General features: G+C 71.0%; 46 protein-coding genes. 5 read left to right on the top strand and 41 right to left on the bottom strand.

Going from position 1 to position 46,714, the window contains the following annotated elements; all coding sequences use genetic code 11:
• Nucleotides 1-546: 546 nt before the first annotated feature.
• Nucleotides 547-693 carry a hypothetical protein gene (locus D9T14_RS13720; protein ID WP_170175759.1) on the bottom strand — a complete coding sequence of 49 codons (147 nt, stop codon included), beginning with the start codon at nucleotides 691-693 and terminating at the stop codon, nucleotides 547-549.
• Between D9T14_RS13720 and D9T14_RS11520 the strand changes: the two genes are divergently transcribed.
• A complete protein-coding gene (locus tag D9T14_RS11520; protein ID WP_170175760.1) occupies nucleotides 685-1,767 on the top strand; it encodes an alpha/beta hydrolase-fold protein in 1,083 nt (360 codons plus the stop codon). The genes D9T14_RS13720 and D9T14_RS11520 overlap by 9 nt on opposite strands.
• A gap of 71 nt (nucleotides 1,768-1,838) precedes the next feature.
• Here D9T14_RS11520 and D9T14_RS11515 read toward each other — a convergent pair whose 3' ends face one another.
• The 21 genes from D9T14_RS11515 to rsmD form a co-directional block, all read right to left on the bottom strand.
• Complete coding sequence (locus tag D9T14_RS11515; RefSeq protein ID WP_119162362.1) at nucleotides 1,839-2,153, bottom strand: DUF2469 domain-containing protein; 315 nt, start codon at nucleotides 2,151-2,153, stop codon at nucleotides 1,839-1,841.
• A complete protein-coding gene (locus D9T14_RS11510) occupies nucleotides 2,150-2,779 on the bottom strand; it encodes a ribonuclease HII (RefSeq protein ID WP_232012350.1) in 630 nt (209 codons plus the stop codon). Before D9T14_RS11510 ends, D9T14_RS11515 begins: the two co-directional genes overlap by 4 nt.
• Nucleotides 2,776-3,579 carry a signal peptidase I gene (gene lepB, locus D9T14_RS11505; RefSeq protein ID WP_119162363.1) on the bottom strand — a complete coding sequence of 268 codons (804 nt, stop codon included), beginning with the start codon at nucleotides 3,577-3,579 and terminating at the stop codon, nucleotides 2,776-2,778. The genes D9T14_RS11510 and lepB overlap by 4 nt, the downstream gene beginning before the upstream one ends.
• A complete protein-coding gene (rplS, locus tag D9T14_RS11500; protein ID WP_119162364.1) occupies nucleotides 3,576-3,932 on the bottom strand; it encodes a 50S ribosomal protein L19 in 357 nt (118 codons plus the stop codon). The genes lepB and rplS overlap by 4 nt, the downstream gene beginning before the upstream one ends.
• A gap of 197 nt (nucleotides 3,933-4,129) precedes the next feature.
• Nucleotides 4,130-4,870: a tRNA (guanosine(37)-N1)-methyltransferase TrmD gene (gene trmD / locus D9T14_RS11495; protein WP_374955799.1), complete on the bottom strand. Its 741-nt coding sequence runs from the start codon at nucleotides 4,868-4,870 to the stop codon at nucleotides 4,130-4,132.
• Complete coding sequence (gene rimM / locus D9T14_RS11490; RefSeq protein WP_119162365.1) at nucleotides 4,867-5,418, bottom strand: ribosome maturation factor RimM; 552 nt, start codon at nucleotides 5,416-5,418, stop codon at nucleotides 4,867-4,869. Before rimM ends, trmD begins: the two co-directional genes overlap by 4 nt.
• Nucleotides 5,418-5,672 carry an RNA-binding protein gene (locus tag D9T14_RS11485; protein ID WP_119162366.1) on the bottom strand — a complete coding sequence of 85 codons (255 nt, stop codon included), beginning with the start codon at nucleotides 5,670-5,672 and terminating at the stop codon, nucleotides 5,418-5,420. The genes rimM and D9T14_RS11485 overlap by 1 nt, the downstream gene beginning before the upstream one ends.
• Nucleotides 5,673-5,674: 2 nt before the next feature.
• On the bottom strand, nucleotides 5,675-6,124 hold the full coding sequence (gene rpsP / locus D9T14_RS11480; RefSeq protein ID WP_119162367.1) for a 30S ribosomal protein S16: 450 nt from the start codon (nucleotides 6,122-6,124) through the stop codon (nucleotides 5,675-5,677).
• 220 nt (nucleotides 6,125-6,344) lie between these two features.
• Complete coding sequence (locus D9T14_RS11475; protein WP_119162368.1) at nucleotides 6,345-7,226, bottom strand: hypothetical protein; 882 nt, start codon at nucleotides 7,224-7,226, stop codon at nucleotides 6,345-6,347.
• A 61-nt stretch (nucleotides 7,227-7,287) separates the two neighbouring features.
• Nucleotides 7,288-8,400: an amidohydrolase family protein gene (locus D9T14_RS11470; RefSeq protein ID WP_232012352.1), complete on the bottom strand. Its 1,113-nt coding sequence runs from the start codon at nucleotides 8,398-8,400 to the stop codon at nucleotides 7,288-7,290.
• A 12-nt stretch (nucleotides 8,401-8,412) separates the two neighbouring features.
• Nucleotides 8,413-9,966: a signal recognition particle protein gene (gene ffh, locus D9T14_RS11465; RefSeq protein WP_119162369.1), complete on the bottom strand. Its 1,554-nt coding sequence runs from the start codon at nucleotides 9,964-9,966 to the stop codon at nucleotides 8,413-8,415.
• Nucleotides 9,967-10,023: 57 nt separating this feature from the next.
• Nucleotides 10,024-11,175 (bottom strand): signal recognition particle-docking protein FtsY, encoded by a 1,152-nt coding sequence (gene ftsY / locus D9T14_RS11460; protein ID WP_119162370.1) that lies wholly within the window; start codon nucleotides 11,173-11,175, stop codon nucleotides 10,024-10,026.
• A gap of 52 nt (nucleotides 11,176-11,227) precedes the next feature.
• Nucleotides 11,228-11,437, bottom strand: a complete 210-nt coding sequence (locus tag D9T14_RS11455; protein WP_126464276.1) for a hypothetical protein — start codon at nucleotides 11,435-11,437, stop codon at nucleotides 11,228-11,230.
• Nucleotides 11,438-11,530: 93 nt separating this feature from the next.
• A complete protein-coding gene (smc, locus tag D9T14_RS11450; RefSeq protein ID WP_119162372.1) occupies nucleotides 11,531-15,076 on the bottom strand; it encodes a chromosome segregation protein SMC in 3,546 nt (1,181 codons plus the stop codon).
• A 64-nt stretch (nucleotides 15,077-15,140) separates the two neighbouring features.
• On the bottom strand, nucleotides 15,141-15,764 hold the full coding sequence (locus D9T14_RS11445; protein ID WP_119162373.1) for a GtrA family protein: 624 nt from the start codon (nucleotides 15,762-15,764) through the stop codon (nucleotides 15,141-15,143).
• Nucleotides 15,765-15,804: 40 nt separating this feature from the next.
• Nucleotides 15,805-16,671, bottom strand: coding sequence for a bifunctional DNA-formamidopyrimidine glycosylase/DNA-(apurinic or apyrimidinic site) lyase (mutM, locus tag D9T14_RS11440; protein WP_119162374.1), 867 nt, complete (start codon nucleotides 16,669-16,671; stop codon nucleotides 15,805-15,807).
• Nucleotides 16,671-17,417: a ribonuclease III gene (gene rnc / locus D9T14_RS11435; RefSeq protein WP_119162375.1), complete on the bottom strand. Its 747-nt coding sequence runs from the start codon at nucleotides 17,415-17,417 to the stop codon at nucleotides 16,671-16,673. Before rnc ends, mutM begins: the two co-directional genes overlap by 1 nt.
• Nucleotides 17,404-17,616: a 50S ribosomal protein L32 gene (gene rpmF / locus D9T14_RS11430; protein WP_119162376.1), complete on the bottom strand. Its 213-nt coding sequence runs from the start codon at nucleotides 17,614-17,616 to the stop codon at nucleotides 17,404-17,406. The genes rnc and rpmF overlap by 14 nt, the downstream gene beginning before the upstream one ends.
• An 84-nt stretch (nucleotides 17,617-17,700) precedes the next feature.
• Nucleotides 17,701-18,264 (bottom strand): YceD family protein, encoded by a 564-nt coding sequence (locus D9T14_RS11425; protein ID WP_119162377.1) that lies wholly within the window; start codon nucleotides 18,262-18,264, stop codon nucleotides 17,701-17,703.
• Between the two features lie 86 nt (nucleotides 18,265-18,350).
• Entirely contained in the window at nucleotides 18,351-18,836 is a 486-nt protein-coding gene (gene coaD, locus D9T14_RS11420; RefSeq protein WP_119162378.1) for a pantetheine-phosphate adenylyltransferase, read from the bottom strand.
• A 5-nt stretch (nucleotides 18,837-18,841) separates the two neighbouring features.
• Nucleotides 18,842-19,429: a 16S rRNA (guanine(966)-N(2))-methyltransferase RsmD gene (rsmD, locus tag D9T14_RS11415; RefSeq protein ID WP_119162379.1), complete on the bottom strand. Its 588-nt coding sequence runs from the start codon at nucleotides 19,427-19,429 to the stop codon at nucleotides 18,842-18,844.
• A 78-nt stretch (nucleotides 19,430-19,507) separates the two neighbouring features.
• On the opposite strand from rsmD, the gene D9T14_RS11410 reads away from it, so the two are divergent.
• On the top strand, nucleotides 19,508-19,933 hold the full coding sequence (locus D9T14_RS11410; RefSeq protein WP_119162380.1) for a pyridoxamine 5'-phosphate oxidase family protein: 426 nt from the start codon (nucleotides 19,508-19,510) through the stop codon (nucleotides 19,931-19,933).
• Between the two features lie 123 nt (nucleotides 19,934-20,056).
• On the opposite strand, the gene D9T14_RS11405 is transcribed toward D9T14_RS11410, so the two are convergent.
• The 3 genes from D9T14_RS11405 to D9T14_RS11395 form a co-directional block, all read right to left on the bottom strand.
• Entirely contained in the window at nucleotides 20,057-22,357 is a 2,301-nt protein-coding gene (locus D9T14_RS11405; RefSeq protein ID WP_119162381.1) for an ATP-dependent DNA helicase RecG, read from the bottom strand.
• 177 nt (nucleotides 22,358-22,534) lie between these two features.
• Nucleotides 22,535-22,720, bottom strand: a complete 186-nt coding sequence (rpmB, locus tag D9T14_RS11400; RefSeq protein ID WP_119162382.1) for a 50S ribosomal protein L28 — start codon at nucleotides 22,718-22,720, stop codon at nucleotides 22,535-22,537.
• 121 nt (nucleotides 22,721-22,841) lie between these two features.
• Nucleotides 22,842-24,527, bottom strand: coding sequence for a ribonuclease J (locus D9T14_RS11395; RefSeq protein WP_119162383.1), 1,686 nt, complete (start codon nucleotides 24,525-24,527; stop codon nucleotides 22,842-22,844).
• 63 nt (nucleotides 24,528-24,590) lie between these two features.
• On the opposite strand from D9T14_RS11395, the gene D9T14_RS11390 reads away from it, so the two are divergent.
• Nucleotides 24,591-25,145 (top strand): GNAT family N-acetyltransferase, encoded by a 555-nt coding sequence (locus tag D9T14_RS11390; RefSeq protein ID WP_232012356.1) that lies wholly within the window; start codon nucleotides 24,591-24,593, stop codon nucleotides 25,143-25,145.
• A gap of 813 nt (nucleotides 25,146-25,958) precedes the next feature.
• On the top strand, nucleotides 25,959-27,434 hold the full coding sequence (locus D9T14_RS11385) for an MFS transporter (protein WP_119162384.1): 1,476 nt from the start codon (nucleotides 25,959-25,961) through the stop codon (nucleotides 27,432-27,434).
• 369 nt (nucleotides 27,435-27,803) lie between these two features.
• Here the strand turns inward: D9T14_RS11385 and D9T14_RS11380 are convergent, their stop codons facing one another.
• From D9T14_RS11380 to D9T14_RS11335, 10 genes are all read right to left on the bottom strand, one after another.
• Complete coding sequence (locus tag D9T14_RS11380) at nucleotides 27,804-29,240, bottom strand: mannitol dehydrogenase family protein (RefSeq protein ID WP_119162385.1); 1,437 nt, start codon at nucleotides 29,238-29,240, stop codon at nucleotides 27,804-27,806.
• Nucleotides 29,241-29,512: 272 nt separating this feature from the next.
• Nucleotides 29,513-30,463 (bottom strand): site-specific tyrosine recombinase XerD, encoded by a 951-nt coding sequence (locus D9T14_RS11375; protein WP_197720588.1) that lies wholly within the window; start codon nucleotides 30,461-30,463, stop codon nucleotides 29,513-29,515.
• The gene (locus D9T14_RS11370; RefSeq protein ID WP_119162387.1) at nucleotides 30,456-31,118 is read right to left on the bottom strand and encodes an NUDIX domain-containing protein; all 663 of its coding nucleotides are present in this window, start codon (nucleotides 31,116-31,118) and stop codon (nucleotides 30,456-30,458) included. Before D9T14_RS11370 ends, D9T14_RS11375 begins: the two co-directional genes overlap by 8 nt.
• The gene (gene pyrG / locus D9T14_RS11365; protein ID WP_119162388.1) at nucleotides 31,115-32,788 is read right to left on the bottom strand and encodes a CTP synthase; all 1,674 of its coding nucleotides are present in this window, start codon (nucleotides 32,786-32,788) and stop codon (nucleotides 31,115-31,117) included. Before pyrG ends, D9T14_RS11370 begins: the two co-directional genes overlap by 4 nt.
• A 395-nt stretch (nucleotides 32,789-33,183) precedes the next feature.
• Nucleotides 33,184-34,872, bottom strand: a complete 1,689-nt coding sequence (recN, locus tag D9T14_RS11360) for a DNA repair protein RecN (protein WP_119162389.1) — start codon at nucleotides 34,870-34,872, stop codon at nucleotides 33,184-33,186.
• Nucleotide 34,873: 1 nt separating this feature from the next.
• A complete protein-coding gene (locus D9T14_RS11355; RefSeq protein ID WP_119162390.1) occupies nucleotides 34,874-35,782 on the bottom strand; it encodes an NAD kinase in 909 nt (302 codons plus the stop codon).
• Between the two features lie 61 nt (nucleotides 35,783-35,843).
• Nucleotides 35,844-36,587, bottom strand: coding sequence for a TlyA family RNA methyltransferase (locus tag D9T14_RS11350; protein WP_119162391.1), 744 nt, complete (start codon nucleotides 36,585-36,587; stop codon nucleotides 35,844-35,846).
• Nucleotides 36,584-36,832, bottom strand: a complete 249-nt coding sequence (locus tag D9T14_RS11345) for a hypothetical protein (protein ID WP_119162392.1) — start codon at nucleotides 36,830-36,832, stop codon at nucleotides 36,584-36,586. Before D9T14_RS11345 ends, D9T14_RS11350 begins: the two co-directional genes overlap by 4 nt.
• A gap of 62 nt (nucleotides 36,833-36,894) precedes the next feature.
• Nucleotides 36,895-37,422, bottom strand: a complete 528-nt coding sequence (locus D9T14_RS11340) for a DNA-binding protein (RefSeq protein WP_119162393.1) — start codon at nucleotides 37,420-37,422, stop codon at nucleotides 36,895-36,897.
• Between the two features lie 66 nt (nucleotides 37,423-37,488).
• Entirely contained in the window at nucleotides 37,489-38,724 is a 1,236-nt protein-coding gene (locus tag D9T14_RS11335) for a serine/threonine-protein kinase (RefSeq protein WP_119162394.1), read from the bottom strand.
• 118 nt (nucleotides 38,725-38,842) lie between these two features.
• On the opposite strand from D9T14_RS11335, the gene D9T14_RS11330 reads away from it, so the two are divergent.
• Nucleotides 38,843-40,726, top strand: a complete 1,884-nt coding sequence (locus D9T14_RS11330) for a vWA domain-containing protein (RefSeq protein ID WP_119162395.1) — start codon at nucleotides 38,843-38,845, stop codon at nucleotides 40,724-40,726.
• A 28-nt stretch (nucleotides 40,727-40,754) separates the two neighbouring features.
• Here D9T14_RS11330 and D9T14_RS11325 read toward each other — a convergent pair whose 3' ends face one another.
• The 6 genes from D9T14_RS11325 to D9T14_RS11300 all read right to left on the bottom strand — a co-directional run bounded on the left by D9T14_RS11325 (nucleotide 40,755) and on the right by D9T14_RS11300 (nucleotide 45,730).
• The gene (locus tag D9T14_RS11325) at nucleotides 40,755-41,345 is read right to left on the bottom strand and encodes a CbiQ family ECF transporter T component (RefSeq protein WP_119162405.1); all 591 of its coding nucleotides are present in this window, start codon (nucleotides 41,343-41,345) and stop codon (nucleotides 40,755-40,757) included.
• Nucleotides 41,346-41,389: 44 nt separating this feature from the next.
• Entirely contained in the window at nucleotides 41,390-42,121 is a 732-nt protein-coding gene (locus D9T14_RS11320; RefSeq protein ID WP_119162396.1) for an energy-coupling factor ABC transporter ATP-binding protein, read from the bottom strand.
• A 7-nt stretch (nucleotides 42,122-42,128) separates the two neighbouring features.
• Nucleotides 42,129-42,737 (bottom strand): biotin transporter BioY, encoded by a 609-nt coding sequence (locus D9T14_RS11315; RefSeq protein ID WP_119162397.1) that lies wholly within the window; start codon nucleotides 42,735-42,737, stop codon nucleotides 42,129-42,131.
• Between the two features lie 166 nt (nucleotides 42,738-42,903).
• Nucleotides 42,904-43,965 (bottom strand): HAD-IIA family hydrolase, encoded by a 1,062-nt coding sequence (locus D9T14_RS11310; RefSeq protein WP_119162398.1) that lies wholly within the window; start codon nucleotides 43,963-43,965, stop codon nucleotides 42,904-42,906.
• The gene (locus D9T14_RS11305) at nucleotides 43,962-45,050 is read right to left on the bottom strand and encodes a tetratricopeptide repeat protein (RefSeq protein ID WP_119162399.1); all 1,089 of its coding nucleotides are present in this window, start codon (nucleotides 45,048-45,050) and stop codon (nucleotides 43,962-43,964) included. Before D9T14_RS11305 ends, D9T14_RS11310 begins: the two co-directional genes overlap by 4 nt.
• Nucleotides 45,047-45,730, bottom strand: a complete 684-nt coding sequence (locus D9T14_RS11300; RefSeq protein ID WP_126464277.1) for a hypothetical protein — start codon at nucleotides 45,728-45,730, stop codon at nucleotides 45,047-45,049. Before D9T14_RS11300 ends, D9T14_RS11305 begins: the two co-directional genes overlap by 4 nt.
• Between the last annotated feature and the right edge of the window lie 984 nt (nucleotides 45,731-46,714).

Here is a 46,714-nt window from a genome sequence, read left to right as displayed (position 1 = left end):
AACAAGGTGGCCCGCCCGGGCCCAAGGTGCTGACCAGTAACGGTCAAGCCGAGATCGTCGAGGCGGCAGAACCAGGTCAGATCAGGCGTGGTGAAGGTAGCGTTGTCCATGTCGAGGTCCTTGGCAACGGCTGTGTAGGAACTCCCATCATCCCAAGGACCTCGACCCACAAACACGCCCGAGGGCCAACAACCGATCCACACCCTCATCTGTGAAGAGCCGCCAGACTCTGCTGAAGCGCACGAATCAAACATGCAACCAACCACAGGTTCTCGGAACCAGTAAGCGACGACGATCTCGGCCAAACCCAATGAGAGTGGTGCTCACGAGAAGTTACAGTGCACGCCAATTCAGTTGACGCCTTCCCCAAGCCGTGTCTGGTAAACTTGTCTTGTTTTAGCTAAGGCTAACCTAATAACCAAGAGTAGCGACTCGAGAATGTGCGGTTCCTCTGTATGATCTTTGATGACCCTATGCGACAGCTAGTCGCAAACCCAATGAACGCCGGTGTGACTGATCCCGGAACCGATTGAGATGCCAACCACATCAGCACGTGGCGAGTCTTCGCGCGCCCGCATCCAGGCGTGGCTCCGTGACGCCCAGCGCTGTGCCGACGACACCGTGTGGCATGACCTCGAAGCCACGGGGACACCACTCGTCGAGCCAGACCCGGATGACGAGAGCTTGCGCCACGTCACCTTCCTGTGGCGTTCGGACGCCGAGCTGGACGGTGTCCATCTTCAGCTGAATCGCGTGACCGACAAGAGCAATGCCGCCCAGGGGCTCATGACGCGGCTCTCCGGTAGTGACGTCTGGAGCCTCACCCTGTCCCTGCCCGCCTCGTACCGAGGCTCCTACACGTTCTCGGAAATTCCCCTTGGCACGCTCGCTGACTGTATCCCGCTGCTCGGCACTCGGTGGTCTCCTCTCGAGAACCGCCTCGACCCGTTCAACCCATCTCCGCCGCTCTATGGGAGGGGAACGCGGCAAGCCTCCATCCTGGCCCTTGACGAGGCGCCTGCACAGCCTGAGTGGGACGGCACCGGCCCGCGCCAGTCCGGGCGCCTCGTCGAGGACCGGCGCGTTGTCGCAGGACAAGAACGCCGGGTCCGTCTCTACATTCCGGCGGTGGGGAACTCGACACCACTCGGGCTGTTGGTCATCACCGATGCCGAAGTCTGGCTGGACCGCATGAGGCTGCCCGGTGCCATCGACACAGCCATCACCAGCAGCAGGATTCGGCCGTTCGCCATCCTGGGGATCGACAATCTCGACATCCCCGACCGGATAGCAATCCTGGGGGGCCGCACGGGGCTCGTAGACGACATCGCACACCATCTCGTGCCACGGATACGCGCCGATCACCCCGAGCTGACATGGGATGGACGGGAACGCACCGTCATCTCTGGCCAGAGTCTCGGTGGGGTCACAGCGCTCACCGCGGCGCTAACGGCCCCACACGTGTTCGGCACGGTTCTGGCTCATTCGCCCTCCATGTGGTGGAGGCCTGATGCCCGGCGCAAGCCGGCTGATCTGTCCGAGCGTGATACCTCGTGGGTGACCGAACATGTCCTGAGCGCACCACCCGCGGACGTCCGAGTGAGGCTGGGTGTGGGGTCTCTTGAAGGACCGATGGTGTCCCACGTGGAACGCCTGCATGACGGCCTCGTCATGGCTGGCGTCGACAGTCAACTCACGGTCTACTCCGGTGGGCACGATCTCGCGTGGTGGCGCGGTGCGCTCCTCGACGACCTCTGTGAGTTGTGAGCCACGCAGACCTGCACAATCGTTCGGCATCGTGGCACCTGGACCACACGCAGCCCGGTCCCTGGCAGGGCTCACTTGGAGTCGGGGACCTCCAGGTCGGTGTGCTGGATCTCCTCGATCGAGACGTCCCGGAAAGTGAGGATCTTGGCCGACTTCACGAAGCGGCTGGGGCGGTACATGTCCCACACCCAGGCGTCGGCCAGGGAGACCTCGTAGTAGACGTCACCGCCCTCGGTGCGCACCTTCAGGTCGACGGCGTTGCACAGGTAGAAGCGCCGCTCGGTCTCGACGGCGTAGGTGAATATGTTCACCACGTCCTTGTACTCGCGGTACAGGTCGAGTTCGAGCTTGTTCTCGTAGGCATCAAGATCATCGGCGCTGCTCATGATTGAACCAGCCTAGTCGCTGCACGGACATTCGCGTAGCTGAGCCGGTGGATGGCGCACGGCCCGAGCCGTTCCAGGCTCTCACGGTGCACCGCGGTGGCATAGCCCTTGTGCCCGCCGAATCCGTAGCCCGGGTACTGCTCGTCGTAGGCGTCCATGATGCGGTCCCTGGTGACCTTGGCGATGATCGAGGCCGCGCTGACACAGGCGCACACCTGGTCCCCCTTCCACAGCCCGAGCCCGGGAACCGGGAGGCCCGGAACCGGGAAGCCGTCGGTCAGTGCGAAACGGGGCGCGGGTTCCAGGCGCAGCAGGGCGCGGCGCAGCCCCTGCAGGTCGGCCTCGGACATGCCGAGGCGGTCGCACTCGGTGGCCTCGACCCGCACGCACGCCCAGGCCAGCGCTCTGGCGGTGATCTCGTCGTAGAGGCGCTCACGGGCCCCGGCGGTGAGCTTCTTGGAATCGGCCAGCCCCTCGATGCGTCCCTCGGGCGAGTCGTCGAGGATGACGGCCGCGGCGACCAGCGGGCCGGCGCAGGCGCCCCGGCCCGCCTCGTCCGCCCCGGCGACCGGGCCGAACCCCGCCTCGGCCAGGGCGTGCTCGTAGTCGTACAGGCGACCGGTCACGGTGTGGTGCAGGGACTGAGGGTGATGATCGGTTCCTCGGGCGCCGAGCCGGCATCCGGGACCGCCTCGAAGGTCTCCGGGGTGTGCAGCCTCGTCGCCCTCGAGAACGGCAGCGCGATCGCCACGACCGGTCCGGTCACATCGGCCACCGGCACGAAGGCCGCCGATCCCACCGGCTCTCCGTCCGTGGCGTCGCACAGGTGGTAGCGCGAGTCGCGGGAGTCGTTGCGGTGATCGCCCAGGACGAAGATGTGGTCGGCCGGTACGACGACGTCGAAGGGGATGTCGCTCGGTGTGGACATGAACCCGTTCGTCTGGTAAAGGTACGAGGACTCGTCGAGGGCCGTCCCGTTGACCTCGATCTGGCCGTTCGCGTTGCAGCAGGTGACGTGATCGCCCGGCATGCCGATGACGCGTTTGACGAGGTGATCGGCCGAGGAGGCCGGCATGACCCCGAGGAACTCGAAGACCTTGCGCGCCGGGCTCGTGGTGACCGCGCTCTCGGAGAGCCAGTCGCCGGGGTCCCTGAAGACGACGACGTCGCCACGGTGGAAATCCATGGGTTTGACGACCATCGCCCGGTCCCCGATGTCGAGCGTGTGCTCCATCGACGAGGAGGGGATGACGAACAGCTGCACCAAGAACGTACGCAGCAGCGCCGACAGGATCAGCGCGATGACGACGATGAGCCCGAACTCGCCGAGAAAACCCAGCAGACCCGACCTGGTGGAGCGTGCGCTCTTCCCGGTGCGGTCAGCCGAATCGGTGGCGTCGTCCAGGTCCTTACCCGGCTTGCTCACGCGTTGTCGCGCTTTTCCTTGATCTTGGCGGCCTTGCCGTGCAGGCCGCGCAGGTAGTACAGCTTGGCGCGGCGCACGTCACCACGACGCTCGACCTCGATCCGGTCGATGATCGGGCTGTGCAGCGGGAAGGTCCGCTCGACACCGCAGCCGTAGGAGACCTTGCGCACGGTGAAGGACTCCTGGACACCAGCGCCCGTGCGGGAGATGACGACGCCCGCGAACACCTGGACACGGGACTTGTTACCCTCGACGACCTTCACGTGGACGCGGAGGGAATCACCGACCCTGAAATCCGGGATGTCCTCGCGCAGCGAAGCCTGGTCGATGCTGCTGATGAGATTGCTGGTCATGCTCTCGTCCTCGTCGGCGCCACAGGTCGCCTCGCCATGAAATCCGATGGGGCCCCTGGACCGGACGATCCCCCTGTGGCAGGAGCCGGACCAGACGCAACAGCAAGCAATTGTGACACATCCACCGGCCATGAGCCAAGACGGCGGCCGCCCTCGGCCCCGGCGCGGGACCGATGCCACCGTCAGTCGCCGGCCGACTAGTCCAGCAGGTCCGGGCGCCGCTCGCGAGTGAGTTCGGTGGACCGCTCGGCGCGCCACGCCGCGACCCTGCCGTGGTCGCCGGACAGCAGAACCGGCGGCACCTCGAGCCCCCGCCAGCTGGCCGGTTTCGTGTAGAGGGGGTATTCCAGCAGTCCGCCGCCGGCGCTGGAGTACGACTCCTCCAGCAGCGAGTCCGGGTTGCCGATGACCCCGGGGACGAGCCGGGCGACGGCCTCGATCATGGCGAGCGCCGCGACCTCGCCGCCGTTGAGCACGTAGTCGCCGAGGCTGAGCTCGCGCACGTCGAAGTGCTCGCCGGCCCAGTCCACGACGCGCCGGTCGATGCCCTCGTAGCGGCCGCAGGCGAAGGCGACCGAGGGGTGCGTGGCGAGCTCGTCGGCGACGGCCTGCGTGAACGGCAGTCCTGAGGGCGTGGGAAAGACCAGGACCGGCCTGTCCTCGCGCGGACCGTAGCTGTCCAGCAGCGCGTCGAGCGCCTCGCCCCAGGGTTCGGGCTTCATGACCATGCCCGCTCCCCCGCCGCACGGGGTGTCGTCCACGGTGCGGTGGCGGTCGTGGGTGTAGTCGCGCAGGTCATGGGTGCGCAGGTCGAGCAGTCCCCTCTCGATGGCCCGCCCGATGAGGCTCAGCCGCAGGGGCTCGAAGTACTCGGGGAAGATCGTGATGGCGTCGATGCGCATGACCGGTCGCCCCTGGCCTCCGGGCTCGGCGGTCATCGCCCGTCACCGGCTTCGACCGCGCCGTCATCGACCAGACCCGGCACCTCGGCCAGCCGCAGCCAGCCGGCCCCGAGATCGATCTCGGGTACGAGCTCGGCCACGAACGGGACGAGGCGCTCGCCGCCCGCCGTGCGCACCGCCAGCAGGTCCTGTGATGGCAGATGGAGGACCTCGGTGACCTCACCGCGGGTCCGGCCACCGGCGTCGACGACCCGCAGACCCACGAGCTGGCGGTCGTAGTACTCGTCCTCGCCAGCCGGACGCTCGTCGGCGGGCACGTCGGTGACGAGTTCGGCGCCGCGCAGCGTCTCGGCGGCGCTGCGGTCGGCCAGCTCGCCGAAGCTCACGACGAATCGGTCGTTGATCCACCGTGCGGTCCGCACGGTGAGCACCCGCCCGTCGCCCCGCACACGACAGGACGAGCCCGGCGCCAGCCGGCGCTCGGGCTCGTCGGTGTACAGATGCAGGACGAGTTCGCCGCGCACGCCACGGGCTTTGCCCACGGTGGCGACGGTGATCTCGACGGTCGCCGCAGGATCACTCATCAGTGGCGGCGGACCCCGCGGCGGTCGACGTCGACGAAGTCGATTCGCACCTGCTCATGGCCGGACAGGGCGGACATGACGGTGCGGAGCGCTGTCGCGGTACGCCCCTGACGGCCGATCACCTTGCCGATGTCCTCAGGGTTGACCCGGACCTCGAGCATGCGGCCGCGGCGGAGCATCCGGTCGCGGACCTGCACGTCGTCGGGATGCGCGACGATGCCCTGAACCAGGTGTTCCAGTGCGTCGGTGAGCACGGTCAGGCCTCGGCCTGCTCGGCGTCGGCGCTCTCGTCGACGGCCTCGGCGGCCGGCTCGTCCGCGCTCTTGCTCTTCTTGGCCGTGACGGCGCTGGCGACGGGCTCACCGTCGGCCTCGGCGAGGGCCGCGTTGAACAGTTCGAGCTTGTCGGCCTTGGGGGCCTTCTCGTCGACACCCGACGGGATCGAGCTGTCGCCGGTGAACTTCTGCCAGTCGCCGGTGCGCTTGAGCAGGGCGAGGACGGCCTCGGTGGGCTGGGCGCCCACGGACAGCCAGTACTGAGCGCGCTCGGAGTCGATGATGATGACCGACGGGTCGTCCTTCGGGTGGTACTGGCCGATCTCCTCGATGGAGCGGCCGTCGCGCTTCGTGCGCGAGTCCATGACGACGACGCGGTAGTGCGGCTCGCGGATCTTGCCGAGTCTCTTCAGACGAATCTTGGTGGCCACGGTGTGTGGTTTCTCCTGTACGAATACCCAGGACGTGCCTGGGGCAGACGGATGAGCGCACCTCGCACGCGTGGGGACACGGCGATGCCGCTCGGTGGGGTCTGCGAGGCGGCGTGAGAGGGCACCGCGACGCAGACGCGACGCCCATTGTGCCAGATCCGCTGTCCCGGACGGAAACCCTGCGCGCATCGCGGCGACTCGGTCGGCCGCGCCGACACGGTCACCTGCGGGCCTGGGAGACGATCACCTGGGCCTGCTGCACCTGCTGGGCCCAGGCGTAGACCTGCGCCTGGCTGTTGACCGGCACCGTCAGATGGTAGGTGCCCTCGCCGCCTGTCACCGAGACGATGACCTGACCGGTGGTCTGCTCCTCCTGGATGATGAGCAGCAGCAGTGAGAGCAGGAAGAACCAGCACAGGACGATGGCGACGACGATCGCCCACGTCGGTGTCTTCTTGACGGTCTGGGACATGTCCTGGAAGGTGAACTGGGCCTGTGACAGCGGGATCGTGCCGTTGGGCGTGATCACCTGGTCACCGCGGATGAGGATCGGGCCGAGATCGTAGTAGGGGCCAGTGGCGGCCGGAACCTGCACGGCGGGCAGGTTCTGCGGCTGCCCGGCGTAACCCTGCTGGCCGTAGGCCGGGGCGCCGTACCCCGGGACGGTCTGGAAGTCGGTCGAGGTGGCCTGCTGGGGCTGCCAGTAGTTCCCCTGCGGCGCCGAGGGGGCACTGTACGGGACCGTCGGCTGCTGGGCCGAGGGGGCACTGTACGGAGCCGACGGCTGCGGCGCCGACGGCGCGCTGTACGGAGCCGACGGCTGCTGGGCGGGCTGGGCGCTGGGGGTCAGGTAGTTGCTCGCGTTGGGGAAGGGCTGGGCCGTCCGGGGCGGCGCCGGCGGCACCGGCGGGACGTTCGGGGCGCTGGTCCGCGCAGTGTCCTTGCGGGGGGCGAGGACGGTGTCCGGCATGTCGGCCTCGTCCACCGGCGGCCGGTCCTCCTGCGGCGAGGGGTCCTGCCCGCCCCGGGAGAAGACGGACTCCTGGTGGGCATCGGGGCCCTGGGGGGCGGTGGAGTCGATGAAGTCGGGGCGATCAGTCATGCACCGATCCTCTCACGGACACGCAATTCCCGGGCGGGACCCACGATGTGGACGGCACCGCTCAGCGCCGATGGGGCACGCCGCGCAGCATGATGAGTTCGGGGTTGGCGCACACGTTCACGTCGGAGCGCGGATCGGCCCCCAGGACGACGAGATCGGCACTGGCCCCGTACTGGAGCCCGGAGCGCCCCAGCCAGGACCGGGCGCGCCAGCTGGCCGCCCCCACCGCGAACTCGGGACTGCCGATGGTTGCCAGCGCCGCGATCTCGTCGCTGATGCGCCCGTGCCCGATGGTGCCGCCCGCATCGGTACCGGCATAGATCGGCACCCCGGCCTCGCGGGCGGCGGCGAGCACCTGCCTGTGGCGGGCGCCGAGGGCGCGCATGTGGGCGGCGTAGACGGGATATTTGGCCTGACCGGCGTCCGCGATGCGGTCGAAAGTGGCCAGGTTGATCATGGTGGGCACCAGGGCGACGCCGCGGGCGGCCATCTGGTCGATGACGGCCTCGCTCATGCCCGTGCCGTGCTCGATGCCGTCGATGCCGGCCTCGACGAGTTGGGCGACGGACTCCTCGGCGAAGCAGTGAGCGGTGACGCGGGCGCCGAGCTGGTGGGCGCGGGCGATGGCTGCCGCGGCCTCGTCCGGGTCCCACAGCGGCGCGAGGTCGCCGAGGCAGCGGTCGATCCAGTCGCCGACGATCTTCACCCAGCCGTCACCGGATCGGGCCTGCCGTTCGACCTCGGCGACGAGCTCGCCGGGTTCGATCTCGGCTGCGTAGCCGGCGATGTAGCGCTTGGGCCGGGCGATGTGGCGTCCGGCCCGGATGATGCGGGGCAGCCGCGGATCGTGGTCGAACGCATGGGTGTCGACCGGTGAGCCGGCGTCGCGGATGAGCAGGGTGCCCCCGTCCCGGTCGGTGACGGCCTGCTCGCGGGCGGTGTCCATGGTGACGGCCCCGCCATGGCCCAGTCCGACGTGGCAGTGGGCGTCGACGAAACCCGGCACGATCCAGCCCCCGCGGGCGATGCTCGTGGCCCCCGCGACGGGACCGGGCACGATCATGCCGTCGGCGACCCACAGCTCTGCTGGCTCGCCGGCCGGCAGCAGCACCCCGCTCAGGCGCCAGGGGCCGTTTTCCCCTGGCTGCTCGTCATGGCCGTGGCGCTCGCTCACCGGTGCCCGCCCTCACTTGTCGAACATGCCGCGCAGGTCCTCGGGCAGTTCGAAACCGCCGGCCGCGTCGGGCAGCTGCGGCCCGGCCTTGGCGAAGGGGTTCTGCGCTCCCCCGGCCAGCTGGGTGGGCACCTGCCGTCCGGTGCCCTTCTTCTTGCTCTTCTTGCCTTTCTTCTTCGCGGAGCGGTCCATGGCCAGCGCCGACCGCTCGGCCTTGGGGGGGCGCGGTTTCCTGGCGCCGCCGCCCATGCCCATCATCGGCCCCATCGACTGCATCATCTTGCGGGCGTCGACGAAGCGGTTGACCAGGGAGTTGACGTCGTGCACCTGGACCCCGGCACCCCTGGCGATGCGGGCGCGGCGTGAGCCGTTGAGGATGCTCACGTCGGCGCGTTCGGCCGGGGTCATCGACAAAATGATGGCCTCGAGCCGGTCGACCTCGCGTTCGTCGAGATTGTCCAGGGCGGTTTTCATCTGGCCGCCCATGCCGGGCAGCATGCCGAAGATCTTGGTGAGCGGACCCATCGTGCGCAGTTGCTTGAGCTGGTCGAGGAAGTCCTGCAGGCCGAACTCGCCGTTGCCGGCGAGCAGCTTCTCGGCGCTGGCCCTCGCCTGCTCCTCGTCGAAGGCCTTCTCGGCCTGCTCGATGAGGGTGAGCATGTCGCCCATGCCGAGGATCCGGCTGGCCATCCGGTCGGGGTGGAAGAGGTCGAAGTCGGTGAGCTGCTCGCCGTTGGAGGCGAACATGATCGGCTTGCCGAGCACGCGGGCGATGGACAGGGCCGCGCCGCCGCGGGCGTCGCCGTCGAGCTTGGACAGGGCGACCGCGTCGATGCTCACGCCCTCCTCGAAGGCGCGTGCGGTGTTGACGGCGTCCTGACCGATCATGGCGTCGACGACGAACAGGGTCTCGTCGGGATTGACGGCGGCCTTGATGTCGCGGGCCTGGGCCATCATCTCCTCGTCGATACCCAGCCGGCCGGCCGTGTCGACGATGACGACGTCGTAGAGCTTGTGGCGGGCCTCGTCGACGGCGTCCCGGGCCACCTGTACCGGGTCGCCCACGCCGTTGCCGGGCTGCGGGGCGTAGACCGGGACGCCCGCGCGCTCGCCGACGATCTGCAGCTGCTGGACGGCGTTCGGGCGCTGGAGGTCGGCGGCGACCAGGACCGGCGAATGGCCCTGTTCGGCCAGCCAGTGGCCGAGCTTGCCCGCCAGGGTCGTCTTGCCGGCGCCCTGCAGGCCGGCGAGCATGATGACCGTCGGCTTGGGCGACTTTGCGAACCTGATCGGGCGTTCCTGGCCGCCGAGGATCGAGATGAGTTCCTCGTTGACGATCTTGACGATCTGCTGGGTGGGGTTGAGGACCTTCGACAGCTCGGCGTCCTTGGCACGATCGCGCACGTGGGAGACGAACTCCTTGACGACCGGCAGCGCGACATCGGCCTCGAGCAGCGCGATACGGATCTCGCGTGTCGTGGCGTCGATGTCGGCGTCCGTGAGGCGGCCCTTGCCACGCAGCGACTTGAAGGTTGCGGCAAGGCGATCTTGCAGGGTGTCGAACACAGGCGTTCCCTCGGTCGAAGAAGATGTGGGGTCAACAATACGTGGGCCCCGCAGGCCCTACTCGCCCAGCAGTCCGTCCACGAAGCCCTCGGGATCGAAGGGGGCCAGGTCGTCGGCGCCCTCGCCCAGGCCGATGAACTTGACGGGCACGCCCAGTTCCCGCTGGACCTGGACGACGATGCCGCCCTTCGCCGAGCCGTCGAGCTTGGTCAGGACGATGCCGGTGACGTCGACGACCTCGGCGAAGATCCGCGCCTGGGTCAGGCCATTCTGGCCGGTCGTGGCGTCGAGGACGAGCAGGACCTCGTTGACGGGGGCCTTCTTCTCGATGACCCGCTTGACCTTGCCGAGTTCGTCCATGAGACCGACCTTGGTGTGCAGGCGGCCCGCGGTGTCGACCAGGACGACGTCGGTGCCGCCGGCGATGCCCTCGTCGACGGCATTGAAGGCGACCGATGCGGGGTCGGCGCCCTCGGCGCCGCGGACGGTGCGCACACCGACCCGTTCACCCCAGGTGCTGAGCTGCTCGGCAGCTGCGGCGCGGAAGGTGTCGGCGGCTCCGAACAGGACGCTGCGGTCCTGGGCGACGAGCATGCGGCCGAGCTTGCCGACGGTGGTCGTCTTCCCGGTGCCGTTGACGCCGACCAGCATGATGACGGCCGGCAGCCCCTCGGCGTGAGTGAGGTCCAGGGCCCGGTCGAGACTGGGATCGACGAGCCTGATGAGTTCGGCGCGCAACAGTTCCCTGGCCCTGGCCGGTTCGCTGATGCCCTCGATGGCCAGTTCGCTGCGGAGCTTCTCGACGAGTTCGGTGGTGGGGCCGACCCCGAGGTCGGAGGTGATGAGCGTGGTCTCGAAGTCGTCCCAGACGTCCTCGTCGATGCGGTCCGCGCTGAGCAGCTCGGCGAGGGCCCGCGCCAGGTGGTTGTTCGAGCCGGCCAGCCTGCGGCGCAGGCGCACCATGCGAGTGGCCGGGGCCTCGGGCACGTCCAGCGCCGGGGCCTGGGGTTCGGGTTCGGCGGCCTCCGGCTCTGGGGGCTGCGGCGCGGGCGACGGCTCCGCGGGGGCCTGCGGCGCCGGGATCTGGGCTGGTTCGGCCGCGGGGGCCAGCTCACCCCTGGTCCGGCGCGCATGGACGAGCCCGCCGATGATGCCGCCGACGAGCGCACACGCGGCGATGACGATGACTACCCAGATCGTTGTGCTCACGCGACGAGTCTACTGGCCCGGGGACCGGACGGGCCGGGCGTGACCGGCGCGGTCAGGGCTGGTCACGGGGAACGTCCCCGTTCATCCGCACGGCGATCCTGTTCAGACGCCGGTAGAGCTTCTTGTTCTCCTCACGGCGGTATCCCTGCATGCCGACGACGACGACCAGCCCGATGCCCAGGGCGAGGGCCAGGATGAGCAGGGTGGCGATGACGAACAGGAACACGACGGGCTCCAGCACTGGTCGGAGGATCGGACGCATCCCCATTATTGCGCACCGGCCCCGCCGTCCGGGGCCGCTCACCGCGCCGGTGGTTCGCCCGCGAGCCCTCGGCCACCTGCCCTCGGGCCGAGTTCAGTCGGCCAGGCTCTGCGAGATGACGGTCGTGACGCCGTCGCCGCGCATCGTCATGCCGTAGAGGGCGTCGGCCTTCTCCATCGTGCGTTTCTGGTGTGTGATGACCAGGAGCTGGGAGTCCTTGCGCAGCCCCTCGTAGATGCCGAGCAGACGCGACAGGTTCGTGTCGTCCAGCGCCGCCTCGACCTCGTCGAGGATGTAGAAGGGGCTGGGCCTGGCGATGAACAGGCTGAACAGGAAGGCGACGGCCACCAGCGAGCGCTCGCCGCCGGACAGCAGCGACATGCGCTTGACCTTCTTGCCGGCCGGGCGGGCCTCGATGTCGATGCCGGTGGTGAGCATGTCGTCCGGGTCGGTGAGGACGAGACGGCCCTCACCGCCGGGGAACAGGCGCGGGAAGACCTCGCCGAAGGTGCGTTCCACGTCGGCGTAGGCCTGGGTGAAGACCTCCTGGACGCGGTCGTCGATCTCGTTGATGATGTCCTGCAGGTCCTTGCGGGTCTTCTTCAGGTCCTCGAGCTGGGTGGCGAGGAACTGGTGGCGTTCGTTGAGGGCGTCGAACTCCTCCAGAGCGAGCGGGTTGATGCGCCCCAGCTGGTCGAGGGTGCGCTGGGCGCGCCGGGCGCGCCGGGTCTGCTCCTCGCGGTCGAAGGGCACCGGCTCGGGCACCTCGTCGTCCTCGGTGAGGGCGGTGCCGTCCGGGTGGGTGAGGACTGGGATGAGCTTGTCGGGGCCGTACTCGTCCATGAGGGTCTCGGCCTCCATCCCCAGCTCGGTCAGGGCCTTCTCGGTGAGCTGTTCGAGGCGCATCCGCTGCTCGATCCGGGCCATCTCGTCGCGGTGGGATCCCTCGACGAGCTCGTCGAGCTCCTTCGCCCGGTCGCGAGCCTGTCGGCGGGCCTGGGCCAGCGCCGCCTCGGCCGCGATGCGTTCGGCGTCGGCCCGCTGGCGTTCGACGTCGGCCGCGGCCCGGGTCTCCTCGACGCGGTCGGCCAGCCACGTGGCGGCCTGGTTGACGCGGGCTGCGACGGCGGCCTCGCGCCGGGCCTTCTCGGCCCGGGCGGCGGCCTCGATCCGGCTGCGTCGCTCCCGTGCCGCGGCGCGGGTCAGGGAATCGGCCCGCCCGGCCAGGGAGCGGGCGCGTTCCTCACCGGTGCGCAGCGCCAGCCGGGCGTCCATCTCGTCCTGACGCGCCAGCCGGGCGGCGACGGCCAGTTCGTCGCGCCGGGTCGAGTCGGGTTCGGTCAGGTCCGCCTCGTCGTTGGCGCGGGCCAGGCGTTCCTCGAGGACCGCCAGCTCGTCCTGGGCCGCCGCGCGGCCCGCCCTGGTCTTCTCGATCGTCGTGGCCAGCCGGTCGGCCTCGGCGCGGGCGCCCCTGGCGGCCTGGCCGGCCTGGGAGATCTGTTCTGCGAGAGCCGCCATGGCGGCGTCCGACTCGTTGAGCCGGGCCAGTGCCGCACCGGCGTCCTGCTCCGCAGCGGTCAGTTCCTCGCCGGCCCGCACCGCGGCGAAACGGATCTGCTCGGCCTCGTGCCGGGCGTCTTCGAGTTCGTCGCGGGCCGCGGTGACGGCTGCCTGCAGCTCGATGAGGCTCTGCTGGCCGCCGGTCCCCCCGGAGGCGAACCAGTTGCTCAGCAGCTCGCCGGTGCGGGTGACGGCCCGCAGCCGGGGATGGTCCTCGACGACGGCCCGGGCCGAGGGGAGGTCCTCGACGGCCACCGTGTCGCGCAGCTGCCGGCGCAGCGCCCCCGCCACGGGGGGATCCGCGCTGACGAGTTCGTCGAGGTAGCGTGCCGGCGGGACGAGGCGGGGTCGCTCCTGCTCCTCGCCCGGCTCGCCGGCGACGAGCAGCGCGGCGGCGCCGAGGTCCTCGGCGTTGAGCAGGACCAGTGCCCGCTCGGCCTCGGCGAGCCCGGCGACGGCCAGCGACTCGGCGGCAGCGCCCAGGGCCGCGGTCAGCGCCGCCTCCCAGCCGGGCTCGACGCGGACCAGTCCCGCCACCGGGCCGAGGACGCCGAGCCCTTCGCGTTCGGCGAGCGCGGCGGCCCCGTCCTTGCGTTCGAGGCCCAGTTCGAGGGCCTCGATGCGGGCAGTCAGCGTGGCGACCCGCTGGTCGAGCCGGACCCGCTCGGTCTCGCAGCGCTCGACCCGGGCGCGGGCGGCCTCGACCGTGGCGGCCGCTTCCTCGTAGCGGGCGTCGAGGTCCGACTCGCCCTCGCCGAGACCGGTGATCTGGGACTCCAGCGCCAGGTACTGACGGTCCGCCTCGGCGGCCCGTCCGAGTGCCTCGTCACGGCGGGCGGCGAGCCGTTCGGTCTCCTCGTCGCCGGCCTCCAGACGCGAGCGCAGTGAGGCGACCTGGCCGCCCAGCCGCGCCAGGCCCTCGCGACGGTCGGCGATGGCCCGCAGCTGCGCGGCGTACTCCTTCTCCGCCGCGGCGTGCTCGTTCTCCAGGCGGGCTCGTTCGGCGCCGGCCGTCTCGAGCCTGGCCCGCGCGGCCTCGATCTCGGCGCTCAGCCCGGCCTCCTGCTCGCGGATCTCGGCGGCCTCGGCCTCCAACTCGTCAGGGTCGCGGCTGTTCGCGGCCGGCTCGTCGTCGACCCGGTGCCGCATGCGTTCGGCGCTGATCGAGACGACGGTGGCGACGCGTTCGCGCAGCGCCCGGGCCCCGTACCACTGCTCCTGTGCCCTGGTCAGCGCCGGCTGGGCGGCCGCCGCGTCGGCCTCGGCCCGTTCCTGGACGCGCCGTGCGGCGTCCAAGCGGTCCTGGGCGTGACGCTTCTGCTCCTCGCGGGTGGCGGCCGAGGCCATCTCGGACTCCAGGGCCAGGGTGGCGGCGGTCAGGTCATCGGCCATGAGCCTGGCCCTGGCGTCCCGCAGCTCGGCCTGGACGACTGCGGCCTTGCGGGCCACCGCCGCCTGACGGCCGAGGGGTTTGAGCTGACGGCGGATCTCGGAGATGAGGTCACCCAGCCGGTCGAGGTTGGCCGAGGTGGAGTTGAGCTTGCGGACCGCCTTCTCCTTGCGGCGACGGTGCTTGAGGACGCCGGCGGCCTCCTCGATGAAGCCGCGCCGCATCTCGGGGGTGGCCTGCAGGATCTGGTCGAGCTGGCCCTGGCCGACGATGACGTGCATCTCCCGGCCCATGCCGGTGTCGGACAGCAGCTCCTGCACGTCGAGCAGCCGGGCGGTCTGGCCGTTGATCGCGTACTCGGAGCCGCCCGAGCGGAACAGGGTGCGCGAGATCGTCACCTCGGTGTAGTCGATGGGCAGCGCGCCGTCGGTGTTGTCGATCGTCAGGGTGACCTCGGCGCGCCCCAGCGGTGCGCGCCCCGCCGTGCCGGCGAAGATGACGTCCTCCATCCTGCCGCCGCGCAGGTGCTTGGCGCCCTGCTCGCCCATGACCCACGCCAGGGCGTCGACGACGTTCGACTTGCCGGACCCGTTGGGACCGACGATGGCGGTGATGCCCGGCTCGAAGTTGAGGGTGGTGGCCGAGGCGAAGGACTTGAACCCCTTCAGCGTGAGCGACTTCAGGTACATGCCGCCCCGCTCCCCCGCCACGGGCGGCGGCCGGCCGCGCCCTCGGGCCCGCGCACGACCGTGCTCACACGTACTCCTGGCTCGCCTCGCTGCCGTCCCGGGGGCCGACGGGGGCGGCGGGTTTGCGGCCCCGGAAGGTCCACAGCTTGTTGACGATGAAGTTGATCGGCATGGTGACGAGCACCGACAGGGCGTGCGCGACGTACTCGGGCGAGTGGCAGGCGTCCTCGAGCTGGGCGAGGATGCTGCCGCCGTGGCGCCACGTCCAGGCGTCGAACCAGTCGCCGCGCAGGGTGATGAGATTGCCCGGGCTCACCATGAGGGCCTTGAGGACCAAGCCGATGAGGGCGGCGACCGCACCGATGGACAGGAACTGCCAGAAGCCCTTCCACCAGCCGCGTGAGGTGCCGCGGAAGGTCCAGCTGCGGTTCAGCTGGTAATTGTAGAGGTTCGCGATGAGGAAGGAGACGATCCACACCAGCGAGCTGAACCGGAAGTTGAAGCTCGTGCCGGGGATGGGGAACAGGATGCGGGTGGCATTGGCCGACCCGCCGTGCAGCTTGTTGAGGACGACGGCGACGGCCATGTTGACGACGACACCCGATCCGCCGACGACGGCGAACCGGACGAACTGGCCCACCAGCCGGCTCCACCGGCCGCTGCGAGCGCTCCTGGTCTGCTCACTCATGGTTGACCAACCTACCCTTCCGGCGCCCCGGCCGTGCCGCTCACGCCTTTTCCCGCCCCGCGGTTGCCGTGGCGGGCAGGCGCTGGCATCGCGGGCAGAGATAGCTCGATCGGTTCATGAACCGTTCCCGGACGATGGGCGTGCCGCAGCGCGGGCAGGGCTGCCCGGCCCGCCCGTAGACGGCGAGAGCACGGTCGAAGTAGCCGCCGTTGCCGTTGACCTGGACGTACAGCTCGTCGAAGCTCGTGCCGCCGGCGGCCAGCGCCTCGGTCATCACCTGCTGGGCGGCGCGCAGCACGGCGCGGGCCCGCCGTGTGCTGAGCGCCCGGGTGGGGAAGTCGTAGTGGCAGCGGGCGCGCCACAGGGCCTCGTCCGCGTAGATGTTGCCGATGCCCGAGACGAGGGTCTGGTCGAGCAGGGCGCGTTTCAGGGTGGAACGCCTGGCCTGTATGGCGCGCGCGACGGCAGGCACGTCGAAGTGCTCGTCGAAGGGGTCGAGCGCGATGTGGGAGATCTCGGCCGGCAGCCGGGCGCCACCGGGGCTGAACGAGAGCCCGCCGAACAGCCGCTGGTCGACGAACCGCACCCGGGTGCCGTCGTCGAGGTCGAGCAGCACACGGGTGTTGCGCACCGGCGGATCGCCGGGCGAGCCGACGCGGAACTGCCCGCTCATGCCCAGGTGGGCCAGGACGGCGTCACCGCTCGTGGTGGGGAACCACAGGTACTTGCCGCGGCGTGCCGGGCGGTCCAGTTCGAGGCCGGTCAGCCGCTGGACGAAGTCGGCGGCGCCTGCCTCGTGGCGGCGCACGGCGCGCTCGTCGAGGACCGTGACCTGGGTGATGCGGCGCCCGGTCAGATGGGGTTCGAGCCCGGCCCGGACGACCTCCACCTCGGGGAGCTCGGGCATCAGCTCCGACTCGCCTCGGCCTGCTGGTCCTGCTCGGCCAGCTGGCGGTCGCGGTCCCGTTTGAGTGCCTTGAACGCGTACTCGGCGGCGCGCTGCTCGGCCTGCTTCTTGTTGTGGCCCTTACCGGCGTTGAACCGGCGGCCTGCCGCCAGGGCGGTGGCGACGAAGTGCTTGTCGTGATCGGGGCCGAATTCCTCGATCTCGTACTCGGGCGGGTCCACGCCCATCCAGGCGCAGATCTCCTGCAGGGATGTCTTCCAGTCCAGGCCGGCCCCGGTGCGGATCGCCTGGTCGACGAGCGGATCGAAGATGTGGTGCACGAACCGGGCCGCGCCCGCCGGGTCGGTGAGGTACATGGCGCCGATGAGCGCCTCGGTCGTGTCGGCCAGGATGCTCGTCTTGTCACGTCCGCCGGTCGTCAGCTCACCGTGACCGAGTTTGACGAGCTGGCCGATGGACAGCGCCCGGGCCACCTTGGCGAGGCTCACCGCGCTCACCACGGAGGCACGGACCTTGGCAAGCCGCCCCTCGGGGAAGTCGGGGAACGCCCGGTACAGGTAGTCGGTGACGTTGACCCCGAGCACCGAGTCCCCCAGGAACTCCAGCCGCTCGTTGTGCGGGATCTGCCCGTTCTCGTAGGCGTAGGACCGGTGCGTCAACGCAAGCTCAAGGAGCTCGGTGTCCATCCGGATACCGAGCTCCTTGGTCAGCGCGATGAATGGGTTCGAGGTCTTACTCGAATTCACGAGTGTTCAGGCTCCCCGCCACCGTGCGCCTGTTCTCGCCAGCGCCGTACTGGTGGCACTTCGGGCATGCGGTGTGGGGAAGGTGCTGGGTACGGCACGCGGGGTTCGGGCAGGTCACCAGCGTCACCGGCGCAGCCTTCCACTGCGAGCGGCGCGACCGCGTGTTGCTGCGGGACATCTTCCGCTTCGGGACAGCCACGTTAGTCCTCCTCGATCATGGGTCTTGCGGCACGCCCGACACGGGCACGCAACGTGCAAATATACCCCCTGACCTGCCTGGAGCCTAATCCTCGTTGTCAGGGCCGCCGCGGGAGGCCATGTCGCCGCCGAGCCCGGCAAGCTTGCTCCAGCGCGGATCGATGGCGGACTCGTGGCGGTGATCGGGGTTCTCGTTGAGGTTGGTGCCGCAGACCTGGCACAGGCCCCGGCAGTCGGGGCGGCACAGCGGGCTGAACGGCAGCTCGAGGACGACGGCCGCGCGGATGGCGGGTTCGAGGTCGAGCAGGTCGTCCTCGAGGAACAGCTCGTCGTCCTCGGCCGGCCGGCCCGGGTAGTTGTACAGCTCGGTGATCCGGTAGCTGCCCCGGTCGCTGATGGGGTCGAGGCACCGCGAGCACTCCCCGGCCAGCGGCACCTGGACGGCCCCGGTGACGAGCACGCCCTCCACGACGGACTCGAGGGTCAGGTCGAGCCGCATCGGGGCGCCCTCGGGCACGCCGATGACCTCGATGCCCAGGTCGGCGGGGGCCTCGACGGTGTCGTGGAGCTCCCGCAGCGCGCCGGCCTGCCGGGCGAGCTCGTGCGTGTCGAGGACGAGCGGGTCACGGGCGTCCAGATGGGTACTCACACCACAAGACTATGGCCCGGTCCCAACCGCCCCGGCCCTGCCGTGCACCGCACCGGCGGGACCGCCGCCCACGGCGCGGAACCGGTCTAGGACCGGTTCTTCCGCAGGACCGCCTCGTGGACGGCCGGTGTCACGAACCGGCTGATGTCGCCGTTGTTGGCGGCCACCTCGCGCAGCAGCGTGCTGGAGATGGTGCCGTAGTCGTGCCCGGCCGGCAGGAGCACGGTCTCGACGCCCGAGAGCACCCGGTTGAGCTGGCTCATCTGCAGCTCGTAGTCGAAGTCGGAACCGAACCGTACGCCCTTGACGATGATGGCGGCGTCGTGGGCGCGGCAGAAGTCGACGAGCAGCGCGTCGATGGGTTCGACACTGACGCCGGACAGCCCCGAGACGGCGTCGCGCACGAGCGCCAGCCGCTCGTCCAGGTCGAACAGGTAGTTCTTGGTGGTGTTGCGGCCCACGGCGACGATGACCTCGTTGAAGACGTCATGGGCCCGAGTGATGATGTCGAGGTGGCCGAGGGTGATCGGGTCGAAGGACCCGGGGACGACGGCACGGACCGGTTTGGGCATCTGGCTCACCTTTCTGCTGGCCGGCAGAAGTACAGGGCTGTCTCACCGTAGTCCCGGCGGCTGCTCAACTCGAATCCGGCCGGCCAGGCGGGCTCCGGGCCGCGCCGGGACCGTTCGACGACGATCATGCCGTCCGCGGCGAGGAATCCGCCGTCGCCGGCGGCCTGGAGCAGCCCGGCCAGGTCGCCGGCGGGCAGGGCGTACGGCGGGTCGGCGACGATGACGTCGAAGACGACCGGCGGCGGGCCGGCCAGGAACGCCGCGGCGTCACGCACGTGCAGCTGGGCGCGCAGGCCCGTCGATGCGATGTTGCGACGGATGATCCCGGCCGCCCTCCGGTCCCGTTCGACCAGGTGGACAGCCCCGGCTCCCCTGCTGGCGGCCTCCAGGCCGATGGCTCCGGAGCCGGCGAACAGGTCCAGGACGGCGAGTCCCGCGCACTGGGACTCGGCGGGTTCGCCGGCGGTGCCGTTCCACGTAGCGAGAGCGCTGAACAGGGCCTCCCTGACCCTGTCGGTGGTGGGACGGGTCACGGTGCCCTCCAGGGCCACCAGCCGTGCGCCGCGCGCACGGCCCGCGATGATTCTGCCCACAGCTCAAGATTAGCGATCCGACATTTTCGGGGCGGCTTTTCATGGGCCACGGAACCGATTGTGAGGTTAGATAGGCCCATGGCTGACACTGACATCACGAGTCCGATTTCAGAGATCCCAGAGGAGAGCGCCTGGGGTTACCTCGCCAGCGTCGACGTGGGCCGCATCGCCGTGGCCTCCGAGGACATTCCCGAGATCTACCCGGTGAACTTCTGCCTGGACGGTGAGAGCGTCGTCTTCCGCAGCGCCCCTGGCAGCAAGCTCGAGAAGCTCGCCCTCAACTCCCACGTCGCGTTCGAGGCCGACGCCTGGACCGAGGACGGCGGCTGGAGCGTGCTGCTGCGCGGCACGGCCACCCTCATCGAGGACGCCGACGAGCTGGCCCGTCTCGCGAAAGCCCCGCTGCGCCCCTGGGTGCCCACCCTGAAGAACAACTGGGTGCGCATCATTCCCTCCCAGCTCACCGCACGCCACTTCGAGTTCGGCCCCGAACCCAGTCAGTGAGCCCCGGGGGCCGGGAGCAGGCCCCCGTTCCCAGGACGCCGCCGGCCGCCTCACCGGCGCAGGGGCGACCGTGGGGCGGCGGAGCGGGGGGTGCCCGGCGTGGCCGCACCGCCGCCGGGCGGCTCAGTCGCGTTCGAGCCATTCGGCGGCGCTGAGTCGCTCGCTGTGACGGATCATGTCGGCCAGCCCGCCGGGCAGCCTCTCGGCGGGTTCGTGGGCGAGGGCATCGGCCGTGCGGCGGGCCCGGGCGATGACATCGGCGTCATCGAGCGCCCGGAGCAGCCGCAGAGAGCTGCGCGTGCCCGACTGCTCGGCGCCCAGTACGTCGCCCTCGCGGCGCTGGGCCAGATCCAGCTCGGCCAGGGCGAAGCCGTCATGCGTCGCCGCGACGTCGCGCAGCCGCTGGGCCGAGGCCGTCCGCGGGTCGGCGCCGCTCAGGAGCAGGCAGACGCCCGGGAAGCGGCCGCGGCCGATGCGTCCGCGCAACTGGTGCAGCTGGCTGATCCCGAGACGGTCGGCGTCGAGGATGATCATGGCGCTGGCATTGGGCACGTCGACGCCCACCTCGATGATGGTGGTCGTCACGAGCACGTCGATCTCACCGGCGGCGAAGGAGGCCATCGTGGCGGCCTTGGTCTCGGCGCTCTGCCGCCCGTGCAGGAGCCCCAGGCGCAGACCGGCCAGCTCACGTCGACCGAGCCTGGCGTAGGTCTCCTCGGCGCCGGCCGGCTGTCCGGCGCCGTCCGCGCCGGCGGGCGGGGAGCCCTCGGACCCGCCGATCCGGGGGCAGACGACGAATCCTTGACGCCCGGCCTGCACCTCCTCACGCAGCCGTTCCCAGACCCGGCCCGTCCAGGTGGGGTGCTCGGCGGTGAGGACCGCGGTGGTCTGCACGTCGGCGCGGCCGCCCGGCAGATCCCGGAGGGTGGAGACCTCGAGATCACCGAAGACCGTCATGGCGACCGAGCGGGGTATCGGCGTCGCGGTGAGCACGAGTTCGTGCGGGCGCAGCGCGCCGCCGGTGGTGAGCCTGGCCCGCTGCTCCACGCCGAAGCGGTGCTGCTCGTCGATGACGACGAGCCCCAGCCCGGCGAAGCGGACCTCGTCGCCGAGCAGGGCGTGGGTGCCGATGACGATGCCGGCCTCGCCCGAGGCGATCCGGTCGAGGATCGCCCTGCGCTGGGCGGCGGGCACTGAGCCGGTGAGCAGCTCGACACCGGTGGCCTGCTCCGGGGCGCCGAGGGTGCCGCCGTCGGCGAGATCACCCATGAGCGAGCCGATGGTGGCGGCGTGCTGGGCGGCGAGCACCTCGGTGGGCGCCAGCAGGACGGACTGGTATCCGGCGTCGACCGCGGCGAGCATGGCGCGCAGGGCGACGACCGTCTTGCCTGACCCGACCTCGCCCTGGAGCAGCCGCTGCATGGGGCGTTCGGAGGCCATGTCGGCAGCGATCTCGGCGCTGACCCGTTGCTGGGCGCCGGTGAGTTCGAAGGGGAGCCGGTCGTCGAAGGCCGACAGGAGGCCGTCGTCGCGGGCGGCGATGGCGGCCGCCGGGTGCGCGGCGGCCTCGCGGCGTCGGCGGGCCATGGTGAGCTGCAGGCCGAGCGCCTCGTCGAACTTGAGGCGGCGCATTCCGGACTCGACGTCCTGGCGGCTGCGGGGCTGGTGGACCATGGTGAAGGCCTCGAGCAGGCCGGGCAGCTCCTCGGCGGCGCGGATCTGCTCGGGCAGCGGGTCGTCGATGCCGGCGAGCATGTCGAGGGCCATGGCGACGCATTCGGCGATCTGCCAGGTCGGCAGCGCGGCACGAGCCGGGTAGATGCCGATCACCTCGCCGCGGCTGACGACCTGGGCCATCTGGGTCTTCTTCTCGTCGGCGGCGCCGACGATGCGGCCGTCGTCGTCGAGCATGACGAAGTCGGGGTGACTCATCTGCAGTTCGCCGCGGAACTCGCCGATCTTGCCGACGAAGATGCCCCTGGAACCCATCGAGAGCTGACGCTGCCAGTAGTCGACGAGGTACTTCTTGCCGAAGAAGATGAGTTTGAGCCGGCCCCGGCCGTCCGTGAGCACCGCTTCGAGACGCCAGCGGCGCGTGTCGCCCTTGAACGGCTGGGCGCCGACTGTGGCGACCCCGGCCAGGACCGCTGCCCGCTCCCCCGGCAGGAGCGCGCCAAGGTCGCTGCGCTGGGTGCCGTAGAGGTAGTCGCGCGGCGTGTAGTGCATGAGGTCGTCGAGGGTGTGCACACCGACGGCGCCGAATGCCTTGGCCGTCCTCGCCCCGAAGACGCCCGACAGCGGCTCGGACAGGCGCCGGAACGCCTGCGTGTGGAAGGCACTGGCCACCTGGCCGGAGCGCGGGGCCCGCCCTGTCGGTCTCGTTCGTCCAGCCACGCATCCGAGACTAGCGGGATGGCCGGACATTTCCCGGGCCGGACCGGATCCCGCCGCCGGGCCGGGCGGTCCTGTCCGGCGGGCCCGGGGCGGGCCGCGAGCCCGATGATGTCCGGTCCCCGTCGCGTTCCGGCCCGGCGGGGCGACGGGAACGGATGAGAGGGGGCCGCCCCACGATGGAGCGGCCCCCTCTCACAGAGCCTGGGTTCAGCGGGTGACCTTGCCGGCCTTCAGGCAGGAAGTGCAGACGTTCAGACGCTTCGACGTGCCGTTGACGACGGCATGGACGCGCTGGATGTTCGGATTCCAGCGGCGGTTCGTCTTCTTCTTCGACCACGGCACGTTGTGCCCGAAGCCGGGGCCCTTGCCGCAGATCTCGCACACGGCAGCCATGGCGACTCCTTGACCTCTTCGATGACAGTGAACAGCGCCAACCAGGGCGCAACTTGGTGATTGTATCCCGCGGGCGAGGCGTTCCCCAAATCCCGCCGGGCAGCCGCCGGCCGGGCTGGGCTCAGATCGCGATGACGACCGGGACGATCATCGGCCGGCGACGGTAGGTGCTCGACACCCATTGGCCGACCGTCCGGCGGACCACCTGCTGGAGACGGTGCTCGTCGTCGACGCCCTCGCCGAGCGCCTCGTCGAGCGCCCTGGCTATCTTCGTCGTGACCTCGTCGAAGACCGCCGGAGCCTCGAGGAAACCGCGGGCCGAGACATCGGGGCCGGCCACGACCTCGCCCTTGCGCAGGTCGACGGCGGCGACGACCGAGATGAATCCCTCCTCGCCGAGGATCCGGCGGTCGGTCAGGCTCGACTCGGAGACGTCGCCGACGGTCGAGCCGTCGACGAAGATGTACGAGGCGTCGACGAGACCGACGAGTTCGGCGACCCCGTCACGCAGGTCGACGACGTCACCGTCATGGGCGACGATGGCGCGGTCGCGTGGCACGCCGGTGGCGACGGCCAGGTCGGCGTTGGCGACGAGGTGACGCTCCTCACCATGGATCGGCATGACATTGCCCGGCTTGACGACGTTGTACAGGTAGAGCAGCTCGCCGGAGGCCGAGTGGCCCGAGACGTGCACGAAGGCGTTGCCGCGGTGCACGACCTTGGCCCCCAGCCTCGTGAGGCCGTTGACGACGCGGTAGACGGAGTTCTCGTTGCCCGGGATGAGGGAACTGGCGAACAGCACGGTGTCGCCGGGGTTGATGCCGATGACCGGGTGATCGCGGTTGGCGATGCGGCTCAGGGCGGCCAACGGCTCGCCCTGGGACCCGGTGCAGACCACCACGACCCTGTCGTCGGGGTAGTCGTTGAGCTGGGACAGTTCGATGAGGATGTCGCCGGGCACGTGCAGATAGCCGAGGTCGCGGGCGACCGCCATGTTGCGGACCATGGAGCGTCCGACGTAGCAGACCTTCCGGCCGTGCCGGGCGGCCAGGTCGAGGATCTCCTGGACGCGGTGCACGTGGGAGGCGAAGCAGGCCACGACGAGTTTGCGGGAGGCCTCGGCGAAGACGCGCTCGAGGTTCGGCAGGATGTCGCGTTCCAGCGGCGTGAAGCCCTTGACCTCGGCGTTCGTCGAGTCGGCCATGAGCAGGTCGATGCCCTCGGCGCCGGCGCGGGCGAATCCCCGCAGATCGGTGATCCGCCCGTCGAGCGGCAGCTGGTCCATCTTGAAGTCGCCGGTGTGCAGCACCGAGCCCGCCGGGGTGCGGATGACCACGGCCAGGGCGTCCGGGATCGAGTGTGTGACGGCGAAGAACTCGAGCCCGAACGCGTCGACGTCGACCCGTTCACCCTCGGCGACGGTGTGCAGCACGCAGTCGCGCAGGCGGTGCTCGCGCAGCTTGGCCTCGACGAAGGCCAGGGTCAGCCGGCTGCCGTAGACGGGGATGTCCGGGCGCTGACGCAGCAGATAGGGCACGCCGCCGATGTGGTCCTCGTGGCCATGGGTGAGCACGAGGGCCACCACGTCGTCGAGACGGTCGGCCAGGTAGTCCAGGCCCGGCAGGATGAGGTCGACACCGGGCTGGCTCTCCTCGGGGAAGAGCACGCCGCAGTCGACGATGAGGATCTTCCCGTTGAGCTCGAAGCAGGTCATGTTGCGCCCGACGTCGCCCAGGCCGCCGAGTGGGACGACACGCAGGGTGTCGGGTTTCAGCTGGGGAGGATTCTTCAAACCGTCATGTGTCACGGGCACAGCCTAGCGGTGCCGTCGGCCGGGGACCGCCGGCGCCGCGGCCGTAGGCTGTGAACCGTGAGCGAGCACCTGCACGACGAGACCGCGCACCACGCCGACGCCCCGGAGCCGGGTTTCGTCCGGCTCGCCATGGCGGACGAGGCCGGACGCATCGCCGAGCTCCAGGCCGGGGCCTGGGCCCGGGCCGGGCTGGGCGATCAGCTGCCCGGGCACGCCGTCGTGTCGGCCACCTGGCTGTCGGCGATCACCGCTCCCCCGCTCGCGAGCTACCGGGTGCTCGTCGCGACGGCCGAGGACCACCGGACGGTACTCGGTTTCGCCGCCATCGGCCCCAGCGAGGACCCGGACGCCGAACCCACCGACGCGGTCGTCGGCGAGTTCGTCGTCGGGCGCACCGGCCGCGGGCACGGCTCGCGGCTGCTCAACGCCGTCGTCGACACGATGCGGGCCGACGGCTTCGAACGCGCCACCTGGTGGGTGCCGACCACCGACGACGGGCTGCGCGCCTTCCTCACCGGCTGCGGCTGGGCGCCGGACGGCGCGCACCGTGAGATCGGCCCCGAGGACGGCTCGGTGAGCCTGCGCCAGGTGCGCCTGCACACCGCCCTCTGAGGGCACGCCCGAGAGCCCGGCACTTCAGCGGCACGGGCCCCGCAAGCATCGCCCGCATGACCGCACGGCCCAGTGACCAGGACCGGCCCGTCGTCCCTGTGACAACCGGTTCAGCCCCCGTGACGGCACGCATCCCGGCCCCGGGTGGGCGGCCGGCACGGCGCCCCGGGCCGCACCCGGTGCGCTGGCATGCAGGTCATCGGGTGCGGGGTCTTCCATCGACTGCTCGGCTGAGGGCGCGCCGGGCCGCACCCCGGACGGGGGATGTCGGGCTGCCTCCACATGTTCTGAACGCTGAGATGCAGGGCCGCCCCCGGGCAGGGGTTGTCGGGCCGATCTCCTCAATGATGGTGCGCGGTATGAGGAACCGCCCCCCGGGCACGGGGATGTCGGCGGCCATGACGACGGGGCGCCGCAGTTGCGAGGAAGGCCTCACCTAGTCAGCAGGCAGGCAGCTGGCAGGCCGAGGTTGCCCATCCAGCCCTGCAACCACGATTGCAGGACTGGTTGCAGTCAATTGCAGGCGGTTGCCATCTTGGCTTACGAGCGCTCGGACACGCGTGTTAACGTCCATTCCGTCCGAGGACACCGCACATGTGATTGACACGGTGCGGCGCCTCGACTCGAGACCACCGGCCCGCCGCTCGGCGAGCCGTCCTCCTGAGCAGCACGCTGCGGCCGTCTGCGCGGCCATGAGCGAGTCGCTGTTCGTCAAGCACACCGTCGCGCGCCGGATCCGTACCGGGATCATGTCCCGGGTGGACTGTGTGCGCTCCCGCGTGCGAAGAGCACGCAGAAAGAGTTGTTCGCCGAATGTCCTCCCGCAAGAGCCGCAGCATTGGCGCGGTGATCTTCGTCGTGGCCTACACGACCTTCCTCGCCACCTTCAACGAGACCTTCCTCAACGTGGCGCTGACCCCGATGATGAACGACCTGCGGGTCGGCTCGGGCACCATCCAGTGGGTCACGACCGCCTACATGCTGGCCGCCGCGATCATGGTGCCGGTCACCGGCTTCCTGTACCGCTCGGTGCGCACCCACAGCCTGCTCATGCTCGCCCTGAGCCTGCTGCTGGGCGGCACCGTCATCGGCGCCATCGCCCCGAGCTTCGTCCTCGTGCTCGCGGCCCGCATCGTACAGGCCCTGGGCACCGGCATGATCGTGCCGATCGGCATGAACCTGACGCTGGCCGTCTCGCCCCGCGAGAAGCTCGGCACCAACATGGGCATCGTCTCGGCCATGACCACCCTCGGCCCGGCCTTCGGGCCGATCATCGCCGGCTCCATCCTCCAGTTCGGCAACTGGCACACGCTCTTCATCTGCTTCGGCGTGCTCATCGCGGTGGCCTGGGCCATCGCCTTCGTCAGCGTCGGCGACGAGGCCGAGATCACCAGCCCGAGGCTGGACACCCTGTCGACCACGCTCATCTCGCTGGCCCTCATCGGCATCCTCTACGGCATCTCGACGATCTTCGCCGGACCCGCCGTCCTCGCCATCGCCTGCCTGGTCGCCGGCGCCGCGGCCCTGGCCGCCTTCGTGGTCCGCCAGGGCCGGATCGCCGAGCCGCTCATCGACCTGCGCCCGTTCGGCAACAAGGGCTTCACCCTCGGCCTGTGCGTCATCTTCCTGACACTCATGATCGTGTTCTCCATGAACATCGTGCTGCCGATGTTCATGCAGAGCGCCCTGGGCTTCTCGGCCTTCAGCGCGGCCCTCACGCTGCTGCCCGCCTGCATCCTGTCGTGCGTCCTGGCCCCGGTCGCCGGCAGGCTGTACGACCGACACGGCCTGCGCGTCTCGCTGCCGATCGCCCTGGTCGTCGTCACCGCCTTCACCGTCGCCCTGTCGACGCTCGGCGAGGGCGCCGGCTCCTGGCAGATCATGGCCTGCTACGCACCGGTCATCGCCGGCACGGCCTTCACGATGGGCCCGGCCCAGACCTTCGCGCTGGCCAGCCTCGAGAAGCCGATGTACTCCCACGGCACGACGATCGTCTCGACCGCCTTCCAGGTGGCCGGCTGCATCGGTTCCTCGCTGTTCATGGGCATCCTGTCCGGCGTCCAGGCCGGCCGGCTGTCCGGCGGCGCCTCGATGGCCTCGGCCACTGCTGCCGGTTTCCACGTCGCGGCTCTGGTCGCGGTGGGTGTCGCCGCCGCGGCCCTGGTGCTGTCGCTCGCCCTCGCCCGGATCGAGCGGTCCCGCCGCGCCGAGCTGCTGGCCCGTGTCGAGCCGCAGCCCGAGCGTGAGCGCATCAGCGCCGGCGAGAGCGAGCAGGTCACCATCGACTGACCGCACCGCAGGGCTCCCGCCACGGCAGGCCCCGGCCCCTCCCCAGGGGCCGGGGCCTGCCTGCGTCCCCGGCGCCGAGGGCGCGGGGCCATGGGCGCCCGCGCCGAGCAGCCGACGAGTCCCCCGCCGGCACGAGGCGGCCTTCTCAAAGACCGGCGACGGCGACACCGATGGACAAGCCCTGCTGGCATGGACCGGGCACCATGCAGCAGGGCTTCCTGCCCTTGGTGCAGGGACAGGTCCCGCCGGACACCGCGAGCCCGTGTCTCGGGTCCGTTCGGGCCGGGGCCGTAACCACACGTGCCCCGCCGGCTGCTGCCGGGCGGGGGCACGTGGATTCGGCGAGTGGTGCGGGCCGCGCTCAGCGGATCAGGGCAGCAGCGCCGTGACGGCGTCCACCAGCTGGTCGTGCACCGCGGTGTTGCCGGGCAGGTCCGTGCCGAAGATGTCCTCGATGCCCATGAGGGCCCCGACGATGCCTCGGGGGTCCTTCGAGCCGCGGACGACGGCCAGCCGATCGGCCATCGGGTCGTCGATGGGCAGGGCCAGGCCGTTGGCCTCGGGGGTGGCGAGGTAGGCCATCCACGCGGCGACGCCGGTGATGGCGTGGGCCGGGTTGCGCCCGGCGGCCAGGTTGTCGCGGATCGTGCTGAGCAGGCGCAGCGGAATCTTCTGCGAGCCGTCCATGGCGATCTGGGTGGTCTTGTGGGCCAGGGCCGGGTTGGAGAAGCGCTTGAGCACCTCGGCGCCGTAGGCGGGCAGATCCTCGCCGGGCGGGCACTCCAGCACGGGGATGACGTCCTCGGTGATGAGCCCGCTGGCGAGCTCGGCGAGCTCGGGGTCGGCCATGGTGCGGGTGATCGTCGGGTAGCCGCGCAGGGCGCCGGCGTAGGCGAGCGTGGAGTGCGTGCCGTTGAGGATCCGCAGCTTCATGTTCTCGAAGGGCTCGACGTCGTCGGTCAGCTGGGCGCCGGCCTGCTCCCAGGCGGGGCGCTCGGCGACGAAGTCGTCCTCGATGACCCACTGCTTGAAGAGCTCGGCGGTGACCAGGCCCTCGTCGTGCAGGCCGAGGATCTGCTCGCCCATGGCGCGGTCGGCGTCGGTGGTGGCCGGGGCGATGCGGTCGACCATGGTGCAGGGGAAGGAGACCTTCGAGGCGATCCAGGCGGTGAGCTCGTCGTCGCCGAGCGCGGCGCAGAAGTCGTCGACGAGGCGCTTGAGGACGCGCCCGTTGCTCGCGAGGTTGTCGCAGCAGACGACGGTGATGGGCTCGGCCCCGGCGCGCTGGCGGGCCTGCAGGCCGCGGACGAGACGGCCGATGGCGCTGGCCGGTTCCCCGCCGGCCAGGTCGGCGGCGACGGCCGGGTCGGTCAGGTCGAGACCCCCCTGGCCGTCGCGGCGGTAGCCCTTCTCGGTGACGGTCAGCGTGATGACCCGGGTGGCCGGGTCCGCGATGCGGGCCATGAGCTCGGCGTTCTGCTCGGCGGGGAAGAGCACCTCGCGCACCTGGCCGACGACACGCACCCCGGTGTGGTCGACGGCCCGTTCGAGCACCCCGTAGAGCCCGTCCTGCCCGGCGAGCTGGCGCCTGACCCTGTCGGAGCGCTGGGTGACGCCGCAGATGCCCCACCGGTCGTCGCCGGTGGCCGCGAACGCGTCCTGGGTGTAGACGGCCTGGTGGGCGCGGTGGAAGGCGCCGATGCCCATGTGCACGATGCCGGTGCGCTGGGTGTCCCAGCCGCTCGGCGGCAGGGTGACGCCGTCGGCGTTGGCGGCTGACAGTGTTGCCTTGGAGAGTCGTTCCATCACGTCCTCATCTTTCTGGACCGCGTCGGATCATGCGGTCGTCCTGGCGGGGCCCGAGGGCAGCACTCGCTGCTGCGCACCCGGCCTCGACCCCGATGATGGTGCATGGACGCCCGCGACCGGCCCGTGCTGCCATGCGTTGCCCGCGAGTTCCCCTGCCCCTGTTCACCGTCTGTGGGGCCCCGTCATCGGAAAATGAGGTCGCGTGGGGCATCCTCGATCGGGAATTCGTCGGCGGCCTCGAGTCCGGTCACGATGCCGTGCATCGCCCCTCAGCGCGCCCGCGGGTGCGCGCTGGCGTAGACCTCCCGCAGGTGCTGGGCGGTGACCTCGGTGTAGATCTGGGTGGTCGTCACCGAGGCGTGGCCGAGCAGTTCTTGGACGACCCGCACATCGGCGCCGCCCTCGAGCAGGTGGGTGGCGAAGGAGTGGCGCAGGGAGTGCGGGCCGATCTGGGTGGTGATGCCGGCCGCCCGGGCCCGGGTCTGCAGGACCTCCCAGGCGCTCTGGCGGCTGAGCCTGGCCCCGCGGGTGTTGAGCAGCAGCGCCGGGCTCGCCTCGCGCGCTCTGGCCGCCAGGGCGGGGCGGCCGCGCACCAGCCAGGCGTCGACGGCCTGGCGGGCGTAGCCGCCGAGCGGCACGACACGCTGCTTGTTGCCCTTGCCGACGACGCGCAGCCCGGCGGCGGGGTCGTCGAGGACGCGGGTGAGGTCGTCGACGTCCCAGGCCAGCGCCTCGCTGATGCGCGCCCCGGTGCCGTACAGGAGCTCCAGCAGCGCGGCGTCGCGCAGACCGACGGGGGTCTCGCGTTCGACGGAGTCGATGAGGGCGGCCACCTGGTCGGTGGTGAGGGTGCGCGGCAGTCTCCTGGCCGGCTTGGGCGGGCGGATCACCGCCGAGAGGTCCTCGGCGACCAAGCCCTCGGCCGCCGCGAAGCCGTGCAGGCTGCGCACGGCCACGACGGCGCGGGCCACGCTCGACGCCGCAAGCGGCCGGTACTCCTCGTCGCCGGCGGACAGGGCCTGCTCGTAGTCGGCGAGCACGGCCGGGGTCACCTGCCCCGGCCCGGTGATCCCCCTGGCCCGCAGATAGCCGGTGTAGCGGTCCAGGTCACGGCGGTAGGCGGCGATGGTGTTGGCCGCCAGGCCGCGTTCCACGCCGAGATGGTCGAGGTAGCCCTCGACCCAGTCCCGGAGCGCGTCCGACCCGGCGGGCTCAGCCAAGTTCGCCGATCTCCGCGTCACGGGCGGCCTGGTTGTCCCGCGCCGGCCACGGCGCGTCCGCCGGGCGCAGCGAGTCCAGGCGGTCCTGGGCGATGGCGAGGGCCAGCGCGAGGGTGCCGTAGATCATCGACGGGTTGTGGATGCGTCCCGCGTAGACGTCCTCGACGAGTTCGTCGAGGGCCTTCCAGCTGATCCCCATGTCGATCTCCTCCGCCTCGACGACGAAGTTCTCGGGGCGCGGGACCTGGTGCAGGCCGCGCGCCAGGTAGACGCGGATGGACTCCTGCAGGCCGCCGGGAGACGTGTACGGGTCGACGAGCACGCGCCAGTCGTCGGCGGACAGCATGGCCTCCTCGGCCAGTTCCCGCCTTGCCGCGGCGAGCGGGTCCTCGTCCGCGACGTCGAGCAGACCGGCCGGCGGTTCGACGAGCCGGGCCCCCACCGGGTGCCGGTACTGGTGCACGACGGCCACCCGCTGCCGCTCGTCGAGGGCCATGATGGCGACGGCGCCGGGGTGGGTGACCCACTGGCGTCTCATCGTGCTGCCGTCGGGCAGGCGCACCTCGTCCTCGATGAAGGAGCACACCCTGCCGACGGCCTGCACCTCGTGGCTGAGGATCGGCCAGTGCTCGGCCCGGTCGACGAGCCCGCTCACTGCTGCTCCCCCGTGTCCGGGGCCGTGCGGTGGGTGGCCCGGTGACGCTCGATGGCGGCCTGGACGAGGCCGGTGAACAGCGGGTTCGCGCTCGTCGGGCGCGAGGTGAACTCGGGATGGGCCTGGGTGGCCACGAAGAAGGGGTGCTGGTCGGCCGGCAGCTCGATGAACTCCACGAGCTTGCGGTCCGGGGACAGGCCCGAGAAGACGAGGCCGGCCGCCTCGAGCTGCTCGCGGTAGGCGTTGTTCACCTCGTAGCGGTGCCGGTGGCGTTCGGAGACCTTCGTCGTGCCGTACAGGCCGGCGACGATCGAGCCGGGCTCGAGTTCGGCGGGGTAGGCGCCGAGCCGCATCGAGCCGCCCATGTCGCCCTCCCCGGAGACGATGGAGCGCTGCTCGGCCATCGTGGCGATGACCGGGTTGGGGGTGTCGGGGTCGAACTCGCTGGAGGCGGCGTCGGTGATGCCGGCCACGTCGCGGGCCACCTCGATGACCATGCACTGCAGGCCGAGGCACAGGCCGAGGACCGGGATCTTCTTCTCGCGGGCGTACCTGATGGCGCCGAGCTTGCCCTCGACGCCGCGGATGCCGAAGCCCCCGGGGATGACGACGCCGTCGACGTCACCGAGCCGGTCGGCGGCGCCCTCCTCGGTCTCGCAGTCGTCTGAGGCCACCCAGCGGATCCGCACCCGGGCCCAGTTGGCGAAGCCGCCGGCGCGGATGGCCTCGACGACGGACAGATAGGCGTCCGGCAGGTCGATGTACTTGCCGACCAGCGCGACGGTGACCTCCTCGCTGGGGCGGTTGACGCGGGCCAGCAGATCGTCCCAGGAGGTCCAGTCCACGTCGTGGAAGGGCAGGTTGAGGATGCGCACGACGTAGGCGTCCAGGCCCTCGTGGTGGAGCACCTTCGGGATGGCGTAGATGCTGGGGGCGTCCGGGCAGGCCACGACACCGCCGGCGTCGACGTCGCAGCTGAAGGCGATCTTGCGCTTGATGGCCTCGGGCAGGTCCATCGCGGAGCGGCAGACGAGGGCGTCGGGCTGGATGCCGACGCTGCGCAGCGCGGCGACCGAGTGCTGGGTCGGCTTCGTCTTCAGCTCGTGGCTCGGGCCGATGTAGGGCACGAGCGAGACGTGGATGTAGAAGGTGTTCTCACGGCCGATGTCGTGGCGGACCTGGCGGGCCGCCTCGAGGAAGGGCTGGGACTCGATGTCGCCGACGGTGCCGCCGATCTCGTGGATCACGACGTCGTCGCCCGGCTGCGCGACGTCCAGCATGCGGCGCTTGATCTCGTCGGTGATGTGCGGGATGACCTGCACGCACTCGCCCAGGTAGTCGCCGCGGCGCTCCTTGGCGATGACCGCCGAGTACACCTGCCCGGTCGTCACATTGGCGCGGGCCGACAGGGAGCGCCCCAGGAAACGCTCGTAGTGGCCGATGTCGAGGTCGGTCTCGGCGCCGTCGTCGGTGACGAAGACCTCGCCGTGCTGGAACGGGTTCATCGTCCCGGGATCGACGTTGAGGTACGGGTCGAGTTTCTGCATCGTCACCGACAGCCCGCGCGCCACGAGAAGACTGCCGAGGCTGGAGGCCGTCAGGCCCTTGCCGAGAGAGGAGGCGACGCCTCCCGTAACGAAGATGTGCTTTGTCTGCTTGGCGTTCCCCACGGGCCTCCAGCATAGGCGACAACGGATCCGGTCGCCCACACGGGGCGCCCTCCGGGACCGGGACGAGCCACTGATACGCGGCGAGGCCGCGGAGAACGGCACTGCTGCCGTGAGCTGAGGCAGCACGAGCCACTGATACGCGGCGAGGCCCCACCCCGCGGCTTCCCGGGGATGCTGGGACCTGACTTCCAGTCCCCTTGTTGTATGGCCAGAGCGTCTGGGTTTCCGGCGTGCACCGGGACCTGACTGCGCGTGCAGGCGCCCTCACGGCGCGCGGGGGCGGCGGCCTTGCTGGGAGAATCCGTGCGCCACGCGTGCCGGGCGCGGCGCAGGCCCATGGCGCGGGCCACCCGCTCGATCTCCCGTGCGTCCCGCGTGCCGGGCCCGGCGCCCCCTCAGCCCTGGGCGGCCTGCGCGAGGAGTTCGCGGGCGTGCCGCAGGGCGGTGTCCGAGACCGTCCCGGCCATGAGCCTGGCGATCTCGGCCTCACGGTCGGCGCCCTCGACGCGGTGCACGTCGGAGCTGGTGACCTGGCCGTCGGTCGACTTGGCGACCACCAGGTGCGTGTCGGCGAAGGCCGCCACCTGCGCGAGGTGGGTGACGACGATGACCTGCGAGTGTGCGGCCAGGCGCTTGAGCCGGCGGCCGATCTCGGTGGCGACCCGGCCGCCGACGCCGGCGTCGACCTCGTCGAAGACGAAGGTGTGGCCCTGCGCGCCGCCGGCCAGGACGACCTCGAGGGCCAGGCGGACCCGGGAGAGCTCACCGCCGGAGGCCACCCTGGCGAGCGGCGCCGGGGCCGTGCCGGGGTTGGCGCTGAACAGCAGGCGCACCTGGTCGCCGCCGTGCGGGCCGAGTTCGGGCAGCGGTTCGATGTCGAACACGAGCCGCGCATGGGGCATCGCCAGGGCGGCGAGCTCGGCGCCGGTGGCCTCGGCGAGGGCACCAGCCGCCTCGGCGCGCAGCGCGTGGAGGCGGGCGGCCCGGTCGGTGAGCCGGGCGTCGAGTTCGGCGCGCCGGGCGCGCAGCTGCTCGATGCGCTCATCGTCGCCGGACAGGTCGGCCAGGCGCTCGCGGGCGTCGGCGGCCCAGGCGAGCACCTCGTCGGTGTCGGCGCCGTACTTGCGGGTGAGGGCGGCCAGGGCCGCCCGCCGCGAGGTGATGGCCTCGAGCCGGCCGGGATCGGCGTCGAGGTCGGCCAGGTAGCCGGCCAGGTCGACGGCGGCCTCCTGGACGAGGATCGCGAGCTGGTCGAGCTGGGCGGCCAGCGGCTCGGCCTGGGCGTCGGCATCGGCCATCCGGCGCACCTGCCGGCGTGCCTCGCCGACGAGCCCGAGCGCGCCGGGGTCGTCGGCGTCGCCGTCGGCCGCTCCCGACAGGGCGTGGCCGGCGCTCTCGGCGAGCATGCGCAGATCATCGAGCCCCTGGAGACGTTCGGCCTGGGCGGCGAGCCGGGCGTCCTCGCCCGGCTGCGGGTCGACGGCCGAGATCTCGTCGAGGCCGAAGGCGAGCAGATCGCGTTCCTGAGCGCGTTCGCGGGCGTGCCGGACGCGCTCGTCGAGTTCGGCGATGACCCGCCGACGCTCCTCGAAGACCGCGCGGTAGTCCTGGAGCAGCTGGGCCAGTTCGGCCCCGCCGGCCGCGTCGAGCACCTCGCGCTGGCGTTCCGGGGTGCCGAGGCGGAGCTGTTCGGACTGCCCGTGGATGGTGGCGAGCTCGCCGGTGATCCGGCCGACGGCGCCCAGGGGCGCGGGCGCCCCGCCCAGCCAGGCCCGGGATCGGCCGGTACCGCCGAAGACCCTGCGGGCGACGATGAGCTCGCCGTCGTCGGTCTCGGCGCCGAGCTCGGCGAGACGGCCTGCGACGGACTCGACGCCGGTGAAGACGCCCTCGACCTGCGCGCGGTCGGCGCCGCGCCGTACGACCCCTGCCGTGGCGCGTTCGCCGAGCAGCAGGCCGAGGCCGGTGACGATCATCGTCTTGCCGGCCCCGGTCTCACCGGTGACGGCGGTGAGGCCGGGGGCCGGCTCGATCTCGGAGGAGTCGATGACGCCGAGCGAGGAGATGCGCAGGCTGGTGAGCACGTCAGTCCCCCTGGCGTCTGGGGGCCCGCCAGCCCTCGACGTCGAGGCCGAACTTCTTGACGAGCCGGGTGGTGAAGGGCTGCTCGGCCAGGCGGGCGATCTGCAGGTCCTGCGGGTGGCGTTCGACGACGATCGAGTAGCCGGGCCGCAGCTCGAAGCTGCGCCGCCCGTCGCACCAGACGATGGCCGAGGACGTCAGATCGCCCAGCAGCTGGAGCTCCACCTGGGAGCTCGGGGCGACGACGCAGGCCTGCGAGAAGAGGGCGTGGGCCGCGATGGGGACGACCTCGAAGGCCTCGGTGTTCGGCCAGATGACGGGGCCCCCGGCGCTGAAGCCGTAGGCGGTGGAGCCGGATGCGGAGGCGACGAGCACGCCGTCGCAGGCCCAGCGCGAGAGCGGCCGCCCGTCGATGAGGACCATGAGGTCGGCCATCCGGCGTCGCGAGGCCTTCTCGGTGCTCACCTCGTTGACGGCGAAGGAGGTCCACAGCGTGGCGCCGTCGGCGTCGAAGACACGCACCCGCAGGGTGAGGCGTTTCTCGATCATGTAGTCGCGGGCAGCGACCTTCTCGATGAGTTCGCCGATCTCGGAGGCCTCGAGCTCGGCGAGGAATCCGACGTGGCCGAGGTTCACGCCGAGCAGCGGGATGCCGCGCGGCAGCGCCCACTCGGAGGCGCGCAGGATGGAGCCGTCGCCCCCGAAGACGGCGATGAGCTCGACCTGGGAGTCGATGGACAGCGGGGTGACGCCGACCTCGGGAAGCCGGGCGCGGACCTCGTCGAGGTGGGTGGCCTCGACCATGCACGCGATGCCGTGCCGGTGCATCCCCTCGATGAACTCGACCGCGCTGGCGACCGCCTCCTGGCGGGTCGGATGGATGACGACGGCGACGCAACGAGTTTCTTCCACGCTGGCAAGCCTAGCGATCGCCACTGCCACCGGCCCCGGACAATCCACCGCCCGCGGCGGCTCACCGGGCCCGGCGCAGCCCGATGAAGAACTCGATGCTGCCGGCCGGTCCGGGCAGCCGGCTCGGCGCCTGCCAGAAGCAGTCCCAGCCCAGCCGGGCGGCCTCGTCGAGGACCTGGTGGACGGCCCACTCGCGGTCGGCCTCGCGGGTCACCACGCCATGGGCGCCGAGCCGCTGGCGGCCCACCTCGAACTGGGGTTTGACCAGGAGCAGCGCCGTCGCGTCGGGGCTGAGCACGCCGAGGATGGGCGCGATGACGAGGCGCAGCGAGATGAACGAGACGTCCCCGACGGCCATGTCGACCGGCTGCCCGTCGACGTGGCCGAGTGTGAGCTCACGCAGGTTGACGCCCTCCAGATCGCGGACGCGCGGATCGGTGCGCAGCTGCCAGGCGAGCTGGTCGTGACCGACGTCGACCGCGTAGACCTGGCGAGCCCCGCGGGACAGGAGCACCTGGGTGAACCCGCCGGTGGAGGCGCCGGCGTCGAGCACCCGGGCGCCCACTGGCACGCCGGACTCGTCGAGGGCGCCGAGGAGCTTGTGGGCGGCGCGGGAGACCCACGGGTCGGTCTCGACCTGGATCTGGTCGCCGGGGCCGACCGGCGTCGATGTCTTCGTGACGACGGCGCCGCCGACGCGCACGCGGCCGGACCGGATCAGCTCGGTCGCCTGGGAGCGCGACCTGGCCAGTCCGCGGGCCGGGAGCTCCCGGTCGAGCCTGCTCCGGGCGGGGTGCTCGCTCATGCCTGCTCGCCGTGCGGGGGCAGCTGGGCCCGGGTGCCGTCGAGGATCTCCGCGAGGCCCTGCTGGGCGGCGGTCAGCCGCTCCAGGCGTTCGCCGACGGGCAACTCGTCGAGGTCCCCCAGCCCGGCGAGCACCTCGTCGACGAGCCGGTTCCCGGTCACCGGGGGCTGCCGGCCGGCGGGGTTCCCGGGTTCGGGCGCCCCCTCGCCCTGGTCTGCGGGGGTGTCCTGCGGGAGTTCACTCATGGCGCAGAGCCTAGGTCACCGGGCCGGGAGCTCCCAAGAGGCCGGTGCGGCCCGGCCGGTGGTCAGCCGAGCCCTCTGGCCCGGACGAAGGCATCCGCCCGGTCGAGGCGCTCGGCGCCGAAGACCTGGAGCAGCTCGGCGATCTCGGCGCTGAGCGGACGGACGAGCTCGGCGGCCCGCAGGTAGTCCGAGGCGGAGGCGGTGGCGCGGAAGAGTTCCTGCACCTGGCTGGCCGTCGTCCGGTGCAGCTGCGTGGTCAGTGTCGTCGCGGAGATCTCCGCGGCGTTGTCGGCCTCCAGCTGTCCGAGGGCGGCGGCGACGGTGAGACGCCCCTCGCGCACGTCGGAGGCCAGCGTCACCATGCGGGTCAGGCGGGCGGCGGCAACCGGGTTCGCGATCTTGATGCGGCGGGCGTTGACGAGCTGGGAGAGCATGGGCGCCGAGATGCCCAGCAGCCTGGCCAGCCCGGCCTGGTTCAGCCCCAGCGTCGCCCCGCACTGGCCGATGACCTCGGACAGCGGCGCCCCGTAGAGGGCGGCCTGTTGCGCGCGGACTTCCTCCTGCGTGCGGACTTCCTCGGGACCGGCCATGCGGTCATCCTAATGGTAATTTGCAGCAAAGCACAACGAGGCCGGGTGCATCCCGGTGCAACCGCCTCACAGGGCCACGATGATCGCGGCCAGGATGCACAGCACCCCGCCGGCGACGACGATCACCGGGGCGATCTGCGCCTTGCCCGGTTTCGTGCTGGACGCGGCGTGGGCTGGGACCGTGGCCGGTGTCGGCGGGGCGCACACTGGCACCACCTCAGGCCCCGGGTTGGCCGGTGCGGGAAGGGGTGCCGCGGGATGGGCCGGCGCAGCCTCCTGGAAGGGCGCCGGCTCCTGGAAGGGAACCGGTTCCTGATGGGAGGCCGGAGCCCATCCGGGTGAGGGGCCGAACTGCTCCTGGCCCAGCGCCTGTCCCGACTCGGCCCTGGCCGGGGGCGGCGCGTAGAACTCGTCCAGGCCGCCCGGGCTCGGGGAACTCGGCAGGCCGGTGTCTTGGGGGCCGGTCCCCAGCGGCCCCTGGGGACCCCAGCCGGCCGGCAGGGGCTCGATCTGGTCGAAGACCTCGACGGGCTCACCGATCTGGGGTTCGGGAACGACGGCGGCAAGTTCCCGCCATGCCTGGGCGGCGCTGGTGACCCTGGCGGGGACATCGGCGATCAGATGCGCGATGACGTTGCCCAGCGGGGTGCCGGCGAACCGGGGCGGCACCTGGGCCGGCTCGTCCTGGCCGGGGCGGGCACCGGTCAGCAGTTCGATGAGGAGGATGCCCACCGCGTAGAGGTCCTGGGCGGGTTCGGGGTCGGCGCCGTAGCGGGCCTCGGGCGACATGTAGCCGGGCGTGCCGATGACCTGGGTCACCCGGGTCAGGCGGGGCTCGGCGATGGGTGCGGCGGTCCCGAAGTCGGACAGGACGATGTCGGGCACGGTGCCCGGGCGCAGCAGGATGTTGGCCGGTTTCACGTCGCGGTGGACGAGCCCGGCGGAGTGGATGACGTGGAGGGCCTCGAGGAGCTGGCCGATGGCCGGCAGCACCCAGGTCTGCGGCAGCGGGCCGTAGTCGCGCAGCAACCCGGCCGCGGAGCCGCCGTGCACGAGCGGCATGGCGAAGATGATGCGGTCATCCTCGCCGGCCCAGCCGCTCGGCGCGAGGAGATGCGGGTGGTCGAAGCGCCAGCGGGCCTCGCGCATGAACCGCAGCAGCGAGGTCGAGTCGGACTGGCGGAGCACCTTCCCGGCCCGGTAGCCGCCGTCCCGATGGTCCCAGATGCGCCAGACGTCACCCATGCCACCTGTCCCGAGCAGGTCCACGAGTTCGTAGCGTCCGGCGAAGATCTCTCCCATAACCGGTTCAGTATCCCACAGCACCGGTAAGGTTGACAGGTCCTGCCCCGACATGAGAGCTTTGCAATAGCAAAGTGCTATTTGCAGTTCTCTGTTGCACCCACCCGAAGGAAGAAGAATGAACCCCAGACTGCGACATCCCCTCGTCGCTCTCACCGCGCTGGCGATGGTCGCCGCCCCGGCGGCAACGACGCTTCCGGTCGCGGTCGCCGACCCGGGCACGACGAGCATGATGCTCGTCCTCGACGCCTCGGGTTCGATGGCGGCCGATGACGGCACCGGCACCCCCAAGATCGACTCGGCCCGCAAGTCGCTGACCTCGCTGGTGAACTCGCTGCCCACCAACGCCCGGGTCGGCATGCGCGTGCTCGGCGCCACCGTCGAGGGCACCGAGCCGATGCCCGCCGAGGCCTGCGACGACACCCAGCGGGTCGTCGACCTCGCCCAGAACAACCAGGCCGAGCTCATCTCGGCCATCGGCCACTACTCCCCCTACGGCTGGACGCCCATCCCCAAGGCCCTGGAGGAGGCCGGCAAGGACCTGGGCAGCAGCGGCAAGCGCTCCATCGTCCTCGTCTCGGACGGCGAGTCCACCTGCGGCGATCCCTGCCCCACCGCTGAGTCCCTGGCCTCCTCCGGCGTCGACCTGACGATCGACGTCGTGGGCCTGTCGGTCGACGCGACGACGCGCGAGCAGCTGCAGTGCATCGCCGACAAGGGCAAGGGCAAGTACTACGACGCCGACAACACCGAGGACCTCACCAGGGCCCTCCAGCAGTCGGCCACCGACCGCGACGTGCGCCCCTTCGACTACGACGGCACCTCCGTCACCGGCACCTCCAACGCCGGCAGCGCCCCCACGCTCACCCCGGGCTACTGGAAGGACACCGTCCCGGCCACCGGCAACGATTCCGACACCCTCACCCGCTACTACGTGGTGAAGCGCAGCGCCAAACAGACCGACATCAGCGCCTCGGTGCTCGTGACGAGCACGGCCCACGAGCAGGAAATCGAGTACACGAAGATCATGAGCACTGAGCTGCTCACCGGTAACAAGACGTGCACGTCGGGTGACGGCGACTACGCGGGTTCGACCTACCCCGAGCCCTATTTCCTCTCCGGCGCCATGGCGACCGGCAATGACTACAGCGAGGACTGCCGCGATGCCGAGCAGATGATCCTCAAGGTCGACCTGCAGAACTTCGACCTCACCGGTGACCGCACGCTCCAGCTCAAGATCGGCGAGTGGCCGCGCGTCGGCGACGTCAACGCCCAGGCCGCCGCGGCCGAGACCGCCGACGAGGGCGACTTCCAGGACACGACGAGCAAGTTCGGCGGCAGCCCCACCCAGATCCAGGGCGGCAGCTCACTCGCCTCGGCGACGAGCATCGAGCAGAACAAGCTCTACCAGAGCACCATCGTGCCCGGCGAGGTGCAGACCTTCAGCGTCCCCGTCGGCTGGGGCCAGTCGATCTCGAGCAGCGTGAGCGTCATGCCCACCGGCGGCGAGCAGGGGAAGAAGCTCGACGAGCTCGACAAGACCAACCACGAGCCGCTCGTGAGCACGAACATCATCACCGGTGCCGGCCGCAAACGAACCAAGGCACCCTGCGAGGTCAGGAGCGATGGCTGCACCGCAGAGATGTCACAGGTCACCAAGCCCGCGACCTATGACATGGACAGCGCCTCCTCCAGCGCCCAGGCCGGCGCCTACACGGTGACCGTCGCCATGTCCGACGACGAGACCCTGGCCGGATCGGAGTTCTCCTACCAGCTCTACGTGCAGACGGTCGGCGAGATCCTGCCGGCCCCGAACTACCAGACCTACGAGGAGTCGCTCACCGCCTCGCCCTCGGCCTCGACGGCGAAGGCCTCCAGCAGCGCATCGGCCTCGTCCGGGTCCTCGCGCAACTCCCTGCTGGCCCTGGCTCTGGGCAGCGTCGGCGTGCTGCTCCTGGCCGGCGGGGGCGTCGGCATCTGGTACACGCGCCGGCACCGCTGAACGGCACCGCACGACAACTGAACACGGTTCACCTCCGAGGCCTGGCCGGCTCCTCCTCGTCGGCCAGGCCTCGGGCGTGCAGGGCCTCGCCCATCTCCAGGGCGCGCCCCACGGCACCGATGACGATCGGGGTGACGAGCCGCCAGCCGGCGCGCTCGATGCCCCGCGCGCGGGCGGCGTCGCGGACCTGGCGCACGGTGAGCAGCAGGCCGGGCACCGCGTTCCACATGATCGCGATGGTGAGGGCGAACTTCTCGGGCCTGGCCCCGAGGACGCGGAACGGGCGGGCCAGCGCGGCCAGCGCGTCCATGAGCACCGAGGCCGGTGTCGTGCCGGTGAGCATGCGCGCCAGCCACAGGCACGAGAGCATGCCGGCGCAGAAGACGACGCCGTTGCGCCAGCTGAGGAAGATGCTGTCGTAGACGAGGATGAGCACGTTCATGACGATGACGCCCAGCATCGGGTTGAGCTCGCGCGGATGCCGCCCGGCGCCGAGCACGAGGACGAGCCCGGATGCGACGGCGGCCGCCACCGAGACCGGCCAGCGCCCGGCGAAGAAGGGCACGACGCCGAACACGACGAGCAGCAGGTACTTCACCGCCACCGGCGTCCGGTGCATGAGCGAGTGCCCGGCGCGGTAGGCGCCCAGATAGTTCTCGAGTCTCACTGCCGCGCGCTCCCCTGCTCGGGGTCCGCGGTCATCTGGGCGCGGTAACGGGCGATGATCTCGTCCGGTGGGCCGTCGGCGATCACCCGGCCGGCGTCGATGAGCAGCGCCCGGTCCATGTCGGCGGCCAGGTCCAGGTCGTGAGTGGAGCAGACGAGCTGCTGGTCCAGGGCGTCGAAGGCCCGCCCCAGGAGGATCCGGTTGCGCAGGTCGAGCAGCGTCGTCGGCTCGTCGGCGATGACGATGGAGGGTTCGACGGCCAGCACGGCGGTGAGCGCGACGAGCTGACGTTCTCCGCCCGAGAGGGTGTGGACGGAACGGTTCGCCAGGTGGGCGAGGCCGTGCGCCTCGAGCACGGCCAGAGCCCGGGACCGGCGTTCGGCGCGGCCCTTGACACTCGCGCGCAGGCTCAGCTCGATCTCCTCCAGGGGCGTCGCCATGACCAGCTGCGCGCCGGGATCGGTGAACACGTGCCCCACCCGGCGGCGCACGGCCCGGCCGTTCTCGGCCGGGTCGAGCCCCTCGACGAGCACCTGCCCGGCGGTGGCCCTCACGAGCCCGTTGACGAGCTTGAGCAGGGTGGACTTGCCCGAGCCGTTCGCCCCGATGACGGCGATCCGGCGCTCCGGCAGGGTCAGCGTGATCCCGCGCAGGATCTGCGTGGTCACCGGGTCACCGTCGATGTCGTAACCCTCGACGGTGACGCCGACCCCGCGGTACTCGATCATCCGGCCCTCACCTGCTCGCGGGCATGAGCCGCGGGAAGGCCGAGAGCACGGCGACGGCGAGCAGGGCCGCGATGACGGCCTTGACGACGTCGAACGGCAGGAACGGGGCCGTGGCGAGCAGGGCCGCCCCTGGGCTCATGCGCAGATTGGGGGAGGCCATGAACCAGGCGACGCCGAAGACGTGGATGACGAGGACGCCGACGAGTGCGGCGACGACGAGCCAGGCGGTGAGGGCCTTCTTCGAGGGGCGACGGCGCGCGGCAGCAGTACGGATCGCACCGGAGGCGAGGGCTGCGACGACCCAGCCGACGAGGTAACCGCCGGTGGCGCCGATGAGAACGGCCGGACCGGATGATCCCCCGCTGAACACGGGCAGGCCCGCCACGCCGACGAGCAGGTAGAGCAGCATCGTCGCCGCCCCCCGCACCGCGCCGAGCACGAGGGGGGCCAGCAGGACGACGATGAGATGCAGCGCGAACGGCACGGCCCCGACCGTGAAGAGGGCCGGGATGAGGGCGAAGACCGCGATGAGGGCGGCGAAGACGGCGATGAGCGCCAGGTCGGATGCGGCGAAACCACTGCGCCTCTGGGCGCGGTTCTCGGTGCTGGTGGTCATTGGCACTGAACTCCTGCGTGCGTGAAGGCGCGCCACCCTGGCGACGCCGCAATGATCCTACCGGACTACCCTGAACAATGTTCAATTGGCTTTCCGATGGCGTTCCGTCGAGGGATCTTGCCCTTCTTTTCCGAGAGGGAGGAGTGAGAGCGAGTGGGCCGAAGGGTCAGTGCAGCAGGTCAAGCGCCTCGATCACCGGGCCCGGATCGGCCGTGAGGCTCCGGTCCGCCCCATTGGTTCGATCAGCATGCTGCCAGGCCAGGTGGAGCGCGGCCCACAGCGCGTCGAGCTGGCTCTCGCGCTCGGCCCCATGGCCGCTGACCGTGACCCGTCTGGCGGCAGGACCGGAGGGATCAGTGGGGCCGTCGAGGCGGGCGACGGCGGCGCCGCACCGGGCCGTGTCGCCGCTCATCTCGACGTTGCGGATCGGTTTCAGCAGCGCCCTGATGTCGTAGCCCACATGGGTGGGGCGCCACCTGGGACCGGCGGCGAAAAGGTCCCGCATGCCGTGGGCGCCGGTGAACACGAACAGCGAGTCCATCCCGGCGTTGAAGGCGCCCTCGATGTCGGTGTCGAGCCGGTCGCCGACGAAGACCGGGTGCTCCGCCGACAACCTGCGGACGGTCTCGCGCAGCAGGGGCGGGAACGGCTTGCCCGCCATCTCAGGTTCGGCACCGGGTTCCAGGCAGACCCGGAGCGTGGCGATCTGGGTGCCCAGGCCCGGTTCGAGCCCCAGGTCGGTCGGGCGGGTCATGTCGGGATTGGTGGCGTACCAGCGGGCGCCGCCCTGCACGGCGTGCGCGGCGTCGGTGACGCGCGGCCAGGTCATCTCGGGGTCGTAGCCCTGGATGACGGCGACCGGGTCGTCCTGCCTGCTCCACACCGGGCTGAGTCCGACGGCCTCGATCTCGGCCGCCAGCGCCGGGGTACCGCAGATGAGCACCCGGGCGCCGCCAGGCAGCGCCTCGGCGAGCATGCGGGCCGAGGCCTGGGCGCTCGTGACGACGTCGGCGAGCCCGCAGTCGATCCCCAGGCTCACCAGGTGATCGGCCACTGTCTGAGGGGTGCGTGCGGCGTTGTTGGTGACGAAACCCACCGTGACGCCCTCGGCGCGCAGCCCCTCGACGCCCTCGGGGGCGCCCTCGACGGCCCGCGGCCCCAGGTAGATGACACCGTCCAGGTCGAAGAGCGCGGCATCGTACCGGCCGCACAGCAGTTCCCCGCTCACTTGTTGTCCTCCTCGGTCTCGGCTCTGCGGCTGTTCTGGGAATCCTCGGGACCGGGCCCCACCGAGGACGAGGCCTCGACCGCATCGCCGCGGGCGGCCTCGTCCCCCGTGTCAGCGGCGGCCGGTTCATCGTCGGTTGCCAGTGAGTCGGCAGCCGGGCCGTCGGCGGGAGAACCCGCGGGATCCTGGCCGGGCGCCGGGGCGTCCGCCCCTTCGTCCGGGATCCTCTCGCCTGGAGATTTGCCCGGTATGGCATCGGCCGGCTCGGGTGCCGCGCCGGCCGGGGCATCGGCGCCAGTGGTGACGACGCCCTCGCCGAGCTCGTCGTCGGCTCCCCCCGCGGTTCCCTCGTTCTGGGCAGGTTCGATCTCCTGCTCCTCGACGTACAGGTCCTCGTCGGTCTCGTCGATGGACGCCCGGAAGTCATCGGGGACCTCGGCGCCCAGGGCCTCCAGGCGCTCGGCGACGTCGAGCTCGTGCGCCCTGTCGAGACGTCCGGCAGCGGTGAACCAGGTGATGGCTTGGCCGGTGTCGCCGCCGGCGGCGAGCAGGTCGGCGTAGGCGTAGCGCAGCCGGGCCTGCGAGCCGGCCCTGCCGGTCTTGTTCTCGATGGCCTGCCGCAGGACACGCAGGGCCTCCTCGTCCTGGCCCATGTCGTGACGCAAGCCGGCCTCGACGAGGACCAGCTCGGCACGCTGCGTGGCGTCCAGGCGCGCCTCGTGCCCCTGGCGGATGGTGCGCAGCGCATTGTCGTGACGCCCGATCGCTCGCTCGCAGTCGGCGATGACGGGCAGGTACTCGTCGTTGCCGGTCATGCGGGCGACGGCACGGTACTCGGTGAGCGCCGTCGCGTAGTCCCCCGCCGCATAGGCCGTCTCGGCCGCGGCCTCGCGGACGATGGGCAGCCGTGCGGCACGGCGCCGGGCGGCCTGGGCATGCCGGTTGGCCAGTTCGGGGTCCTCCTCGATCAGTTCACCGGCGGCGATGAGATGCGCCATCACCTCGCGGGCGAGTTCCAGCGGCAGTCCCCGCAGTTCAGCGCGCACCGGCGCCGACAGGAGGCGTTCGTCGAAGTCGAGACTCACCTCCGGTTCGTTCTCGGGACGTCCTGGGCCCGGGTTCGGTACTCGGTCGTCCCGGCGTGAGCGGTCATCGTCATGGCGCCTGTTCCCGTCGGTGCGCCGGCCATCCCACTGCTGGCGCCCGGAGCGGCCCGGACGAGCATCATCACGGCGCCCATCATCACGAGACCCAGCGCCGTATCGGCTCCGGGCTCCCCGGTCACGTCTGCCCTGCCCGTCGGCGAACTCGCGGCGCGCATCGCGGCCGGCTCCGCCGCGCCGGTCGCCCTCGTCGTACCACCGACGAGCGTCCCGGCGAGGGTCCTCGCGCCTGCTCCCACCGGGGCCACCACGGCCGGCACGGCCCTGACGCCGGTCATCGTCCCAGCGGCCCACAGCGCCGCGGCGATCGTCCCGGCCACCACGCCCATCCGAAGCATGCCGCTCACCCCAGCCACTACGGCCCTGACGCCGGTCATCATCCCAGCGACGCCCGGCGCTGCGGCCACCACGGTCGTCTCGGCCTCGATCGTCCCAGCGGCCGTTGCCCCGGCGATGATCCTCGCGCCGGCTGTCACCACGACCACCACCCCAGCTGTCACGGGAACGACTGGCTCGGCGGTCGTCACCGCCCGAGCCGCGCTCGGGACCCTGGCCGCGGCGATCATTCCAGCTGCTCTGCGCACCGCTGTCCCGTCGGTCATTCCAACCGCCCCGGGTCGCCCGCCGCTCGCCGTCATTCCACCGGTGCCCGCGGCCCTCATCCCCGTCACGTCCTGTTCTGCCACTTCTCGGCGCAGGGCGCCGGCCCCTGTCCGACCAGGAAACGCCGCCACGACGTTCCTGCCGGCCCTCACCGGAGCCCGTACGGCGATCGCTGGTGTCATAGCGGCTGCCCCAGCCGCCGTTTCCGCCACGTTCGGAGCGGTCATCGGTCCGGCGGTCCCAGCCACCGCCGCGCGGACCCCGGTCGTCACGCGGCGTGGAGCCGCTGCGGCCACGCCCCGAACCGAAGCCCCTCCCGCGTCGCTGGTCCTGCCCACCTGAACGGCGGTCGAAGTGACGTCCGCGACCCTGCTGCGACCGGCCGCGCCCGCCGTCACGTCCCCGATAAGGACCCCGGGAGCCCTGATGATCCGATGAGTTGTCCATGATTCCGTCCTGCCCCGGCGGCGATACTGCGCGCTATTCAAAGGTCCTTTGTGAATGACACGGCAATGGATCACTGCCTCGGGCAAGCTTACCCGCTCAACGACAGACCCGTTGACCGCGAGGGCCTGCCACGGCAGCCAGCTGTGACGAGGGCCTGCACCGCATGACCGGCCCGCCCGAAGGACGGAGACAGGTCGGCTGGGTCTGCTCGCGCCGGTCGGCGGGATGGGCGCCCCGAAGGGGAAAAGGATGGGAAAGAGAAAAGGAGGAACGGAAGGAGGACGGTGTGTGGTGAGTTGTGGTGGCCCAGGAAAAGCGGGTATGCAAACGGGAGGGCCCGCCCCCGACGGGGCGGGCCCTCCCTGCTGAAAGAATGTGTCCCCGGTCGGATTGTTGGCCTCTCCGGGGACCCCGTGTTAAGTGGTGGTGCCCCCGCCACGATCACTGGCGGGGGCACCATTGAAGGGTTGTGTGCGGCGGTTTCCTACTCTCCCACACGCTGGCGCGTGCAGTACCATCGGCGCTGGAAGGCTTAA

Origin of the sequence: Propionibacterium australiense, assembly GCF_003666605.1 — a bacterium.
GTDB classification, from domain to species: Bacteria; Actinomycetota; Actinomycetes; order Propionibacteriales; family Propionibacteriaceae; genus Propionibacterium; species Propionibacterium australiense.
Note: the sequence above shows the minus strand (reverse complement) of the source record. Positions and strands in the feature narration are given on the sequence as shown.

Coding starts and splice junctions, on each gene's coding strand:
- D9T14_RS11330 (WP_119162395.1), top strand. CDS start 38,843: ATGAACCCCAGACTGCGACATCCCCTCGTCGCTCTCACCGCGCTGGCG.
- D9T14_RS11325 (WP_119162405.1), bottom strand. CDS start 41,345: ATGCACCGGACGCCGGTGGCGGTGAAGTACCTGCTGCTCGTCGTGTTC.
- D9T14_RS11315 (WP_119162397.1), bottom strand. CDS start 42,737: ATGACCACCAGCACCGAGAACCGCGCCCAGAGGCGCAGTGGTTTCGCC.
- D9T14_RS11320 (WP_119162396.1), bottom strand. CDS start 42,121: ATGATCGAGTACCGCGGGGTCGGCGTCACCGTCGAGGGTTACGACATC.
- D9T14_RS11410 (WP_119162380.1), top strand. CDS start 19,508: ATGGCTGACACTGACATCACGAGTCCGATTTCAGAGATCCCAGAGGAG.
- D9T14_RS11350 (WP_119162391.1), bottom strand. CDS start 36,587: ATGAGCGAGCACCCCGCCCGGAGCAGGCTCGACCGGGAGCTCCCGGCC.
- rplS (WP_119162364.1), bottom strand. CDS start 3,932: ATGACCAGCAATCTCATCAGCAGCATCGACCAGGCTTCGCTGCGCGAG.
- rimM (WP_119162365.1), bottom strand. CDS start 5,418: ATGAGTGATCCTGCGGCGACCGTCGAGATCACCGTCGCCACCGTGGGC.
- D9T14_RS11455 (WP_126464276.1), bottom strand. CDS start 11,437: ATGCGTCCGATCCTCCGACCAGTGCTGGAGCCCGTCGTGTTCCTGTTC.
- coaD (WP_119162378.1), bottom strand. CDS start 18,836: ATGCCCAAACCGGTCCGTGCCGTCGTCCCCGGGTCCTTCGACCCGATC.
- D9T14_RS11380 (WP_119162385.1), bottom strand. CDS start 29,240: ATGGAACGACTCTCCAAGGCAACACTGTCAGCCGCCAACGCCGACGGC.
- smc (WP_119162372.1), bottom strand. CDS start 15,076: ATGTACCTGAAGTCGCTCACGCTGAAGGGGTTCAAGTCCTTCGCCTCG.
- trmD (WP_374955799.1), bottom strand. CDS start 4,870: ATGACCGCCGAGCCCGGAGGCCAGGGGCGACCGGTCATGCGCATCGAC.
- D9T14_RS11475 (WP_119162368.1), bottom strand. CDS start 7,226: ATGACTGATCGCCCCGACTTCATCGACTCCACCGCCCCCCAGGGCCCC.
- D9T14_RS11385 (WP_119162384.1), top strand. CDS start 25,959: ATGTCCTCCCGCAAGAGCCGCAGCATTGGCGCGGTGATCTTCGTCGTG.
- D9T14_RS11515 (WP_119162362.1), bottom strand. CDS start 2,153: ATGAGCAGCGCCGATGATCTTGATGCCTACGAGAACAAGCTCGAACTC.
- D9T14_RS11340 (WP_119162393.1), bottom strand. CDS start 37,422: ATGGCCGGTCCCGAGGAAGTCCGCACGCAGGAGGAAGTCCGCGCGCAA.
- mutM (WP_119162374.1), bottom strand. CDS start 16,671: ATGCCCGAGCTCCCCGAGGTGGAGGTCGTCCGGGCCGGGCTCGAACCC.
- D9T14_RS11405 (WP_119162381.1), bottom strand. CDS start 22,357: ATGTCCGGCCATCCCGCTAGTCTCGGATGCGTGGCTGGACGAACGAGA.
- D9T14_RS11335 (WP_119162394.1), bottom strand. CDS start 38,724: ATGGGAGAGATCTTCGCCGGACGCTACGAACTCGTGGACCTGCTCGGG.
- rpmB (WP_119162382.1), bottom strand. CDS start 22,720: ATGGCTGCCGTGTGCGAGATCTGCGGCAAGGGCCCCGGCTTCGGGCAC.
- D9T14_RS11445 (WP_119162373.1), bottom strand. CDS start 15,764: ATGAGTGAGCAGACCAGGAGCGCTCGCAGCGGCCGGTGGAGCCGGCTG.
- D9T14_RS11300 (WP_126464277.1), bottom strand. CDS start 45,730: ATGACCGACGGGACAGCGGTGCGCAGAGCAGCTGGAATGATCGCCGCG.
- D9T14_RS11345 (WP_119162392.1), bottom strand. CDS start 36,832: ATGAGTGAACTCCCGCAGGACACCCCCGCAGACCAGGGCGAGGGGGCG.